We start from the raw sequence: 57,671 nt of genomic DNA, 5'->3' as shown, positions 1-57,671 counted from the left end.
CCTCGCCCGCCCTGACCTCCGATCTGGCAGGCAATCCCAACGAGTTCTACCGTCCGGGGTACTTCCGCACGGCTCAGAACGACCTGTATCAAGGCGAGGCGGTGGCGAGCTTCCTCCGCGATGCGCACGGTGCCGGGCGTGTGGCCGTCATCCATCACGGCGACGCATACACCAAGGGTTTGGCCGAGGCGTTCCGCAACGCCTTCGAGCGTGTCGGGGGTCGCGTTACCGGCTTTGTCGAGGTCGATCAGGACGCCACGGATCTCACGAGCGTGCTCGCCGAGTTCGCCGATGGCGCCCCGGACGCGCTGTTCTTGCCGGTCACCCGTCCGCTGGCCGACTACGCGGTCTCGCAGGTCCGAGCGTCGGACGCTCTGGGAGAGATCATCTTGGTTGCGGCCGACACGGTGCTCAACGTGCCGTTCCTCGAGCTGGAGGAGAACGAGGGCATCTTTGTCGCCGGTCCTGATCTGCGCTATGGCGGCAATGCCAATCAAGCCACGGGGCGAACCGCCGACCAGGTGATGCAGCGGTTCATCGATGAAACCGGCGAACCCCCGGTTCGGGCGTTCTGGGCTCACTCCTATGATGCGGCCACGCTGCTGCTCGACGCTGTGCTGGCGGCGTCATGGCTTGACGACGGCGCCCTGGTGATCGACCGGGCCGCAGTGCGCCAGCACCTCCACCAGGTGACCGGGTTCGACGGGCTCATCGGGACGCTCAGCTGCGACGGGTTCGGAGACTGCGGTCCGGCAAAGATGACCATCGTCCAGAGCCTCGGCCCGGGCAATGCCGAGGCGTCGCTGCGCAATGTCGTGTACGAGTTCTCGCCCCCCCAGCCATGAATGCGCCGACGAGGAGCAGGGGCTCGCGCTGTAGAAGCTGGAGGAGCGGGTTAGCCGGCGAAGAAGCGCAGCATCCAGGTTGCTGCGAGCTCCTGATTGCAAGGGGTGGCCAGGCTGGCCTTCGCTTCGGCCACGGTTTCAGCGCCTAACAGCTCGGTGCGGCTCTCGTACAGCGGTCCGACGAACTCGGGCTGGAATTCCGGGTGGCCCTGCAAGCCAACCAGGTGCTCCCCCACCGCCAGCATCGCAATCGGGCAGCGATCTGCACCCGCGAGCACGACGCCGTCGGGTGGGAGCGACAGCACCTGGTCTTGATGGCTGTGAATGAGGCGGATCTCATCCGATGGCGGATCCATCCAGCTGCGGTGCTCATGGAGTTTCCAGACGTTCGCACCGACCGTCCAGCCGTGTGGCGCGCGTTGTACCGTTCCGCCGAGAGCGTGGGCGATCATCTGGTGACCGAAACAGACACCGAACATCTTTCGACGCTCAGCGTGCAACTGCCTCACGAAGTCGACGAACCGGGCAATCCACGGCACGTCGTCGTACACAGAAGCTCGCGTGCCCGTAGTCATCCAGCCGTCGTAGACGTCGAGGTCGTCTGGCCACTCGCCATCAGGAATGCTGAAGGTGTCCATCTGCACGTTCGGATCGACCCGCGCAATCACGCCGGCGAACATGTCGGAATAGGTACCGCAGATCGATCTCAATTCGGGAGCGGGATCGTCGCAGCGCAGCAAGCCCAATCGCAATGGCGGGGACACGTGCTCTGGCACCGAATGCTCAGCGGAACGACGAGACGAGCGCGTCGCTCGAACCCGTCCGCAGCGGCTCCAGCAGACCCCGTTCGCGCAGGATCGGCATGACGCCCTCGCCGAACCAGTAGGCCTCTTCGAGATGCGGGTAGCCCGAAAGGATGAACTCGTCAAAGCCAAGTGCGTGATACTCGGCGATGCGGTCGGCAACTTCGGCGTAGCTGCCCACAAGTGCGGTGCCAGCGCCTCCCCGAACCAACCCGATGCCCGCCCAGACATTGGGATGGATCTCGAGTCGGCCGCCCTGCTCTGAGTGCAGTTGCGCCATCCGGCGCTGGCCCTCGGACATGGTGGTGGCGAAGTCGGCTTGGGCCGAAGCGATCGCCTCGGGACTCATGTGGGCGAGCATGTCATCGGCCACGGCCCACGCATCGGCTGCATCAGGTCGGGTGATGACGTGAAACCGAATGCCGAATCGCAGGGTGCGTCCCTGTTCGGCCGCCAGCGCCCGCATGCGACCCAGTCGTTCGGTCACCATGTCCGGCGGTTCGCCCCAGGCGAGATACACGTCGACGTGGGAGGCGGCGATGCGCTCAGCGGCGGGCGAAGCTCCGCCGAAGTACACGGGCGGCACCGGATCGGGAACATCGCGGGTCGTTGCGCCGGCGACCTTGTAGAAGTCGCCGTCGAAGTCGAACGGGTCCCCGCTCCACGCCTCGCGCACGATCTGCAGGAACTCGCCCGTCCGGGCATAGCGAGTGTCCTTGTCGAGCCAGTCGCCGAAGCGATTCAGCTCGCGCGGCTCTGCTCCGGTCACGATGTTGAGCAGCAATCGGCCGCCGGTGAGCCGCTGGTAGGTGGAAGCCATCTGCGCGGCAAGCGTGGGCGAGAGGAACCCGGGCCTGAACGCCACCAGGAATTTGATGCGGCGCGTCAGCGGCGCCAGGGCGATGGTGGAGAGCCAGGCGTCCTCGCACATCGTCCCGCACGGCGTGAGCATCCCCTCGTAGCCGAGCTGATCGCACGCGGTCGCTATCTGCGCGAGATAGTCCATCGACGGCGACCGCCAATGCGCGCCCGGTTCATCGGGCAGCACGTCGCGCGAGTCGCCTCCGGTTGGCAAGAACCAGTGGACCTTCATCGGCCGACCACCTCTCTGACACCGCAGTGCCGCACACGGGGGACTACGAACGTCACCCCAAACCGGCGGTGACGATATCGGTTACGGTACCGCAAGTCCTTTGGGACTTTGCCGACAATGGCACCCGTCGTCGTCTTGATATCGGGTGCGCTCAGGGAGGAAAACAGCCCTATGGGGACCACAACGACACGCGGCCCGAGCCGCCATATCGGCCGGCTACTGGTCGCGTTGCTCGCGGTATTCGCGTTGATCGCAGCATCTTGCGCCAGCGACGATGACGCTCCGACGACCGATGGCACACAGACAACGGATTCAGACTCGGCAACTGAGACCGTCGGCGATGCGGACGACGAAATGGCCGACGACGACATGGCCGACGACGACATGGCTGCGGCCCACGGACCGTGCAACGACGGAGCGAATGTCGGCGGGACGCTCATTATCGGCACCACGCAGGTTCCGAGACATCTGAACGGAACGGTGCAATCGGGTTACGCGACCGCTGTGCCCGGCACGCAGCTCAATGCGAGCCCGCTGCTGTACGACGACGAGTACAACCCCATGCCCTACTTGGCGCAGAGCTGGGAGATCTCAGAGGACGGCCTCGCGGTGACGCTGCATCTCGTCGAAGATGCCGTCTTCCACGACGGCATGCCGATCACCTCGGCTGATGTGGCCTTCTCGATCCTGACCGTGCAGGCCAACCACCCGTTCAAGCCCATGTATGCACCGGTGACAAGCGTGGACACCCCCGATGCGCACACCGCCGTCATCAACCTCAGCCAGCCGCACCCGGCGATCCTGCTGGCGATGTCGCCCGGTCTGCTGCCGATCATCCCCAAGCACATCTTCGATGACGGCCAGGACCCCAAGACCCACCCGCGCAACACCGAGGACTTCGTGGGCTCGGGCCCGTTCCGCCTGGCCGACTACGAGCCGGGCACCATCATCCGGATGGAGCGTTTCGACGACTTCTTCATCGAGGGCACGCCGTGCCTCGACGAGATCGTGATGGAAATAACGCCCGATCCGACTGCCATCGTGCTGGGTCTCGAGAACGGCACCACCCACCTTGCGTCCACGCTGGGGCCGTCAGCCAACATCTTGCGCCTGATGGAAAACCCTGATGTCGAGGTCAGCTCCAAGGGTCACGAGGCCATCGGCCAGGTCCAGTGGATGGAAATGAACGTGAACGATCCGGCACTGTCGGACAAACGGGTGCGCCAGGCGATTGCGTACGCGATCGACCGGGACTTCCTCGCCGAGGTCATCGACCAGGGGCTCACGTTCCCCGCACCGACGGGCATCGTCGCCGCGAGCCCGTTCCACAACACCAACGTGAACCACTACGACAAGGACATCGACAAGGCGAAGGCACTGCTGGCCGAGGCCGGATACGGCCCTGGTGAGCTGCAGCTCACCATCGACTACATCCCGCCGACGCAGGTGATCTACGCGGAGTACGTGGTGCAGGCGCTTGAAGAGGCGGGCATCGAGACCGAGCTGAGCGTGTCGCCTGACTTCCCGACGTGGGCGCAGCGCGTGGCCGCAGGCGAGTTCCAGATGACCATCAACAATGTCTGGAACTGGGGCGATCCAGTGATCGGCGTGCACCGCACGTATCTCAGCGACAACCGGGTCGGCGTCATCTGGACGAACAACACCGGATACTCCAATGCCGATGTCGATCGTATCCTCGCCGCAGCCGGCCAGGAATTGGACGCCGACGCACGCGCGGCGCTCTACGCGGAGTTCCAAGACATCGTGGCAGAAGAGGTTCCGATCTACTTCTTGACCACTCCGCCGTTCTGGCAGGCGTACAACCCGTCCGTGATGAATCCGCCGACCAACAACGTCTGGGGGCAGATGTCCCCCATGCACACGGTCTGGTTGGACCAGTAGGCCCGCCGCTGCGCTCCAGGCTTGTGCTGGTGACGGCGACCGCGAGCGGCCGACCGGCGCGGCTCGGGGAGTCCGGCACGTACCAATGCTGAGATCGATCGCAGCCAGGATCGCCCAGGCGCTTGGGCTGATCCTGGCTGTGGTCGCGCTCAATTTCCTGCTCATCCACATCACGCCTGGCGATCCGGCCACGGTCATCGTGGGCGAGAGCGGGGCCGGCGATCCTGAGCTGCTAGAGGAGATCCGCGCCCGGTACGGACTCGACCGCCCCGTCATCGTGCAACTCGGCTCCTACATCGGCCGGGTAGCAACCGGCGACCTGGGCGAGTCGTACTTCTTCAATCAATCCGTCAGCTCGCTGATCGCCAATCGGTTGTGGCCGACGGTGCTGCTGGTCGGTACCGCACTGACCTTCGCCGTCGTCGCTGGAACGTTGGTGGGCGTGTTCACTGCTCGCCGTCCGGAGAGCGCGCTCAGTCACAGCGCCACCGTGCTGGCATTGGTGGGTTTCTCGATGCCGGTGTTCTGGACCGGCATCATGCTGGTGATCCTGTTCGCATCGGCATGGAATCTCCTGCCGGTGCAGGGATGGCACGACGTGAGCTACACCCCCGGTGTGGTGGGGAACATCGCGGACGTGGCCGAGCACTTGGTACTGCCGGCGCTGACGCTAGGCCTCATCTACCTAGCGCAGTACAGCCGACTGTCGCGGGCGTCGATGCTCGAAGTGCTCGAGTCGGACTACGTGCGAACTGCTCGGGCCAAGGGGCTAAGCGAGTCGAGCGTCGTGTACAAGCATGCGCTGCGCAATGCGATCATCCCCGTGGTGACCGTGGTCGGCTTGCAGTTCGGCGCACTGCTCTCGGGTGCGCTGCTGGTTGAGACGGTGTTCAACTGGCCAGGCCTCGGCCGGCTCGCGTTCGACTCGATCCTGCGGCGGGACACATCTGTCTTGCTGGGAGTGCTGCTCGTGTCGTCGGTCATGGTCATCGCCGCCAACCTGGCGACCGACTTGCTCTACACCGTCATCGATCCACGCATCCGACTTCGTGAGCGTTCCCGTGTCTGAGATGTCGACGCCGGCTGACCCCGCTGCACCGATGGCGCTCGAGATGGGAGCGGGTGCCGTCGCCCTGCCCGCTCGGGAGACGTTGCGGCTCTTCGTGCGGAACAAGGCGGCGGTTGCGGGAGTCGTGCTGCTCCTCGGCATGGTTTTCATGACGGTCGCGGGCCCGAGCTTGTACGACCAGGATCCCAAGGACATCATCGCGAGGCCGCTTCAGGCCCCTGGCGAGATAGCCGAGGCCCGTCTCGGCACCGACTACCTGGGTCGTGACGTGCTCGCAGGCGTGGTGTCCGGCGGCACCACCAGCTTGACGGTCGCCGCTATGGCAGCCGCAATGGTCGTCATCATCGGAGTGAGCATCGGAGCGTTCGCTGGCTACTACGGCGGATGGCTCGACAGCGCCCTCATGCGCTTCACCGAGTTCTTCCAGGTGCTGCCCGCATTGCTGTTCGCGATGGTGCTGGTCGCTTTGTTCAAGCCGTCGAAGTGGACCATCGCGTTCGCGATCGGCGTGGTCGCGTGGCCGGGCATCGCGCGAATCACCCGCGCCGAGTTCTTGCGGCTGCGGGACCTGGAATTCGTGCGCGCTGCCCGGGCACTCGGCGCGAACGACTGGCGCATCATGCGCCGGGTGGTCTTCCCCAATGCACTGCCGCCACTGATCGTCTCGGCAACCCTCATCATGGGCACGGCGATCCTGTTCGAAGCAGGTTTGGCATTCTTGGGTCTGGGCGATCCGAACAGCAGCAGCTGGGGACTCATGATCGGGTTGAACCGTGGCAACTTCCTCACTGCGTGGTGGTCTGTGACGTTTCCCGGCTTGGCAATCTTCGTCACAGTGCTGAGCTTCAGCCTCATCGGCGACGGCCTGCAGGACGCCTACAACCCCAAACTGCGGGGGCGCTGAGCCGTGAACGAGGTCCGTACGGCCCCCATGGCGACCGGTACCGCGAATGATGCGCCGAGGCTCTCGGTTCGGGGACTCACTGTCCGCTTCGACGCGTTCACCGCGGTGAACGATGTCGGGTTCGATCTCCACGGCGGCGGGACGCTCGCTGTGGTCGGCGAATCGGGTTCGGGCAAGTCGGTGACTGCTTTGTCGATCATGCGGCTCATCGAGATCGGGACGAGAGCCACCATCGACAGCGGGGAGGTGCTGTTCAGGCACGACGATGGACAGGTCGTCGATCTGCTGAAGCTCGCAGAGCAGCAGATGCGCTCCATCCGTGGAGACCGGATCTCGATGATCTTCCAGGAACCGCTGACGAGCCTCAACCCCGTCTACACCGTCGGCAGCCAGATCAGCGAGGCGTTGCGCCTCCACCGTGGCATGAATCGTGCCCAGGCCCGGCAGCGAACCCTCGAAATGCTCGATCGCGTCCGGATTCCCGACGCCACGCGCCGGATCGACCAGTACCCCCACGAGATGTCAGGCGGGATGCGCCAACGGGTGATGATCGCAATGGCGCTCGCATGCGATCCGGCAATCCTCATCGCCGACGAGCCGACAACAGCGCTCGATGTGACGATCCAGGCGCAGATCCTGGCGCTGATGGCAGAGATGCAGCGCGAGACAGGTGCCGCAGTGCTCATCATCACTCACGACATGGGTGTCGTCGCCGAGATCGCCGACGAGGTGGTCGTCATGCAAGCGTCGCGGGTAGTCGAAAGCGGTGAAGTCCACGATGTCTTCGAGCGGCCGCAGGAGATCTATACACGCTCCCTCCTCGCGGCGGTGCCGCGCCTTGGCTCAATGACCGGCGAGAGCGAGCCCCGTCGATTCGAATTGCTCGACACGGGCGAATTCGGCGACCCCGAACCAGTCGCTGCCGCGACGTCGGACCCGGTTGTGGACGCATGAGCACCCCGGCTCCCGCAACGCCGATCGTCGAAGTTGAGGCGCTGACCAAGCACTTCCCGGCTCCTGGCAAAGCGCGTGTCCATGCCGTCGAGCAAGTCAGCCTTCAGGTCGGCCGCGGCGAGACCCTGGCGATTGTGGGAGAAAGCGGCTGCGGAAAATCCACGCTTGCGTACCTCATCATCCGGCTGCTTGACCCCACGAGCGGCACGATCCGCCTCGACGGCACCGATATCACCGGTCTGGGGCCACGCGAGCTGCGCCCGCATCGGCGCAAGGTGCAGATCGTCTTCCAGGATCCGTTCGCCAGCCTGGACCCGCGTCGACCCATCGGCAAAGCCATCGGCGAGCCGCTTGAGATTCATCGGGCTGTGCCGCGCCGTAACATCGACGATGTCGTGGCGTCACTGCTTCGGCGCGTGGGGATGTCCCCCGACGACATGTCGCAGTACCCGCACCAGTTCTCGGGCGGTCAGCGCCAGCGGATCTGCATCGCCCGTGCGTTGGCGCTGCGACCTGAACTCGTGATCGCTGACGAGGCCGTCTCGGCACTGGACGTCTCGATTCAGGCCCAAGTCATCAACTTGATGATGGACCTGCAGGAAGAACTGGGCTTGTCATACCTGTTCATCAGCCACGACCTCGCCGTGGTCGAGCGCATCGCGCATCGGGTGGGCGTGATGTATCTCGGACAGATCGTTGAGCTCGGGTCACGGCAGGCGATCTTCGAGAATCCGACGCACTCGTACACCCAACGGCTGCTGGAGGCCGTGCCGATCGCCGATCCGCGCCAGCGCCGCGCTGATCGGTCGGTGCGCACCGACGAGATCCCGAGTCCGGTGTTCGAAGCCGGCACTGCACCCGAGCCAGTCGTGCTCACCGAGATCGAGCCCGGCCACTTCGTGGCGCAAGCCACGAACATTGAGCACTTCGTGGCGCAAGCCACGAACATTGAGCACTTCGTGGCGCAAGCCACGAACAACGAGCACAGCGTGGCACGAGAGGAAGACGACTGATGAACGCACTCGCGTCCGGAGACTCTGGCGCATTGGAACCGTTCGTGATCTACCCGGCCCGTCGGGTCATCACGATGAACCCTGCATTTCCAGACGGCGACGCTGTCGCGGTTTCGGGCGAGCGCATCCTGGGTGTGGGCAGCGCGCAGGATCTGGCGTCATGGGGCACGCATCGCGTCGACGATCGATTCTGCGAACACGTGCTCATGCCGGGATTCATTGAAGCGCACTGCCACGTCATGTCGGGCGGCCTGTGGAGCTTCACCTATGTGGGCTTCTTCGACCGGCGGGATCCGCAAGGCCGCCTGTGGCCAGGCTGCAAATCCATTGACGACGTGCTCGAACGCCTCCGACAGGCGCGTGCTGAACTCGATGCCGACACCGAGACATTCTTGGCCTGGGGCCTCGACCCCATCTACTTCACGGGCGAACGGTTGGTGGCACGGCATCTCGACACGGTGACCGGCGACGTGGCGACGCTGGTGCTGCACGCCAGTGGCCACCTGGCCACTGTCAACTCCGCCCTCATGGAGCGCTGTGGCATCGACGATTCCTCGACGAGCCCGGGCGTGGCCCGCGGCGGTGACGGACTTGCGAACGGAGAGCTGCACGAACCCGCGGGAATGATGCTGGCCGGTGAGGCGTTCGTCGAGATGATGGCCGCAAACCGGACCGAACAAGCCCGCTGGCGCTACGCCAACGAGGCTCGCAACGCCGGGCACACGCTGCTGACCGATCTCGGCACGACACAGCTGTGGGACCCAGATCAACTGGGCAACTGGCAGAAGGTGACCAGCGATCCCGAATACCCGGCGCGTGTGATGGTGGCACTGTCCAATTTCTTCGGGGCGCCCGCCGACACGGACGAGTTGGCTGAGCTGGGAGCACGTCTGAAGCAAGAGCAGACGTCGAAGCTGCGCTTTGGCATCGTCAAGCTGATCCTGGACGGCTCGATCCAGGGCTTCACAGCCCGGATCAGCTGGCCGCACTACTACAAGCCGCCTCCGGGACACGTCGGAAACGGGCAGTGGCTGACCCCGCCCGACCAGATGGCCGATCTGCTCGAGGCATACCACCGAGCAGGCCTGACGGTGCACTGCCACTGCAACGGCGACGAGGCCTCGGAGGTGTTCATCGACGCAGTCGAGCAGGTGCTCGAGCGCCATCCCCGCTGGGATCACCGTCACACGGTTCAGCACTGCCAGCTCACGACGCCTGCCCAATACCGCCGGATGGCAGCGCTCGGCATGTGCGCCAACATCTTCTCGAACCACATCTATTACTGGGGTGACCAGCACCGTGACGCGACCGTGGGGCCCGAGCGAGCGGCCCGCATGGATGCCTGCGGCACCGCTCTGGCTGAAGGAGTGAGCTTCTCGATCCACTCTGACTCGCCCATCACGCCGCTGGGACACCTGCACACCGCATGGTGCGCGGTCAATCGGGTGACGGCTTCGGGCGAGGTGCTCGGACCGCACGAGCGCATCGGGGTGCCAGAGGCGCTACGTGCGATCACCATCGAGGCGGCACGGCAGCTCAAGCTGGATTCAGAGGTCGGCAGCATCGAAGCCGGAAAGCTGGCCGACTTCGCAGTGCTCGAGGACGATCCGCTCAGTGTCGACCCCATGGCGCTGCGTGATATTGGCGTGTGGGGCACAGTGCTGGGCGGCGTGCCACAGCCGGCTCGAGTCAGCGCGGCCTAGCACGAGGCCGGGATGCTCGATCTGAGGCCAGGGTGATGAGCGAGAAGCGGATCGCAGTGACCGTCATCGGTGGCTACCTCGGCGCCGGCAAGACGACGCTGGTGAATCATGTGCTGCGGACGTCGGACGAGCGCATCGCAGTGATCGTCAACGACTTCGGCGAGATCTCGATCGACGAGGACCTCATCGCAGCAGCCGAGGGCGACAAGCTGACGCTCGCCAACGGCTGCATCTGCTGCAGCCTCGCCGACGGGTTTGCCGCGGCGCTGCAGACAGTCCGGTCAGCGGAAACGCCGCCCGAGCGATTGCTCATCGAGGCAAGCGGTGTCGCCGACCCTGCCCAGATCGCCGCCTATGGCCACACCCCCGGACTGAGGCTCGACGCCGTAGTGGTGATGGCAGACGCTGAGCAGGTGCGGCGGCAGGCCAATGACCGCTGGGTGGCCGACACCGTGCAGCAGCAGCTTGCTGCGGCTGACTTGCTGGTGCTCAACAAGGTCGACCTTCTGGCGAGCGCCGATGACGCCGACGAATTGTGCAACTGGCTGCGAGCTGTCGCCCCGGGAGCGGCCCTGGTGCGAGCACGACATGCAGCGGTGCCGACTGCAGTGTTGTTCGACACGTCAGCGGAAGCGCTCGAGGGGACGGATCCCGAGACTTCCATGCTGAAGGGGCCACGAGCACCCGGGGGTGCAGCCGTTGGCCACGCGCATGAGCACGCAGAGGACCTCTTCGAGTCGCAGACTGTCACGCTGCACGAACCCGTGCCCAGCGCTCGCATTCGCGATCTGCTGGACCAATTGCCCGACGGAGTCGCCCGCCTCAAGGGACTCGTGCGGGTTACTGATAGCGATGGCCCTCACGAAGCTGCAAGTGCTGTCGCCGATTGGGTGATCGAGGCCGTCGGCACCCGTACCTCGATGGCCCCTTACTTATTGGATTCGGGCGAGCCGCCCCGCCGCTGGGCAATCAGCGTCATTGCTCGCAAGGGCTCGCTGCCGCGCGACTGGCTTGGTGGGCAGATGGCGGGACACGATTGAAATTCGCGGCTAGGTGATCCAGGGTCGTTGCATGCCAAACTCGTCGGGCGCGCAGTCGGTGTCGCTGCTGCTGTCCCCGCGATTCCCAGCCCCGGAGTGCTGACATGGCCGTAACGATCCCCGAACCTGACCTCAACAATGTGTGGCGATTGGAGACGCCAGGCAATGATGGCTGGCTCCGGTCGGCTCGACCGGATGCTGAAGACAAGTTCTTCATGTGCTCGGCGGATGGCCACGTGCAGGAGCCGGTGACCTTCCTGCGCGACCGAATCGACCCCATGTACCACCACCGTCTGCCCACCGTCGCCATCAACAAGGTCACGAAGCCGCACGGTCGCACGGACGAAGATGCGAACGACACCGGTTCAACTGACGCCAGTTCGACCGGCGACGCGAAGCAGGACCCCCAGTTCTTCCAGACCGCAGAGGGCTTCCGGCCGGCCAAGCTGAACTGGACCAAGCCATTTGAGGGACACGAGAAGCTACGCAACCAGTCGGGTCGCGACCCCGAAGCACGCGTGCGTGACCTGGCACTGGACGGCTGCGACGCAGAGGTCCTGTTCCCGAACAAGGGCCTGACCATCTGGGCCACGCCCGACGCCGATTTCAGCCATGCGATGTGCCAGGCCTACAACGAGTGGGCCTGGGAGGAGTTCGCCGATTTCAACGATCGGCTCGCCCCGATGGCGTGCATTGCTCCCGCCGCGCTGGACAAGGCAATTGCCGAGATCCAGCGATGCGCGGCACTCGGATTCAAGGGCCTGAGCCTGCCAGCCAAGCCGGTCTTCGGCCCGCCCGATGTCGACGACCCCAACTACAACTTGCGTGAGTTCGAACCCCTGTGGGACTGCATCGACGATGTCGATCTGCCAGTCACGTTCCATGTCTCTACAGGTCGCGATCCGCGCACCGCTCGCAGTCAGGGAGGGGCCGTCATCAACTACGCCGTGCATTCGCTGGCGCCGACAATGGAACCGCTCGTCAACATCTGCGCCTCAGGCGTCGCAGAGCGGCACCCGAACCTGCGCTTCGGTGCCATCGAGGCCGGTATCGGCTGGGCGCCATGGATGCTGGGTGCCATGGACGAGGCGTATCTCAAGCACCACATGTGGGTCCGGCCAAAGCTCGAGCTGTTGCCCAGCGAGTACTACAAGCGCCAGGGCTTCGCGAGCTTCCAGGAGGACGCCGCCGGCCTCGATCTTGCCCGCGAGCACGGTCTGATCGACAACTTCCTGTGGGCGAACGACTTCCCGCACCACGAGGGCTCCTGGCCGTATTCCGCCCAAGCGATCGAGCGCACGATGAGCCACCTCGATGACGGTGAGCGGGCCAAGATCCTCGGCCTCAACTCCGCACGCATCTTCGGGTTCGAGATCCCCGAGCGCTACCTGCATCACCCCGACGCAGCCGCAGCCGCAGCCGCCGTCCAGCGCTGAGACCAGCCAGGCCGAATGCTTGGCGGATGGCCGGATTCCGGCGCGATGTAGGGTGGACTCAACCGGATCTGACCCGTTGAGGAGTCGAGATGTTCCGCAATGCTCTGAAGCACATCGGCAGCGCCGCGAAGAGCCTCAGCCACTTCCTTGCTGTGCTCGCGCATACGAAGAAGCAACCGCAGGCTCCGGATCCCCGCAAGGCGGCCGCGCGTCGCGTGCGGGAAGCAATGCACGCGACGCGCGGCAACACGGGCTTCAGCACCTCCGGCGCCAACGAGAAGATCTACGGCAAAGTCCTCTCAGACGGCCACAAGCAACAGCGCTAGAACTCAGCTGTTTCTGAACAAGAACCGATCTCGGCTCGATGCCGACGGCGGTATCAGGACCTCAGCGCGCCGTTGACGGCGTAGGGCACCGGGTCGCCGGCGAGCGCGAGGTTGATCTGCTCGGCAATCTGTATGCTGGCTCGATCCTGCGCTTCGGCAGTGCTGGCGCCCAAGTGCGGCGTCGCCACGACATCTGGCCGACCGAACAACGGCGACTCCGTCATCGGTTCGGTCTCATAGACATCGAGCGCGATGCCACCCAACCGGCCTGCGTCGAGTGCCGCGGCGGCAGCGGCCTCATCGAGAATGCCGCCCCGAGCGGTGTTCACGATCAAGGCGTGCGGGCGGCACTTGGCCAGGTTCTCGGCGCCCAGCAGCCCCGCCGTCTCGGGCGTTCGCGGCATATGCAACGTGATGATGTCCGAGCGCTCAAACAACTCTTCGAGAGTCACCATGTCGACCCCTGCCGCTCGAGCGGATTCCGGGCTCACATATGGGTCGTAGGCGATGAGCGCAACATCGAATGGGGCGATCCGCTGCGACACCAAGCGGCCGACGCGACCGAGACCCAGGATCCCGATCGTCTTGCGATAGATCTCCATGCCGCCCCAGCGGCTGCGTTCCCACCGGCCATTCGAGAGCGCTTGGTGAGCCTGCGGGATGTTCCGAGCCAGCGCCAGCATGAGTGCAACGGTCATCTCCGCAGCCGACACGACATTGCTCGACGGCGCATTGCAGACGAGCACACCGCGCTCGGTTGCAGCAGGGACGTCGACGTTGTCGAGGCCTACTCCGGCACGCCCCACGACGACGAGAGCATCACCTGCCGCGAGGAGGTCAGCATCTACCTGCGTTGCCGAGCGAACGACCAGCGCCTGCGCCCCGGCAATGGCGGCGCGCAGTTCGTCGGTGCTGAGCCCGGTGCGAACATCGACGGCGTGGCCGGCTCCACGCAGCATGTCCAGGCCAGCATCAGCCAGTTTCTCGGCGACCAGGACTCGTGCCATGTCACGCAACCAGATCTGCGATGCGGCTGATGCCTTCGGCCAGATCGTCGAGCCCCAAGGCGAAGGAGAACCGCGCGTAGCCGGGGGCACCGAACGCTTCGCCGGGCACGAATGCCACCTTGGCATGCTCAAGAACGGCTGCGGCCAAATCCAACGTGTTCGTGACCTCTGTGCCTCCGTAACGACGCCCGAGCAGCCCCTCCATGTTCGGGAACGCGTAGAACGCGCCTTCGGGTTCGGGACACTCCACGCCCTCAATGGCGTTGAGCGCATCGGTGATGCGCTGACGCCGCACATCAAACGCAGCCCTCATCTTGGCGACAGCGGTGAGATCGCCGGAGACGGCAGCCAAGGCGGCCGCCTGCGCCACGTTGCAGACGTTGGAGGTGGCGTGGCTCTGGAGGTTGGTGGCCGCAGCGATCACGTCAGCCGGCCCGGCCATCCATCCGACCCGCCAGCCCGTCATGGCGTAGGTCTTGGCCACGCCGTTGAGCACGACGCACCGGTCGGCGATCTCGGGGACCAGCACTGGCAGCGAGTGATGCTCTGCATCGCCGTAGATGAGGTGCTCATAGATCTCATCGGTGATTACCCACAATCCGTGCTCGATCGCCCACTCACCGATCGCAACAATCTCGTCACGGGGGTACACGGCGCCGGTCGGGTTCGACGGCGATACGAACAGCAGCGCCTTGGTGCGGTCGGTCCGCGCCGCCTCAAGCTGTTCGACGCTGACCCGGAAACCTGACTCGATGCCGGCGAACACGTCAACTGGGACGCCGCCGAAGACTCGGATCGCTTCGGGATACGTCGTCCAGTACGGCGCCGGCAGCAGTACCTCGTCACCCGGATCCACCAGCGCGGCCATGGTGTTGTAGACAGCCTGCTTGCCGCCATTGGTGACCAGGAATTGGCTGGCGTCCCAGTCGAGACCGCTGTCTCGCTTGGTCTTGGCGGCAAGGGCGGATTTGAGCGCGGGCTGACCGCCAGCCGGCGAGTAGCGGTGGTTCGCCGAGTCGCGGCACGCGGCTACCGCCGCGTCCACGATGTGTTCGGGCGTCGGGAAGTCAGGCTCGCCGGCGCCGAATCCGATCACGTTCTGGCCTGCAGCCCGAAGTGCCTTTGCCTTGGCGTCAACTGCCAGAGTCGCCGACGGGGCGATGCCTGCCAACGCTTTCGAAACCCGGTTGCCGCCCGATGCTCGGCTGGACCCTCGTGAGGTGGGCATGAGGCGACTCCTGTCCTGCTGGTGCTGTCTTGCTCGTTCGACTTCTCTGCGCAGCCGTGAGCGCCCGACAGTCTCGCCGCCGAGCCGCGCATTCCGACGCGCGTGGGCCGCGCCGCAAGCCCCACAGACCCACGTATCGGCAAATTGTCAAGAAAATGTGGTTGTCGGCAGTAGTGCCGGGCGCAATAGTGGCAGCCGATGTCTGTGTCTCCCTCGTCAATTTCGATTCCCGCAGAACTGCGGCCGGCAGATGGCCGCTTCGGCTCGGGACCGTCCAAGGTCCGTCCCGAAGCCGTCAAGGCACTCGCGGCGCGCGCGATCGACTACATGGGTACATCGCACCGCCGCAGCGGTGTGCGTTCAGTGGTGGGTCGGCTGCGGGCCGCAATGGCTGAGCTGTTCGGTCTCGGCGATGGATGGGAGGTGGTGCTGGGCAATGGCGGCAGCACGGGCTTCTGGGACGCCGCCGCCTTCTCGCTCATCGAGCGCCGGGCCCAACACCTGACCTTCGGCGAATTCTCCGAGAAATTCTCGGCCGTCACCGCTGCCGCACCGCATCTGGAGGATCCGTGGGTGATCACGTCGGCCTACGGCAGCCACCCCGTGCCGGAGTCAGCAAGCCCGGCTGAGATCGACACGTACGCGCTGACGCACAACGAGACCTCGACCGGCGTGGCGATGCCGCTCACGCAACCACAGCTGGGTCCGCCACGGCAGGGTGAGGCGCCGGCGCTCGTCATGGTCGATGCCACCTCTGCAGCCGGTGCGATGACGTGGGATCCAGCCGATGTCGACTGCTATTACTTCGCTCCGCAGAAGGCATTTGCCGCTGACGGCGGGCTGTGGATCGCGCTGTGCTCACCGGCTGCGATCGAACGGATCGAGCGGATCGACGCCTCCGGCCGGTACAAGCCCGCGACGCTCGACCTCGCTATTGCCGTCACGAACTCCCGCCAAGATCAGACCTACAACACGCCAGCGCTGGCCACGATCCTGCTGACGCTCGAAACCGCCGAGTGGATGCTCGACGGCGGCGGCCTCGGCTGGGCTGCGTCCCGCTCGGCGGCATCCAGCGGCGCCGTGTACAGCTGGGCCGCAGAACGTGACTTCGCCGCGCCGTTCGTCACCGATGCCGCGATGCGTTCCCCCGTCGTGTGCACCGTCGACTTCGAGGGTGTCAGTGCTGACGACATCGCTGCGACGCTTCGCGCCAATGACATCGTGGACACCGAGGGCTACCGCAAGCTCGGCCGCAACCAGCTGCGCATCGCCGCGTTTCCCGCGATCGAGCCCTCCGACGCCGAGGCCCTCACAGCCTGCATCGACTACGTCGTCGAGCGCTTGTAAGACCTTGAGCGCAGCGGAAAGGTCTGGCTGGATCCCGTCGGCTAGCGGGTGCCGATGAGATAGCAAACCTTCACCGGAGCCGGATGACCAGCGTGCCCGCCGCCTTGTCGTGCCAGCCCTGGTGGACGCGATCCCATGTCAAGCTCACGTAGCACAGCAGCGTAAAAATCCAGCCGATGAACTGAACAAACGGAATCACAGACGGCAGGGCGGGCACGGCCCAGCGACCCATCGCCTTTCCCCAGCCCGGCGCCTCTCCGGTCATAGCGTGAACAACCTTGATGCCCACAATTCGCTTGCCGAGGGTCTGTCCCCACAGGGCCGTCGGCCAAACCTCGTACGCGATACCAACGAGAAGTCCCAAGATCAGCGTCACAACAGTGGTGCCCGTCGAGAACCCAGAGGTGCCGTTATCGAAGCTGGCCGCGGCCACCACGAAGAACACGATCACTCCGAGAATGCCGCCGATGATCACGTCCAGGACTCGCGCACCGAGGCGAAGACCTGGATTGGCCAACTGCACGGTGCCGCCGAGACCCAATTCGGCCCACCCCGTGCGCCGATTGTCGTCGGGCATCGGGGGTTCGTTCATGTCGCTCATGATCAGCCTCCGTGGTTCCCGCAGCGATCCGCAGACTCGGTTGCGAAACTAGCAGTGGCGTAGCGAGACGCTCAGCCGAGCCTGCCGCAGCCAAACACACGCGTCGTGTCAGTGCGGAGGTGCTAATTCAGCGCCGGATCGTCGGGGTAGCCGGCCAGCAGGCGGGCGGGCGGGCGTTGACGGGCCAGCACGTCGTGCCACAGGCTGGTTGCGTTCGCAGTGAGATCGCCCGCTGCAGAAGCGAAGACCCACCAGCAGCCCTGAACCAGCTCGCCCTGCAACTGGCTTGGACCCCACCCCGCGTGGCCGCCGTAGAGGCGCACGGCCCCCACGTCTTCGTCGAGATCGTCGGGATCTGCGGTCAAGTCCACCAGACCGACGCCCCGTGCTACCGCCCGGAATGCTCCTGCGATCTCCGACGGATGCAGATCCGAGACCGCCGCTCGCGACGCTTTGCCCGCATCGGCATCGGTGGTCGTGCCGAGCGCCAGCAGGCCCTGCGGTTCCACCGGCCCGCCAAGGCCGACGGCTGCGTCGTCATCGAATCGAGACGCCCACCGCGGCACCGCCTCCGCACAGGCGATCTCGGAGAGGCGATTGATGACCACGCCGAGCGTGCCCGCCTCCTGATGCTCGATCACATACACGACGGTTCGGTCGAAGTTGGCGTCGACGAGGCGCGGCGTCGCCACCAGCAGGTCGCCCGCGGACGGCGCCCTCACTGGCGTCACGACGACTTCAACCACACTCCGAGTCTGCCACTGCGCCACACCGTCACCGGCGCCGAACCGGCCGCAGACCCGAGAACGAGCGAAGCCGTCATATTCGATGCAGTGCTGGCTCAGATGCCAGCCGCCGCCGTGTCGGCAATCAGGCCGATCAGGACACCTCGCCTCCGGATGCGGCGGTGACGTCCTGGCGACCGGCGGTGATCCACGGCATCATCGCTCGCAGCTCCGCACCGACCTGCTCGATGGGGTGCTGTTTGCCCTCTTCGACCATGCGGCGATAGTTGGGCAGGCCATTGCGATTCTCGTCGATCCATTCCTGAGCGAAGCTGCCGTCCTGGATCTCCGCGAGGATGCGCTTCATCTCGGCGCGGGTCTCATCGGTGATGATGCGTGAGCCACGCGTCATGTCGCCGTACTCGGCGGTGGTCGAGATCGAATAACGCATGCCCGAGATGCCGGCTTCGTAGATGAAGTCCACGATCAGCTTCACCTCGTGCAGTGTCTCGAAGTACGCCGACTCGGGCTGGTATCCGGCCTCGACGAGCGTCTCATATCCGGCTCGGATCAACTCGGTGAGCCCGCCGCACAGCACCACCTGCTCGCCGAACAGGTCGGTTTCGGTCTCCTCGGCGAAGGTCGTCGTCAGCACGCCGCCACGCGTGCCGCCGATGCCCTTCGCGTACGCGAGCGCATCAGCAGTCGCATTGCCGCTGGCGTCCTGATGCACGGCCACCAGTGCCGGCACGCCGCCGCCCTCGACGTAGGTGCGTCGCACATTGTGGCCGGGCCCTTTCGGAGCGATCATCCACACGTCCACCTCGTCGGGCGGGCTGATTTGGCCGAAGTGAATGTTGAAACCGTGCGAGAACGCGATCGCGTTGCCGGCGGTCAGGTTCGGCGCAATCGAGGCTTCGTAGATTGCCGCCTGATCGGTGTCGGGCAGCGCCATCATGATGATGTCGGCCTCGGCAGCAGCGTCCGCCACATCGGCGACCCGCAAGCCTTCAGCTGTGGCCTTCGGACGCGACGACGAGCCGGCGCGCAACCCCACGACAACGTCGACGCCGCTGTCGCGCAGGTTCAGGGCGTGGGCGTGTCCCTGGGACCCGTAGCCCATGACGGCCACGGTGCGCCCGGCCAGCTGGCCCAGATCGGCATCGTCCTCGTAGTAGATGGTGGCGGGCATCGTTGCGCTCCTGTGGATCTGTCACTTGTGAGGGTTGGAGTATGCCGACAGCGGCGTCTCGGCGGGACTCTGCGGGAACTGCTCAGTCGGCGAGAGCGACCTCGGGTGCCTGCTCGCTGAGCTCGCGCAATGCGATGCGGCCAGTGCGCTGCAGGACTCGGATGCCGAACTGCGCCAGCTCAGCCTCGCAGCGGTCGATGTCGTCAGGGTGGGCATCGACGCTGACGATCAATTCCGCGGCACTCTCGTCGAGCACCTCACCGCCCCACGGCTCAACCACGCGCTCCACCGCAGCACGATCGTGGGCTCCGACACGGGCCAGCATCAGCTCGCGTTCGATCGAGTGAGCAGGCTGCAATTCGCTGATGTGGATGACGTTGATGAGCTTGTCGAGCTGTTTGGCGATCTGGTCGACATCGGTGTTGTGCACGTCGACCACGATCGTGATGCGGCTGTAGCCCGGATCATTGGTGGGCGCCACGGCGAGAGAGAAGATGTTGAACCCGCGGCGGCTGAAGAGCCCGGCAATGCGTGCCAGCACGCCGAACTTGTTCTCGACGATCGCGGCAAAGATGTGCAGATCAGGATCTGGCGCGCCGCTCATGACGGCGCTGAACCCTTGAGAACAGCGTCGGCGTCGCCCTCGGGCCCGAGGATGATGTCGTCGTTGGAACCGCCGGCGGGCACCATCGGGTACACCTTCTCGTCGGAGTCCACCCGGAAGTCGATGACGACGGGACGATCGTTGATCGAATTCGCCTTGGCGATGGCCGGAGCGACTTCCTCGGCTGACTCCACGCGGATTCCGGTGCAGCCCATGGCTTCGGCCCAGCCGACGTAGTCGGGATGGTCGGCGCTGAGGTACACTTGGCTGTAGCGCTCGGCATAGAAGAGCTCCTGCCACTGACGCACCATGCCTAGGTACGCATTGTTCAGGATTGCCACCTTGACGGGGATGTCCTCAGCGCTCGCCGAGATCAGCTCTTGCGCGGTCATCTGGAAGCAACCGTCGCCGTCGATGGCCCACACCGTGCGATCGGGCTGGCCCACCTTGGCGCCGATCGCCGCCGGCACTGCGAAGCCCATGGTGCCAAGACCGCCCGAGTTCACCCATGTGTAGGGGTAATCGAACTTCCAGAACTGGCTCGCCCACATCTGATGCTGGCCGACGCCGGCCACGACGATCGTGTCGTCGGGCGTGTTGTCACGTAACTGTTCCACGACGTACTGCGGCTTGAGCGGGTATCCGCTCGACGGCTGGTCGTATTGCAGAGGATGCTGTTCCTGCCAACCCGAGATCGTCGACTTCCACGCCGAACTGTCCGCCAGGCCGGCGGTGGCGTCGCTGGGTCCAATGCCCCCTTCGGGAGACCGCAGCGCCTCGATCAATGCCTCGACCGCCACTCGAGCATCGCCCGCGACAGCCACTTCGGGCACCCGCACCTTGCCGTGTTCGGCGGGGTCGATGTCGACGTGGATGACCTTGGCCTCGGGAGCGAAGTGCGCAGGATTGCCCGTCACCCGGTCGTCGAAGCGAGCACCGAGATTGATGAGCAGATCGGCCCGTTGCAGCGCCGTCACGGCCGTGTAGTTGCCATGCATGCCCGGCATGCCCAAGCACAGCGGATGGCGATCGGGGAAGACGCCCCGCGCCATGAGCGTCGTCACGACGTGGATATCGCACATCTCCGCGAAGGTGCGCAGTGCCTCTGCTGCTCGGGCCTTCAGCAGTCCCCCGCCGGCGTAGATGACGGGCCGCTCGGCTCTGCGGATCAGATCGGCGGCGCGAGCGATCGCATCAGGGTCCACAGCGCTGCGCGGCCGGTAGCCGGGAAGGTCCACGCTGTCGGGCCAGTACCAGTTCATCGGCAGGTTGCTGACATCCTTCGGCAGGTCGATGAGCACCGGCCCGGGTCGTCCCGTGGTTGCGATGTGAAATGCCTCCGCGACGATGCGGGGAATGTCGGCTGGGTCGGTCACGAGGTAGTTGTGCTTGGTGACCCCCATGGTGATGCCGGTGGTGTCGCACTCCTGGAAGGCATCCGATCCGATCGCCGACATCGCCACCTGGCCGGTCACCACCACCAGCGGCACCGAGTCCATGAAGGCGTCGCACAACGGCGTCACGATGTTGGTTGCCGCGGGGCCGCTCGTCACCATGGCGACGCCCGGCTTGCCGGTCACCTGCGCGTATCCCTGGGCCATGTGGCCCGCGCCCTGCTCGTGGCGGACCAGGACGTGGCGGATCGACGAGTCCAGCACCGGGTCGTAGACGGGCAGGATTGCGCCGCCGGGCAGACCGAACATCACCTCGACACCGCTCATCTCCAGGCTTCGCATGAGCGCCTGAGCGCCGGTGAGTTCCATTGCGGTTCTCCTGTGGGGTCGGTCGGGTGCTTGTCGGGCGGCGGTCGCCGGGCGGCGGCCAGCTCGTCGCGGTCGGCTTGGGTTGTCGAGCGAACTCTGGATCGTGGGTGGGCTGAGTGGTGAACGTTTGTTGGCAACAAAAAAGCCCCCCGGGCGGGAGGCGAGGCGAGCGCAATAAGGCGAACTCGCCTAAAACAGTACGAGAACGGTGCGACTGATTCGACCAGCAGGCTGGCGTGCTCGCGTGCTCACCCGTTCATTCTGTCGGGCGCGTCCCCCAGCGGCAACCTGTCTTGCCCGCGCCCGGGCCCCAAGCGCGCCCAGAATGCCAAGCCGCCGGGACGCAGCTCGCACGTAGATTGGCCGAGTGCGCTGGCGGTGGCTGACTGTTGTCATCAGCTGTGGGCTCCTCATCGTGACCGCCGGCTGCAGTTCGATCGACATCGATGTCTCCCGAAGCGGCGGGAGCACCGCAGGGTCCTCGCCAGCAGAGCCGCCGGGCACGACGCTGCCTCTGACGCAGACGCCCGAGTACGTCGCGTCGAACACACCATGCCCCCGGGGCCTCACCAAACTCGGCGCAGTACCGCTCGGCGAAGCCGCTCCAGGCCGCAGCGTGACACTCACACCGTTCCTGGAACTCGCCGAGCCGACTGCGATGGTGTTCGACTCCGATGGCTCCGGCAGCGGCTTCGTGGGCGATCGCCGGGGCAGGATCTGGCGCTTCTGGGGTGGTGAGACCGCGAGCGACGCCGTCGGCGCCGCGGCCAGGCTCGCCGCTGAGCCAGCGGCCGACTTCTCCTCCAATACCGCGGCTGAGCACGACCAGGGCCTTGTGGGCATGACGCTGGGACCCCGCGGGCGGCTGTGGATCAATCGCACCGACCGCACCGGCGCGAGCGTTCTGACCGTGCTGACGCCGACCCCCGACGACAACGCGCTGGAGGGCGGGCCGACCGACATGCTGCGGCTTGAACAGCCCTCCGCGCAGCACAACGGGGGCGCCTTGGTCTTCGGACCTGACGGGTTGCTGTACGTATCGTTCGGCGACGGCGGCGGACTGGGTGATCCCCGCCATCACGGCCAGAACGTTGCGACGCCGCTGGGTGCAGTGCTGCGTTTCGAGGTGGACACAGCCCAAAGCGATGCAACCGACGAATGGCAGCTGAGCGCCGCCGGGGGCAATCCGGACCTCGGGGCCGGCAGCGATCCGCGTATCTGGGCCTACGGTGCACGCAACTCGTTCAGCATGTCATTCGACTCGATGACGGGTGATCTGTGGATCGCTGACGTGGGCCAGCAGTGCGTGGAGGAAGTCACGGTGCTCGGTCCGTCCGAGGGCGGAGCGAACTTGGGCTGGAACGCTTGGGAGGGCAGCCGGCGCTTCGTCGGACCCGATGTGTCGAACCACCGTGTGCCCGATCTCGAGTATCGACATGGGCGCGGGCTGTGCGCTGTCATCGGGGGCCACGTCTATCGCGGGAGCCGATTGGACTGGTTGACGGGCCGTTACGTGTTCACCGATCTCTGCGGCGCTGGCGTCTTTGCGGCTTCAGTGAACAGTGGCCTAGTACCCGACGTCATCTGGCATCTCGGGGTGAGTACGCCGCGTCCTGTCGGAATTGCCGCCGACGCAGATGGCGAGCTCTACCTCATCGACATCGAGCTCGGCGTGTTCCGACTCGACGGCTGATGACGTCAGCTGCGAGCATCAAGCGAAGCTGACCGTGTTCCGGCGAACCGTTCACGACCGCGAGATCATGCTGCTCGCTGTGCCGGCGTTCGGCGCGCTGATTGCCGAACCGCTCTATGTGGTCACCGACACCGCCATCGTGGGGCGGCTCGGCACACCCGAACTGGCTGGACTCGCGATCGCGACCGCAATCCTGCTGAGCGCCCACGCTGCACTCATTTTCCTGGCGTATGGAACAACCGGCCTCGTCGGCCGGCTCGTCGGCGCAGGCTCGCCGCAGCGGGCCGCAGAGCAGGGCATCGCGGGCATGTGGCTGGCCGGGGCATTTGGAATCGTCGTCAGCGTCGGGCTGTGGGCCGGATCGGATTGGCTGGTCGGGCTGTTCGACCCGACTGAGCAGGTCGCAGCCCATGCACTCACGTACCTGCGCATCAGCCTCATCGGCTTCACTCCCCTGCTGCTGGCCATGGCCGCGACTGGCTATCTACGCGGCACTCAGGACACCGTCACGCCGCTGCTGGTGGCAGTCGCGTCCGCAGTGGGCAATCTGGTCATCGAACTCGTGCTCGTGTTCGAACTCGACATGAGCATCGCCGGGTCCGCATGGTCGACGGTTATCGCCCAGTGGGGCGCGGCCGCGGTCTTCGCACTAGCGGTACGCAAGCGGACGCGTTCAGCGGGTGTCTCGCTGCGTCTCGTGGCGGCCGCTGCGCGGCGCTATGCGCGGGTCGGCTTGCAAATGTTCGTACGCACAAGCGCCTTGCGGGGCGCGTTCGTGATGGCTGCGGTGCTGGCCTCGCGGATCGGCACCACCGAGGTCGCCTCGCACCAGATCGGAGCCGAGATCTGGGCACTGCTCGCCCTCGCTCTCGATGCCGTTGCGATCGCCGGCCAAGCAATGGTTGCGAAGGAGCTGGGCGCGGGACGGCCCGCTATTGCACGGGCCGCCAGCGTTCGAATGATCGGCATGAGCCTCCAGCTCAGCGTGGTGTTCGGCGCACTGCTGGTGCTGTTGCGCAGTCCCCTCGCGTCAATCTTCAGCACAGATCCTGAGGTGGTTTCCCTCGGCGCGTTCGTGCTGCTGTTCGTCGCCGTGATGCAGCCGGTCAATGCCGCCGCGTTCGCCTTCGACGGCATATTCATCGGCGCAGGCGACCTTGCATTCCTGGCACGAGCGATGGCCGCTGCCGCCGTGGCGTTCGCGATCATCGGCGGGGCCGTCCGCTGGGCCGATCTGGGGATCGGCTGGCTGTGGGCTGCACTGATCGTGTTCATGTGCCTGCGCGTCGCGCCGCAGTGGATGCGATTCCGAGGCAACGCCTGGCTGCGAACCGGCGAGGCTTGAGCGCCAGGGCTTATTTCCGGAGACGCACGGTGAAACGGTGCTCTTCTTCGATGAAATCGGGCTCGGTGCCGTTGTGTTCCGCCATGCTCGGAATCGCTTTGCGGCGGATGCCCATGCCCAAGGCTTCGACGTAGCCATAGTCGCGCATGAAGCTGACCAGTAGTTGGTTACGCGCGTACCGAGCTCCCGAGCGGATGCCGTCCACGGACACCGAATTGGGCAGCCTGCCTGGACTCTGGATCTCCAAACGGTCATCAAAGATGGAAAGCAGGACATCGGTCCCACTGATGCTGTAGTCCCGATGGACGAGGGCGTTAACGATGATCTCTCGCAGGGCTTGGTCCGGATAGTCCCGACGCTGCACGCGACGACCGCCGACCAACGACGCTTGGACGTCGGTCGCGCGATGAACGAAGTCGATGACACGTTCCACGATCCCCGTTTCGACCACGGAGCCGTCAGCGGCGACGAGCGGGACCAACGCGCCCTTGATGTCCTCGTCGGCGCGTGATGCATAATCCGGTTCCCGACCTCCGAATCGGACTGCGCGTACGCCAGATTGAGGTACAAAACGTCGCGCGTTCGCGCCAAAAAGCAGCATCCCGTCCACAGTCGCAAACACCGCATCACCGAGTTCGACAGCAAGTTCGAGATTGCACAGCAGCTGACGCCACTCGGGCGAGTCCGTTGCGGGCAGACCTTGGTCACCCCGAATCCGACTGAAGTAGTCCCGAAGCCGCCGATGGTCCAAGTCTCTAGGAGAGCTGCCCGCTACAGGTTTTAGCCCGTAGTGAAATCCGCCCGACTGCTGGTACAGGCGCTGCTCTTCCTCGCGCGTGGCGTCGCGCGTCGTCGTGCCGACCCGAACTTTGGTAACCCAAGTTGAGCCTTGCCTGACCTTGTACGGCTTGTCGGGGGCATTGGAAGGTAGCGCAATAACGCCGATGACCGCACCGGCTTGTGCATCGAGTACCTCCCACACCGGGATCACCGACGGTTGCAGGTGGTCACGCGCGACCTGCATCACCCACACTTCGGCGTCCTTGGGTGGCCGGGTGAGTCCGCTGAGTGAGCCATCGTCTTCGACGCCGAGCAAGACATGACCGCCGTCGAGGTTGAGCAGCCCCGCAATCCTGGCAGCCAGCTTGGCAGGTTGTACGTCGTCGCGCTTGAACTCAATGCGGGAATTCTCACCAGCAGCCACCATCTGCAGCAGGTCGGTGCGATTCATGATGCGCCGTCAGAAGCCGTACTTGCGACGCCGCTTTTCGAATGCATCTTTGCCGCCTTCCAAGACTTCTTCGACCAATATGCGGACTGCCGGTGTATCGATCGACCCCATGCGCTGTGACGCAATGAACGCCTTGCCGCCCTCGGCTTCACCCAATGCGTCGAGGCCCAGGATCAGCTCGGCGTCGCCCAAGACAGGAATATTGGCATTGTGCGTGGAGAACACGAATTGGCGTCGCCGCTTGTTATCACGCATGCGCTCGACGACTACTTCACTGATAAAGCGGTTATCGAGGTCATCCTCGGGCTGGTCGATGATCAGCGGCGCATCGGATTCCAGCAGAAGCAGAAGCAGAACCGCAGTGGCCTTCTGACCTTTCGACAGCTGGTCGAGCCCGTGCCACGAGGGTTCTATCGCGCCGCTGGCTGTGTTTAGGAGCAGATCGGTGGTTGACGGCAATTCCAATTCCTCGATCTTCATCAACGTGCCCTCGGCCGCGCTGGCAAGATTTTCGGCCTGTGCTCCTTTCAGGCCGTACTCCCGAGCCAGCGTCGTCGCGCCCTCCCGGCATCGGTCCGCTAACTCACGTAGCGACAGCTGCGGCGTTACCTCTAACCGTTCGAGCGCCTCCGCCAGCCGGCCCCCTATTTCGTTCCTCAGCAATTCGAAAAGCGGCGCCCGATCACCCGCCGCTGTGACCTTGACTTGAACTAGACCCTTCAGCTGCGAGTTCACCTGCTTGGCGGCACCGTCGAGTTCGCGGAACTGGACGGCTTTGAGATCTTCCCACTCAGCGAGCAGGTCGCGCCTCTGCTGGCGTTGGTTCGCCTGCAGACGCACGAGTACGTTGCGTCTTTCCTCGAGCGGTCGCAAGCTCTCGATGTTGCGACGCAAACGAATGAACTCTTCCCCGTCAACAGCAGACTTCTGCAACTCCCGCAGAATCGACTGATACTGCGCATCGATTTCAGCCTTGTGATCAAACCACCGCGATGTGATCGCGTCAATGTGCTGCTCCGCCTGCACCAACGCTTCCTCGAGTTGCCGTGCTGCGGTTTCGAGTGCGCTGTTGAGCTCTTCGAGTACCTGGTTGACATCGTGCAAGATCGGTCCGCCTGGCAAGTCGGCCAACGCCCGTTGTGAGACGAACGCCTGGTCAACAGGGAGTTCCTGCCGCAGAGTCGCGAGGACATTGCGAAATGACCCCAATCGCTCCGGAATTGAGTCGACGATCTGTGCCTCACGGACCAGCAGGCTCTGATCCCGAAGACGTTCTTCGAGACCCGCCTCTTGGAAGCGCACCAGAGTTTCTTCCAGTTGGGGCAGAGCTGCGAGGTTCTCATCGATCTGCGCAAGCTCCCCCGTTGTCTCGACGATGGACTCTCGTGCCTTCCGCAAACCACGCAGCACGCTTGCCTTGCGCTGACTGATGTCAGCGTCAGCTCGCACGAATCGATGCAACAGTTGAGTCAGTTTCTCGCGGCTTCGCGTGAGTTCTGAAATCTCGTGCTGACCGTAGACCTCGACGCGCGGCAGTACGTCGGCGGGACGGAGTTTTGATACTTGGCCGCTTGTGTCACGAATGATCGGCGGATTCGGCACGGTCCGTTCGATGCGGTAGATCCGCTCAGAAGGATTCAATGAACGCACTTCAAGCGAGACCTTGGTGCCATTGCGCAAAACGTGACGCACGATCTCTTGATGGGCGTTTCGTGCCTCATCACCGACCGGTTCTAGTCCCAAGACGTAGCGGATGCTCTCGATCGCAGTGGACTTACCGGTTCCGCGTCCCCCGATGAGCACGTTGAGGTTCGGATTGAAGTGAATCGCGCCGCCGTCGAGGAATCCGCCGCCTTGCCACGCGAGCGCCAACAATTCAGAGTGCTCTTCGGGTTGACCGTCGCTGTGCAGCCGTATGCGTGAATCCGGGTCAAGGAATGCTTGTCGCAAGCCTTCGACGTCCCATGGGTCGGACATCTTAATCCAGCAGGTAGCTGCCGGATTCTCAAGATCGTCAGGTTGCACAATGTCCTTGGCGTTCACGACCGCAACTGCGAGCGCTCGGCCAGCGGGACGTTCGCGGGCATACTCGACGTTCTTGTTGCACACAATGCGAGGAAAGTCTCCGGGGAGATCATCGACCCGGCCTGGAATCTGCACCGCGAGTAGGTGCTCATTCCGCCACGCCGCTACCCTTGCCTGTCCTTCCAAGGCCTGAAACAGTCCCTTCCTCCCGCTGACATGGGCGGCAATTGCCACTCCACCCTGCGCGTGCACCGCTTGCAAAAGCAATTCGAAGTGTTTCGTGCTTGGCCGGGACGAAGGCCGCGGGTCGCGGATTCCAAATTCGCCGAGATAACGACCCAGCTTCTCCATCTCGGTGCTGGCTGGGTAGATGCACAGCACGTGTATGCCTTCCGCAGACTCCAACTCAAAACCCGGCAGCACGACAATTCCTGACCCGACGGCAGCATCATGGACCGTCGGCACCTCCGCGACGCTGTTGTGGTCGGTTATGGCAAGCACGCCTATGCCGAGTTCTTTGGCCTTAGCGATGAGTGCTGACGCGTAATCGGCAGGATTGCCTTCGCTCGCTTGGCCGCGATGGGTCCCGCTGTAGTTGTGGGGATTGACCTGTAGGGCGCATCGTACGAAGTGCGCTCCCGACGGCAGGCGCAGCGCATCGGCGACGACATCGGGTTCGCTCTTGGTCATCGCCATCCTCGCGTCAACGGTCCCGCGCGCGATCATACGGCTGCTCTTGGCGAGTACTCCGCTCTTGTCAACCGAGTCTCAAGCGTTGCGGCGCTGGGCGAGGATCTGGTTGACGGCCTTGCCGTCGGCTTGGCCCCGGGTGGCCTTCATGACGGCGCCCACGAACACGCCCGCCACTTTGGCCTGGCCTGAGCAGTACTTCTGCCACGCCTGCGGATTCTCGGCGATGGCTTGATCGACGAGCGACTCAAGCTCGCCCGATTCCATTGCCTCGAAGCCCAATTCGGCTGCGATGGTCGCCGGGCCGGCCGCTGGGCCGCCCGCCCGCCCGCACATCTGCGCGAGAACGTTCTTGGCCTGCGTGGCAGTCAGCTGTCCGGAGGTCTCCATGGCGACGAGCGACGCGAGCTGTTGTGGCTCGAGCAGCTCGGCGCCGTCGAGCGCGAGGTTCTGGACGGCGTGGGTGACGGTGCGCCCTGCGTCGGCACCGAGTTCGACTGCGCCGAGCACGAGCGAGGCGAGGCCCCGGCTCACGACCACCTGGGCATCGCCAGGATCGGCGCCCAAGGCATCCAGACGTGACCGCTGAGCGGCGGGCAGTTCAGGCAGGCAGGCGCGCACCCGCTCGATCCACGCGTCGTCGGGCACGAGCGGAACCAGATCCGGTTCAGGGAAGTAGCGGTAGTCGTCGGCTTCTTCTTTGGACCGCAGCGAGTGCGTGCGCCCGTCTTCGGCCCAGTGACGCGTTTCCTGAACCGGAGCATCGCCTGCTTCGTAGAGCCCGATGTGTCGCCGCACTTCGAAGTCGATGGCGTTGCGCAGCGACCGCAGCGAGTTGAGATTCTTGACCTCGCAGCGGGTTCGCAGTTCCTGCCCGCCGGTTGGGCGCACGCTGATGTTCGCATCGACGCGCATCGAGCCCTCTTCGAGGCGAGCATCGGACGCTGCGAGCACCAGCAGGATCGCACGCAGCTCCTCGACGTACGCGCTGGCCTGTGCTGCCGAGCGAATGTCTGGCCGCGACACGATCTCAAGCAGCGGCGTGCCGGCGCGGTTGTAGTCCACGAGTGCGCCGACCGCGCCATGAATGCGGCCGTCAGCACCGCCGATGTGCGTCGTCTTGCCGGCGTCTTCCTCGAGATGGGCACGTTCGATCCCCACCCTGGCTTCGCCGGGCACATCCAGCCAGCCATCGGCGCAGATCGGCTGGTCGTACTGGCTGACCTGGTAGTCCTTCGGCATGTCGGGATAGAAGTAGTTCTTGCGGTGGAAGATCGACGGCCGGATCTCGCAGTTGAGTGCGAGCCCGACCGACATCGCCAACTCGACGGCACGGCGATTCAGGACCGGCAGCGAGCCGGGCAATCCCAGGCAGACCGGCGTCACGTTGGTGTTGGGCTCGTCGCCGAACCGGCTCGGCGCTGCCGAGAACAGCTTGGTGACCGTCGCGAGCTCGACGTGAACCTCAAGCCCGATGACGGTCTCCCAGTCGCCGCCCGCCATCACGATTCCTCCCCGGCCCCAAGACGAGGTGGCCGCAGCGGGGGGGCCACACGCTCGAGCGCGGCGGCGACAGTGAGCATTCTCGCCTCGCACATTGCCGGAGCCAGGACCTGCACACCGACGGGCAAGTCCGCAGCCCCGGTGCCGAACGGCACCGACATCGCCGGATCACCGCTCAGGTTGGACGGGATGGTGCAGGTGTCGCACCGGTACATGGTCATCGGATCCGAGCGCTCGCCGAACGGGAATGCCACACACGGCGAGGTAGGCGAGAGCAGCACGTCAAAATCGGTATACGCAGCGTCGAAATCGCGCCGCGTGAGCATGCGGACTCGCTGCGCCTTTCCGTAGTAGGCGTCGTAGTAGCCGGCGCTGAGCGCGAACGTGCCGAGCATGATGCGCGCCTTGACTTCCGAGCCGAAACCGGCTCGCCGGGTCAGACGGTTCATCTCCTCGGCATCGGCACCGGCGACGCGCAAGCCGTAGCGAGTGCCGTCGTAACGCGCCAGATTGCTCGATGCTTCGGCGGGAGCGATGAGGTAGTAGGCCGTGAGTCCGTAGGTGACGGCCGGGACCGAGGCGCGCCCGACCCGAGCGCCGGCGTCAGCCAGTGCGTCCGCCGCCTCGTGCAGCCGCTCGATGACCTCCGGATCCATACCGCCGAGCGAACCGTTCGAGCTCCCTCCGGCCAGTTCACCGATCACGCCGACGCGCAAACCCTCGACGCCTTCGCGTAGCGCTGCGCCGAAGTCGGGAACCTCCGCCGGAACCGATGTGCTGTCGGCAGGGTCGTGGCCGCTGATGACACCCAGAGCCAGCGCCGCGTCGGCCACATCGCCAGCAATCGGGCCGATCTGGTCGAATGAACTCGCAAACGCCACCAAGCCGTACCGGCTGACGCGCCCGTAGGTGGGCTTGATGCCCACGGCACCGCACAGCGCTGCGGGCTGACGGATGGAACCGCCCGTGTCCGAACCCAGCGCCAGCGGCGCGAACCCAGCTGCGACTGCAGCCGCGGAGCCCCCGCTGGAGCCGCCGGGCACCCGGGCGAGGTCGTAGGGATTGCGTGTCGGCCCGAACGCTGAGTTCTCGGTCGAGCTGCCCATGGCGAACTCGTCCAGGTTCGTCTTGCCGACCATGACGGCACCCGCAGATGCCATGGCGGTCACGACGGTGGCGTCGTATGGCGGCAGCCAGCCCTCGAGCATGCGCGACGAGCAGGTGGTCGCGATCCCGCGAGTGCACAGGTTGTCCTTGTAGGCGACAGGCACACCTGCCAGCGGACCGGGATCGCGGCCGTCTGCGACCATGGCATCGACCGCCGCGGCGGCAGCCCGCGCCTCGTCAGCGGTGACGGCATTGAACGCCGCCACGTTGCTGTCGTGGGCTTCGATCTGGCTCAGGTGCCCCTCGACGACGTCGACAGCCCGCCGGGTGCCGGATCGAACGTCATTCGCGATGGCTGCAGCTGTGGTCATCGAGAACCCGCCGAACCGGGCAATTCAGGCCCCGTTTCGCTCACGATCCCCACAGACGAGGTCATGATGCTCCGCCGAGCACCGGAGGCACAGCGAACTGGCCGTGCTCTGCAGCCGGAGCCTGGGCCAGCACTTCGTCCCGATCCGCGACACCACCCACGACGTCATCACGGAAGACGTTGCGCAGCGGGTACGGATGCGCGAGGGGAGCCACATCGCTGAGATCGAGATCCTCGAGCTCGCGGGCATGGGAGAGCACACGCGCCAAGTGGCTCGTGAAGTGCTCGATCTCGGGTTGCGTCAGCTCGATACGGGCGAGCCGCGCGACGTACGAGACCTGTTCTGTGCTGATCGCTTCAGCCGATGCCCCATCCGGTGCCTTATTCGGCGCTTCAACTACCGTCTCTGCCGGCTCGCTTGGGGTCGACTCGCTCATGCATGCGGCAGGGTAACGCTGCGCCCGTCCGCGGAGAATGTGCGCGGCGGCAACGGCGCAAGCCTCAGCGCACGATGCGTCGGCGTGCGGCCTCGGCCAGCATCTCGCCGGGACGGGTGGGGCAAAACAGCACCCGAGAGACCAGCACGACCTCGGCCACGCCCCTGGTGCGCGGCACGACTTCGACGTCGCCGTTCAGCTCGACCACCAACACCGGACCGAGCGCGTTGCCGCTGAGATCCAGGAGGTTCGGGGCGTCGAGATCGATGTCGGCAGGCGCGGGGCCGAGCGCCGCGATGTCGGCGCGTCGCAGCAGGAAGGGCTGATGGGCGGCCATGCGGTCGTGCAGCACGAAGCCGTTCGGCACGAACACGACCCAACGGCGGGCGAGCTGGTGCAGCGCCCGAGTCCCGAATACGGCTGCAACGAACCCGATTGGCGTCGTTGCGATTGCCCACGCCCACGCGCCGATGGCCCACAGCACCAACGGCCCTCCGGTGCCCGCGACGACTGCCGCCCACACGGGCGGCACCGCTGCCATGCCAACGAAGAAGGGCACTCGCAGAAGCATCCGTCGCTCGTTGCCGTAGCTGAGACCGTCCACGTAGGCGTTGCCCGTTTCAGGCATGAGCGCGACCGCCGCCGCCACGACAGCGCCTGCGATCGCCGTTGCCGCTGCGGAAGCGGACAGTGCGACTCCCCATGCCGCCGCGGCCCATACCGAGCCGACGGCAATGGCGATCGCCGCTGGCGCGCACACGCGCACGACCGTCAGTGCCCAGGGTCGTCTAACGAGCGACGCAGTGAGCACCAGCGCCCATGCGGCCCACAGCTCGATGCTCACCAGACGCGCCGACGTGGACTCACATGCCGACAGCGCCGTGGACGCGGCTGCGCCCACACTCCATGGAGCGATGAGCCACAGCAGCCGGAACAGCCACAGCGTCGGGTGCGCGCGAAGCGTTGCTCCCACGGCGTGAGTCTCGCCGTTCGACGCCGCAGACACAGCGATCTGTGTCTCAGCGTCTCGGTACTCTCAGCAGTGCGATGTTGGATGACAGCAGTGACCGAGTGGGCGAGGCCGGCGACGCCACCGCTAACCCCGACATGCAGCTCGATCTTGGCCGCATGCGTCACTTGGCCAGCCTGCTCAGCCGCTATGACGTCGAGTACTACCGAGACGATGCACCGACGGTGCCCGATGGAGAATACGACGCGCTCAAGCGCGAGCTCGCTGAGCTTGAAGAGCGGTACCCCAACGCGGCAGATCCGAAATCGCCCACACATCGCGTGGGTGCGGAGATGTCGGCACGATTCAGCGAAGTTGTTCACGCCATCCCCATGATGTCCTTGGACAACGCCATGGATGCCGCCGAGCTGGTTGCCTGGCATCGTCGCGTACAGCGCGGCGTGGCCTCCGCTCACGCCTCCGACACCGACGACGTCGATGCCGGCGAACTACCGCTGTTCGGCATCGCCGACACTTCACCAGACCCATACGCACATCCGACATCCGGTCCCTCGGAGACCGACACTGGCGACGAGACGCCCGGTAGCGGAGAAGCGGCGCCCGCAGCGCCTCCGCTGCGCTTCGTGTGCGAGTTGAAGTTCGACGGCTTGGCTATCTCGCTGCGCTATGCGAACGGTCGGCTGGTGAATGCCGCCACGCGTGGCAATGGGCGCACGGGCGAGGACGTGACGGCCAATGTCCGGACCATCGCTGCCATTCCCTCGCAGCTCGAAGGTGATGCGCCCGAGGTGCTGGAGGTACGCGGCGAGGTGTATATGCGCATCTCGGAATTCGAAACGCTGAACCGCGCCCAGGCGACAAAGCGCGACGAGTTCATCGCCAGCAGGCCGACCGCCAAACAGGTTGCACGCGGTATCGCGGAAGCATGGGAACGCGACCCGCAGAGCAAGGTGGCCGCCGCCCACAATCAGTTCCCGGGTTACCGCAATCCCCGCAATACCGCCGCCGGCAGCCTGCGACAAAAGGACCCCAGCGTCACCGCCACGCGCAACCTGTCTTTTTGGAGCTACGACCGTGGTGAAATGGTCGGCGGTCCGGAGCTGACCAACGCAACCGAGCTGTTCGCTTACTTTGCGGCTCTCGGCCTGCCCGTCAATCCCCACATCACCACCTTCGAGAGCATCGACAAGGTGGTGACGCACTGCCGAGAGTGGCAGGCCGCCCGCCATAGCCCCGACTACGAGATCGACGGCGTGGTCATCAAGCTGGAGGACCTGACCTTGCGTCAGGCGCTGGGCGAGACCAGCAGAGTGCCTCGCTGGGCCATTGCCTTCAAGTTCCCGCCCGAGGAGCAGGTGACGCTGCTGGAGGACATTGAGGTGTCAATCGGGCGTACAGGCCGGGCCACACCATTCGCCCGCATGAAGCCGGTGCTGGTGGACGGTTCTGAAGTGAGGCTGGCCACGCTGCACAACGAAGACCAAGTCGCCGCCAAGGACGTGCGCCCGGGCGACACGGTGATCGTGCGCAAAGCTGGCGACGTTATCCCTGAGGTAGTGGGTCCGGCCGAGAAGCGGCGGTCCGACGACTCGCAGCCGTGGCGGTTCCCCACGCAGTGCCCGTCATGCGGCCATCCTTTGGTGCGGCAAGAAGGCGACGCCAACACCTACTGCACCAATCGCACCTGCCCGGCACGCGTCATCCAAGGCATCGGCCACTTCGTAGGCCGCAGCGCGCTCGACATCGAGGGACTTGGCGAGCAGACCGTCATCGCGTTGTTCCAACAAGGCTTGGTCCGCGATCCCGCCGCACTGTTCGCTTTGCGACACGACCAGCTCATTGACCTCACGCGCTTCGCCGAGAAATCAGCCGAGAGCCTCGTGGCAGAGATCGACGCTGCTCGGGACGTCACTCTGCCACGGCTGCTGATCGGGCTAGGGGTGGAGCACTTGGGACCGACAGCGTCCGAACTGCTAGCGCGGCGGTTTGGTTCGCTGGGCAAGATCGTGGCCGCAAGCGACGAGGAACTCGCAGCCATCGACGGGATCGGGCCGATCATCGCCGCCAGTGTCAGCGGGTTCTTTGCCGACACAGTCAATGCTGCGTTGGTGGAGCGGTTACGTGAGGCGGGTGTGCGCTTCGACCGGGTAGAGGGCGAACTCGATGCCCCGCAGGTGCTCGCCGGAAAGTCGGTGGTCCTGACAGGCAATCTGGACAACTGGCACCTCAGCCGCGATGAAGCCAAAGCCGCGATCACAGCTCGAGGCGGCAAGACCCCGGGCAGCGTCAACAAGAGCACATTCGCACTTGTTGCCGGGGCGCGCGCTGGTCAAGCCAAGCTGGACCGCGCCATTGAACTGAACGTACCGATCCTTGACGACGATGGCCTGCGCGCCCTGCTCGCAACTGGATCATTCGGAGACTCGACTTCGTGATCAGCCGCGGACATCGACTCGGTCGCGCGAGAGTCATCACGGCCTCAGCCGAGGTTGTTTGGAATCTCCACTTTCAGTGATGGGTCAGGCTCGACCGAAGCGACACGCGAGTTGTATAGCTCCAGCAAGTCTCGCAATCGGCTTGCGACCTGACCAGGTCGATACTCGGCGGCCTCATCGACGCCATCCGCGACGAATTCGACGATGCCCTTAACGATCAACAGGTCGGCAATCTGGAAATTGCCGGCCAACCCCTCCGCTGCCGCGGTCTTTTCTCGAAGTGTCAGCACAATGGGGAAAACGTCATGTGCGAGGTTGCGGGCGCATTTGCGCATCAGCGCTTCCCCTGGCGCTGTCGTGACATGGAGGGCAGCCTCATTGACGACGAAATCGCCGGAGCGGCCGGTTTGCTCGTCTGCCGTCGTATAAGAGTGGTTCTCGATCTCCGTGGCAGGATGCCGCAGGCACAGCGCCGCACCGACGAGGTGCTGAGCAACAGCTCCCGTCGCGTTGCCGCCGCGATTGCCCGCCTCATCAAGCATCTGCTGGATAACCGCACGAGTCGGCTCGTGTCTGCGATATTCAATGCGTAGGCGCTGGCGGTCGAAGAAGTCCATTTGGATGCGCTCAACCATCGCCGCTTGGAGCACACCAATCACGTCCGCGCTTGCATCATCGCCCGCGCCTGCGAACTCACTGGCGGCTGGGGAAGCATTGACCGCATCCTGAAAGCTGCGGGCGAGTTCCTGGCTGCCGCGACTGGTTCGGCCACCTTCGCTTGCGAACTGCCGATGTTCACCATGTCGGCCGAGAATCCTGCTGATGCGGGGACCCCCGAGCAGGCTCACTTGAGTGCCCGTGAACCAGCGCGCCTCTTCGAGTGGAAAGTGGGTAGCCATGTGCTCACACATGATGAGGCCGACAGCCATCACGTTGCGGTTGACGCCCGCCGCGGTCCGTTGACTTTCGTACCAGTCGTCGATGGCTCCATCGAGTTGCGACGTGATCTCTTCAGGAGTCACGCGGCGAACGCGTCAGCGACTGGCACCTCAGAAAGTGCCGGCTTCAGGAAGTTCCGCGCGAGCCACTTGACAGCCGGGACGGTCACTGCGTCCCCGAAGCCGAAGAGTGCCTGAGCCTCCGACACTGCTGAGATGCCGAAGTCGTCGGGGACACCTTGGAGGCGCCCGTATTCGCGCGCTGTCATCCATCGCGCCCGGTGGCGACCCTCGCGGAATTCAACAAGCGCTTGGCGCGACGAGCCGCCCCGCGCTGTGCGGAGGCAGCCGGCGATCTCGTCGGGACGAATTTCCCAGACCGCCTTGCCTCCACGCGTCCGTCGGTATGCCGTTCGCCATGCCGTACCGCCCTGCGCGGCGAGTTCGGCGAGACGCGCCCGGTGGCGTTCGGGCAACGTCGCATTGAATGCTGCCTCGCGTTGGCCGCGCCACCATCGTTCGTCGTCTTCTGCGAGGCGCTCCACCACATCGGACAACCGGCTCAGCACCGGCGGAGGCTGTCCATCCGTCAACGCGGCCAACGCGAGATCGCTATTCGCGGCGAGAAATCGCCGCAGCGCTGGCGGGCGGAGGGCGTCCGGATACCCCGCAGCCTCGCGGGGCTCAGCTCGCACCCTTGACGGGGGGAGCGCAGCCGACGGGACGAGGGCGCCGCGCACGCCCAGCACGAACAGGCGGCTCCTGGACTGCGGCACGAACCAACGCGAATCGACGACGGACAGATCGCAGGCGTATCCCAGTTCATTGAGTACCTTGAGCGCGCCACGCAAGTCGCTCCCGCCTCGCGACGACATGAACGAAGGCACATTCTCGATGAGCACGGCGCGAGGTTTGCGTTGTCCCATCTCGGTGAGCACTCGGGTGAATTCGAAGAACAGGCCGGACTGCTCCCCAGCCAAGCCACGCCGGTGACCCGCAAGCGAAAGATCAATGCACGGAAAGCTGGCCGTCGCTACATCGACAGCCGGCAGTTCGCTGCCGCGTACGTCTCGCACGTCGCACAAGCGATAGTCGTCGGCATCAAAGTTGGTCGCATAGACGGCGTGCTTGAGGGGCGAGATGTCATTGGCCCACACCACATCGAAGCCAGCGGCTTCAACACCGGCACGCACGAGGCCGATGCCCGCGAAGAACTCGGCGACCGTCGGCATGGACCCGGACAGTACTGGCGAGGTGTGACATCGTCGCGGACTGCTTGAGCAGGAGCGCCGATCGCGACAGCGATACATCAGGCCAGCCAGTAACTCGGTGCTGATTCATGCAACTCGAGCGCCGCTCGCCGCGCGAGGCATGAGCTGCGTCTTCGGTGAGGCTGACCCCCGTGCACCGCTGGGTCAAAACGTGCTGAAGCACCACTCGAAGATGAGGTCAGCTGCTTCGACATCGATGACCGGGGTTGCAGTCACGCGGGCGCATGTCTGACCGCTGCGCAGCTCCTCGATCACCTTGCCTGGTCCCGGGGCGAAGAAGTACTCGCCGAGCTGCGTCGTGCCAGCATCGAGCTGGTGAGCGGGAATCGTGGTCCCCCCAATCACGAGCGTCGGCTTCCAACCGGCGTCGAGCCGGGCGCCGATGGGGCTCTGGCGCGGCACTTGAGCGCCTGGCACCGGCGCCACTTCCTGCAGGCCGCTGGGATAGGACTGCGAGGCCTCTCCACCACGGCTCAGCCACACAGCGAGCACGACGCCCGCGGCCGCGACGAGGACGCCAAGCGTGATCGCTGTCGAGACACCTTTGCGCAGCGCCCACGGGACGGGCGCATCGTCTCCGGGTTGGCTCATACGGGCTGGCGGGCAGCAGTCGCGCCGCCCACGACTTCATCGTTTGCGTAGAACACGACAGCTTGGCCCGCTGCCACGCGTCGTTGAGGTGTCTCCCAGTGAAGCTGGCCGTCGGTGTCGAGACGGGCGGGCAGGGCCTGTCCGTGTGCGCTGGTTTGCGCCCCAACGGCGCCGGTGTGCGGAACTTCCGACCAGCGATGGTCGACAAGCGCCACACCCGCCGCTGTGAGCTCGCCCGCTGTGCCGACTATGACACGGCGGTCAGCCACGTCCACGTCGATGGCATATCGCCGACCCGGTGCGCCGCCAAGATCCAAACCCTTGCGCTGCCCCACCGTCACGAGCTCAACGGCGGGTGCGGTGCCCACGGGCCTACCCGCGGTGTCAACCAGATCTGCGGGGTGCAGTTCCATGCGCTCAGCCAGAAACCTGGACCGTCCCGACGCCGCCGTGATGAAGCACACGTCCTGGCTGTCGGGCTTGTCTGCGGTCCGCAGGCCCAGCTCGGCTGCGAGCATTCGCAGCTCGTCCTTGCGGTAGTCGCCGACCGGGAACCACAGGTCAGCCAGATCAGCGCTCGACAGCATGTACAGCACGTAGGACTGGTCCTTGGCGTCATCGGCACCCCGCCGCAGCCGTCGGCTGCCATCCCGCTCGACGACGCGGACGTGGTGACCGGTGACGAGGCGCTCGAACCCCAATCGCCGGGTGCGATCCGCCAGCACGTCGAACTTCACATGCCGATTGCAGGCAATGCACGGGTTGGGCGTCACACCGCTCCGGTGAGCGTCCACGTAGGGCTCGACGACATCACGTTCGAATTCTGCGGCGTAGTTGAAGACGAAGTGGTCGATGCCCAGCTGCTGGCACACCCGACGCGCGTCGTCGACATCGGACACGGCGCAGCAGCCCTGATCCTGCGGCCCGCCCCACAGCTTGAGGGTGACGCCCACCACCTCGTGGCCTTCACGCTGGCACAGTGCGGCCGCGACAGAGCTGTCCACTCCCCCGGACATCGCGACAAGGACTCGGCTCACCGCAGCTGCTCCACGCAGGGCGGAATCGCCTCGATGGCCCGGTCGATCTCCCACGCCTGCGTGCACCAGCCCAGGGACAATCGCAACGAGCCCGCGGCGGCGGTGCGCTCAACGCCCATCGCGGCCAGCACATGACTGGGCTCCATGGCGCCGGACGCACACGAGGCGGCTGCGGACGCCATGACGTCGTACCGGTCGAGCAGCACCAGCAACGCCTCGGTCTCGATGCCGCTGATGAGCAGCTGGCAGATGCCAGCAGCACGTTGCGTGCGGGGCACCGTCTCAACGCATCCTTCGATCGCCCCGGTAAGCCCATCGGCGAGGCGGTCTCGGAGTGCGCCGATCCGCTTGTTGTCCGCCGTCCGATTCGCCGTCAGCTCAGCCAGCGCGGCACCCAGCGCGACGATTCCCGCTGTGTTGTGTGTGCCGCTTCGTCGCTCCGCCTCCTGACCCCCACCGAGCACTTGCGCGGCGACGGACACGCCATGGCGCAAGGCCAGCAGCCCGACGCCCTTGGGGCCTCCGAACTTGTGCGCGCTCAGCGACAGCAGATCCGCGGACCGGGCTGCTTCGGGCACTTCGGTCCAGTTGACGCCTTGAACAGCATCAGTGTGCAGCAGTGCGCCGGGTGCATCGGCGTGCACAACTTCGGCCACGGCGTCGAGGTCTGCGATGACACCCGATTCATTGTTGACCAGCATCACCGACACGAGCCCGACCGCTGGACCGGCGTCGGGCCCAAGCTGGGCTTTGAGATGGACCAGATCGACCTGGCCGTCAGCGTGGACGCGAACGGTGCGCCCGCCCAGCGCCTCGACGGGATGCAGGACTGCGTGGTGCTCAGTGGCTGGGCACAACGCCGAGGTGCCGGTCGCTGCGGCGACGCCCCGAACTGCCAAATTGTCGGCCTCAGTCCCGCCGCTCGTGAACACGATGCCGTGAGGATCGAACCCGACCGCGCTCGCAGCGATCTCGCGCGCGTCGTCAATCGCCGCACGTGACGCTCGGGCCATGCGGTGCGCGCCCGACGGGTTCGCGAACTGCATTTCGAGATAGGGCATCATGGCGTCGACCGCGCACGGTCGCATCGGTGTCGACGCGGCGCAGTCCAGATACGCCGGGCGCTGCTCGGCAGCCGTGCTGGGAGGGGCCACGCCGCGAGGTTACGGCCACGAGGTCGTCGCTCCCGCCGGCCGCTCATCCGAGCGGCCCGGATTCATTTCATAGTCCCGGCCTATGGACAACACCGCAACAAACGGATTGTTTCTTGCCCCTGGCGCGGTCACGGTTGCGGTCGGCCGCGGGACAATGACATCGGGGACCGACACCGACAACAGTCAGCGAGAAGCAGTTACATGAGACATCCGCCCACCACCGAGCCGGGGGGCCCCCGTCACCGACCATCAGAACAGTCACACCGCGAGCCCCGACCGAACCGAACGATGATCGAGCAGCCGGGTGCCGGCAGTCTCGGCTGTGCGCGGGCTGGTCGGCGCCCATGAATTCCACGTCCGGCGTTCGCGCAGCGATTCCCCCCGCCAATCGGCCGACAATTCGCCAGCTTGAGTACCTCGTGGCTCTCGGTGCCCACGGTCACATCGGGCGGGCGGCCGCGGCGTGCTACGTCTCCCAGCCCACGCTGAGCACCCAGATCCGTCAACTCGAACGCCACCTCGGCGTCGCCGTGACCGAGCGTGTGGGGCGCGGCATCGTCATGACCGCCGCGGGACGCGAACTCGCGAATCGGGCCCGGTCAATACTGCACAGCACAGACGAGATGATGCAATGGGGGCGCAGCACGGCGACCGACCTCATCGGCCCGCTGCGATTCGCCGCTATCCCGACAGTCGCTCCATACCTGCTTGCACGTGTGCTGCCCGCTGTGCGCGATCGCCACCCAGCAGTGCAGACCCTTCTCGATGAGATCCGGACAACCGAGCTGACCGCAGCGCTGATGTCAGCCAGTATCGATCTGGGTTTGCTCGCTCTCCCCGTCCCCGACGACGCGCTCGAGCATCGGATCGTGCTGGAGGATCCATTTCTGTTGGCGATGGCGACCGACCATCGTCTGGCGCAGAAGACGACGGTGACGATGGACGATCTCGCCGGCGAGACGATGCTGCTCCTCGACGACGGCCATGGTCTTCGCGGTCAGGCTCTTGAGGTCTGCCGTGCAGCCGGCGCGAGATCCGATGGCGATACCGGTGGCACGAGCCTCGCGACGATCTGCCAGATGGTGGCGGCATCGATGGGTGTGACCCTGCTGCCCTCGAGTGCCGCGCCGATCGAGGCGCGCGAAGGGGCAGGCATCGTTGTCCGTCCCTTCAGTGACGTCAACCCCTGTCGACGCTTGGTGCTGATCTGGCGACGAAATTCGTCGGCTGCGCCCCTCTATCGCGAGCTCGCGGAATTGATGGCCGAGCGACTGGCCGAACCTGCCTCCTAGCACGTGGCAGCGGCACTGATTGACAGTCGAGCGCGTGAGCCGATGTGACAGTCCCGCCGACTGGTGCCACACTTGCCGAGCGTTGCGGCGATGTGGCCGCACGGCGCGCACCTGCCGGTGGACCTCGTCCAACCAGGCCGCGCCAGCAGTCTCGACCAGTACCGACAGGGCAGCCGACACCATGGGCATTGAGGTCTCCATCGACATCCCGGCTCCGCCCCAAGAGGTCTGGGACTACGTCGCCGACGTGGCCAGCAACGTCGAGTGGATGGCCGACGCCAGCTCGATCACGTTCGTCTCCCCTGCGACGCAAGGTGTCGGCACCACCTACGACTGCGTCACCAAGGTTGGACCATTGCGGACGACAGATCGCATGGAGATCGTCGAATGGGATCCGCCGCACGCGCTCGGCGTCGCGCACAAAGGCGTCGTACGCGGCGGCGGACGGTTCACCCTCGCGCCCATCGAGGAGGGCACACGTTTCACCTGGAGCGAGGATCTGACATTGCCCTGGTACTTCGGCTCACGGGTCGGACGCCAGCCCGCCGCGATGGTGCTTAAGCGCTTCTGGCGACGGAACCTGCGCACGCTGCGGGCACGAATCCTCGAACGCCAGCAGGGCCCGACCGGCCACGAACCGGGTCCCCTGCTCGGGATGGGGCGCGACTCCGAAGTGCGTGCCTACGGGCCGTACGTGATCCGGGTCAGCCTGCGCGGGCGCGACATGAGCCACGAGGCAGAAGCGATGCAGCACGTACGGGCGTACGGCTTTCCCGCGCCCGAGGTCATCGACCGACCCGACGACAACTCTGTGGTGATGGCGCGCCTGTCAGGTCCGACGATGCTCGACGAACTCGCCGCAAAGCCATGGCTGATGATTCGCCACGCCAAGGGTCTGGCCCGGCTGCACCGTGCACTCGGCGAGGTGCCGGCTCCGGCGGGCTGGGTGAAAGTCAGCGACGGAAAGTCGGTCGTGCATCTGGACCTGCAGCCCGACAACGTCAAGCTCACCGACAACGGACCGGTCGTCATCGACTGGTCGAACGCAGCCGCGGGCGACTGCGCCTTCGACGCCGCCTCGACCTACGTCCGGCTGCGTACCGGCGCGCCGGACAACCACGCGGCCGCCCGGGCAGTGATCAACGCGTTCCGAACGCGCTTCGCCCGGGCATTCCTCAAGGAATTCGGCCGGGACGAGATCCTGGCCCGCGTTCGAGCTGCGGCGGATCTGCGACTCCTCGACCGCAATCTCAATCCGAGCGAACGCGGGGCAGTCTTCGCCCTCGCCCGCGGCGAACTCGACTGAGCGTCCGATTCGGTCCCGCGCGCAGAACTTGTCAAGTCACTCACCGATGTCGTCGAGCAGCAGTTCGGCGGCGGCATATGGATCGATCTCGCGGCGAGCGAGACGGTCATGCACGTTTGCGGCAGTGTCGCCGTCGGTGATTGCAGCGACGCGGGCATCGATGCTGGCCCGCAGCACCTCGGCAAATTCGTTCTCGACACGCGCAGCCCGGCGGACGGTGAGCTCGCCCGTGGCGGTGCAGTGGTCGCGGTGGGCGCACACTGCGTCCCATAGCTCCGTGGCGCCTTCGCCGGTAGTGCCGACGGCGGTGAGGATCGGAGGGTCCCAGTCGCCCGGCGCAGAGAGGTCCAACATCTGGCGGATGTCCCTGCAGGTTTCCGACGTGCCGGGCCGGTCCGCTTTGTTCACCACGAAGATGTCGGCGATCTCCATGAGGCCCGCCTTGTTGGCCTGAACCGAATCGCCCCAGCCTGGGTTCACCACCACCACAGTCGTGTCAGCCGCGCCCACGATCTCGGTCTCGACCTGGCCCACACCGACCGTTTCGATCACGACCCACGGCCAACCCAGTGCGTCCAGCACCCGTACCGCCAGCGGGGTTGCAAGCGTCAGGCCGCCCAAGTGCCCGCGAGTGGCCATCGAGCGTATGTACACACCCTCGTCGAAGGTGTGGTCGGCCATGCGCACCCGATCGCCGAGGATCGCGCCACCGCTGAACGGCGACGACGGATCGATGGCCAACACAGCCAATCGCTCCCCTTGCTCGCGGGCAATCGCGACGACTGCGGAGTTGAGTGTGGACTTTCCTGACCCAGGTGCGCCCGTGATGCCGACGGTGTGGGCCTTGCCAGAAAGGGCGAACGTCAGTGCGCCAAGTTCGCGCGCCAGCGAGCCACCGCGTTCGACGTAGGACATCACCCGGGCGAGGGCGCGACGATGCCCGCCGCGTGCGGCCTCGAGCAGACCGTCAATTTCGTCTGGCAGGGTCATCGGCGCGCTGACGGTAGCGAACCTCGCTGATCGCGGCACGCTCAGCTGCGAGACACCGTGGCGCCGATGCCGACCAGCTTGCCGACCAGATCCTCGTAACCGCGGTCGATGTGCGACGCGCCCGCAACCTCGGTTTGGCCCTCAGCTGCCAGCCCGGCCACGACAAGTGCGGCTCCGGCACGAATGTCATGGGAACGCACTGGCGCCCCCGACAGGTGCTCGGCGCCGCGGATCACCGCATGGTGGCCCTCCGTGCGAATGTCAGCACCCATGCGACGCAACTCGTCGATGTACCGGAACCGGCCGGTGAAGATGTTCTCGGTCACGATGGCGACACCGGAAGCCATCGTGAGCATTGCGACCAGGAACGGCTTGTAGTCCGTCGCGAGCCCCGGGTACGGCAATGTGGAGATGTCAGCGGCAACGAGCCGGCCCGTGGCCGTCGCCTGCACTCCCGCTGCGTCGGGAGCGATGTGCATTCCCATCTCGGTGAGCTTGCGAATCAGCATCGTCATGTGGTCGGCGACGGCGCCGCGCAAGAACACCGAACCGCCGCACATGCCCACCGCTGCGAGGTACGTCGACGCCTCGATACGGTCGGCGATGACCCGATAGCCCGAATCGGAGCGGATCGGATGCAGGCGCTCGACACCGTCGATGCGCAGCCGGTCCCCCGCCCAGCCGACCTTTGCCCCCATCGCATTGAGAAAACCCGCCAGGTCGCCGATCTCAGGCTCTCTCGCCGCGTTGTGAATGTGGGTGCGTCCCTTGGCGCGCACCGCCGCCATCAGGACATTTTCTGTCGCGCCGACCGAGGGGTACTCGAGCACGACATCGGCGCCAGTCAGCGTGTCGGCCCGCGCGGAGATGTCGCCATGTTCGGTGCTGAACACCGCGCCGAGACTCTCGAGGGCCCGCAGGTGCATGTCGATCGGGCGCGGGCCGAAGTCGTCTCCGCCGGGCAACGCGACACGCGCAGTTCCGAACCGAGCCAGTAGCGGTCCGAGCACCACGATCGAAGCGCGCATCCGCTCGACAAGGTGGTACGGAGCTTCGGTATGGAGTTCAGCGGGCACGTCGAGAATGAGGCGATGATCGTCGCGGGTGACAATCACGCCCATCGCTTCAAGCAGCTCGCACATGAGCGAGACGTCAGAAATAGCGGGCACGTTTGCCAGCACGTGACGGCCTTCGGCCCCGAGGCAGGCGGCCATGAGCTTGAGCACGCTGTTCTTGGCCCCGCCGATGCGGACTTCTCCGTCCAGGGCGCTGCTGCGCCGTGCCACGATCGTGTCGCGCTCGCCGGAGTCGGGCTCGTTCATCGCCCTAGCGATACCACCACTGAGCACGTTTGCGGTGCTACGGGTCAGATCGCCCATGCAGATGGCGTGCCCGTCCGTGTGCTAGGCCCGCCGCTGTGACCCGCCAAGTGCGTACGTTCGTCGCCGATCCCGATGAGGTCGCCGACCTGCTGCGCCCTCGAGACGACATCGTGCTCGAGGCATCAGGCTCGACCAGCGACCGCAGCCACCGCTTCGTATTGGCGGAGGGACCGTTCACCAGCTACTCGCGTCACGTGCAGCTCTCGCCGACGAACGAGCCTGCCCCAGACGAGACTGCGGCAGGCGCGGCGTCGCGGTCTCGTGTCACCGAGACAGTCGAATGGCGGCTGGCCGTGCCGTGGTTCGGTCCGGCAATCAACGTCGCAGTCCGGCGCGCCATGCGCACCGGGCGCACGGGTGACGGCCGGCAACCGCTGTGGGCTCCACCTCAGCGTCTCAGCGCACGCTCGGCAACGATCTTGGCCATGCTCGCCGCCGCGGCGATGCTGAGCGGCTACCTGGCGAATGCGCCTTCAGAGCTTCACACCTACGCCGCGGACGAGTTCGGGGTCGATCAGACCGCTCAGGGAATACTCGGAGCGGTGGTGCGCATCGGAACGCTGCTCGCGATCGGGGTGTCGGTGCTCGCCGATCGCCACGGCCGGCGCCGCGTCGTGGCCGGCGCCATGGCAGCCGGCATTGGGGCCGCCGCGCTCGCAGCGTTGGCACCGAACATCGTGTGGCTGGGTGCATTCCTGCTGGTTGGTCGCACAGCCAATGCAGCACTCGGCGCCACGATCGTCGTGATGGCGCTTGAGGAGATGCCAGCGGGCTGCCGGGCGTGGTGCCTGTCGGTGCTCGCGATGTCAGCTGCGCTCGGCGCTGGCGTAGTCGTCTGGCTGCAGCCGCTCTCCGATCTGGCCACGTGGGCATGGCGCCTGTTGTTCGGCCTTCCGCTCGTCGCATTGCTTGGCGCCCGACCGCTGCTTCGAAGGCTGCCTGAGAGCCGCCGCTTCGAACGCCGCAGCCGTGACGTCCAACTGAGCGGCTATTGGCGTCCGATTGCGCTCCTCGGCAGCATCTACTTGGCATTCGGCCTGTTTCTGGGCCCCATTGACTGGTTCCGCAACGAGTACCTGCGCGACGAGCATGGCTTCAGCGCAGCGCTGGTATCGCTGTTCGTGCTGGGCACGGCGACACCCGCTGGTCTTGCCGTCTATGCGGCCGGCCGGCTCGCTGACTCCCGGGGCCGGCGAATGATCTTGGCGATCGCCTCGGTCGCAGGCTTGGGCTGCCTCGTCGCCATGTTCAATGTGTCGGGCTCAGCGCTGTGGCTGCTGGGCCTCGCCGGGGCGATGCTGTCGGCAGGACTGCTGCCCTCCCTTGGGGTGTATCGCGCAGAGCTGTTTCCGACCGCCGTGCGAGCACGCGCTGCGACCTTGACCGGAGCCATGGGCGTCGTCGGCGCAGCTGGCGGCGTGCTTCTCGCGGGCCGGCTGCGCACTGCGTGGGGCAGCTTCGGCGAGGTCATCGCGCTGTTGTGGATCGGGCCGCTGATCGCGGCGGGCATTGCCGTGCTGTGGCTGGCCGAACGCAGCGGCCACGAACTCGAAGAGCTGCACCCGGCCGACGCTGCCGTGGACCCCGACGGTCCGTGGTCGCCCCATGCCGGTACGTGAAAGGTCGGAACCTGATGAGGCCGCGATGAGTCGTGCCGAAGCACTCGTGCTGACACCGGGTGCCGGCGGCGGCGCGGACCACCGCACGCTCGTCGACATCGAGACAGCCTTGGCCGACCGGATGCCGGTGAGGCGGCACGACTTCGCCTACCGTCGGGCCGGTCGGCGAGCGCCGCCCCGCGCGGAGAGCGTGGTCGACGAGCTGCTCTGTGAGCTGCCCCAGATCGCCGCCGAACTCGATGTGCCGCCGGCAAGCATGGCGCTCGGCGGCAGATCCTTCGGTGGTCGCGTCTGTTCCATGGCAGTCGCTGCCGGTGCTCCCGCTGCCGGTCTCGTGCTCCTCAGCTACCCGTTGCATCCGCCTGATCGACCCGACCGTCTCCGTAGTGCTCACTTCGGCCAGATCACGGTGCCGTGCCTGTTCGTCTCAGGAACCCGTGATCCGTTCGCCACGCCAGACGAGCTGACGTTCCACGCTGAACAGATTCCCGCACCGGTCACGATGCGATTCGTCGAGGGTGCCCGGCACGATCCCAACACGGTCGCAGCGCGTCGCTTCATCATCGACGCAGTCCGCGAATGGCTCGAGGGCCTCGACGGATAGTTCCCGGACAGCACGCAACGATGGACAGCCGCAGGATTGACAGGGAGTTCAAGCGCCGATGCGTGAGACGATCATCTTGGCTATTTCCAGACTGGACGTGGCCGCCGGGCTCGGCGCATTCAGCACGTGCGTGCTGCGGCCTGCGGTGGTGACAGCGAAGTCGTCGGCCAGCTCGCCATTGGCGTCCATGGCCTGAGCACGCACACCCGCCTCCGAGCGCGCCAAGTCCTTGGGCTCGATCGCGGGCACCAGCCGCTGGAGCGCGCGAGTGAATGCTGCGGGGTTGAGCGAGCGCCACACTTCGCCTGCCCCGGCTCGCCAGTGCCGCCGTGCGAGGCGCCATAGTCCGCGGTTGGTGAGGTGCTCGCGCAGCTGGGCGCGGCTGATGTCGCTCCAGCCGTAGCCCTCGCGGGCCAGCGCCAAGACGGCGTTCGGACCAGCGTGAATTGTGCCGTCGATCATCCGCGTGAGATGCACCCCCAAGAACGGGAAGCTGGGATCCGGCACGGGATAGATGAGGTTGTTTACCAGATGCGCGCGCTCCGCCACCAACTCGTAGTACTCGCCGCGGAACGGGACAATCCGGAAGCCGCAGGCTGCGCCCGCCAGCTCTGCCACTTGATCGCAGCGCAGCCCGGCGCAGTTGACGAGCCATGAAGCTTCCACGTCACCAGCCGTCGTAGTGATCCGCACGCCCCCGGACTGCTCGCTCAGCGCGACGACTGCTGCGGTGGTCCGCACCTCCCCACCCGCAGACTCGATTTCGGCGATGAGCGCAGCGCAGACCGCGCCGTAGTCCGCGATGCCGGTTTCAGGGATGTGCAGCGCCTCCACGCCGGCACAGTGCGGCTCCAGCTCGGCCAGGCGGCGGGCGTCGATGAGCTCGGCTTTGACGCCGTTGAGAACCGCCCGCTCCGCCAGCACAGCCAGTCGATCTTGTTCGGAACTGTCGACGGCCACGATGACCTTGCCGCACACCTCGTGGGCGATGTCCCGCTCACGGCAGAACTCGACCATCGAGCTGCGGCCCGCAACCGCCAGCCCGGCCTTCGATGATCCTGACCGGTAGTAGATCCCCGAGTGCAGCACGCCGGAGTTGCGGCCGGTCTGATGCATCGCGGGCCGGGCTTCGGCTTCGAGCACCACGACGCGACACCCGGTGTGCTCGCGGATGTAGCGGTGTGCAGTCGCCAATCCGATGATTCCGGCACCGACGACGGCCAGGTCGGCCTGTTTCGAGTCCGTCCCACCGCCGTTCACCCGATCGAAGCTACTGGGCGGCCCAGCAAGCCTGCGGGGCCAACCCCGTCGACGGAACTGGTCATCTAGGGTCGGCTGCGATGAGCCAGAACCGCAGACCGCACGCCGATCGAGGTCAAGCCAGCCGAGGCAACCCGGATCTCACCGATCCCACGAGACGAACTCCCGACCGCAACCTTGCGCTCGAGCTCGTGCGCACGACCGAAGCCGCTGCCATGGCGGCATCTCGCTGGATGGGCCGCGGTAACAAGGACGGCGCCGACGGCGCCGCAGTTGACGCGATGCGAGTCGTGCTGAGCACGGTGCCCATGGACGGCATCGTGGTCATCGGCGAGGGCGAGAAGGACGAAGCGCCGATGCTGTTCAACGGCGAGCTGATCGGCGACGGAGCCGGGGCGCTGACGGACGTGGCGGTCGATCCGATCGACGGCACCACGCTGACCTCGCTGGGACGCGGGAACGCCATCTCGGTCATCGCCGTCTCGCCGCGTGGGACGATGCTCGATCCCGGCCCGTGCGTGTACATGGAGAAGATTGCGGTAGGGCGCGACGCCAAGGGCGTGGTGGACCTCAACCGGACGCCGACGGAGAACCTGCGCGCCATCGCCGAGGCGACCGGCCAGGGCCTGCGAGACCTCACCGCGGTGGTCCTCGACCGCGACCGCCACTCCGAGCTCATTGCCGAGATCCGCGATACCGGTGCGCGCATCCGGCTCATTCCCGACGGCGACGTTGCCGGCGCCATCTCGGCGGCCGCCAGCGACACCACTGATGTGCTCTTTGGCATCGGCGGCACGCCCGAAGGCATCATCTCCGCGGCTGCGCTCAAGTGCCTCGGCGGCGAGCTGCAGGGCCGTCTGTGGCCTCGCAACGACCACGAGCGCCAGGCGGCCGTGGCTGCAGGGTTCGAACTCGAACGCGTGCTGCACATCGACGATCTAGTGCAGTCCGACGATGTCTTCTTCGCCGCTACCGGCATCACCGACGGCGAGCTGTTGCATGGCGTCAAGTTCACTGCACACCGCGCCACCACCGACTCATTGGTGATGCGCTCGCGCAGCGGCACGGTGCGCCGTATCGAAGCCACCCACGACATCGACAAGCTCAGCGCCTACGCAGCCGTAGATTTCACCTGATCTATGTCGACATCAGCCCGATCAGAACCAGCTCTTGACGACCTCGAAGAAGGCACGATCGCCCAGATCGACTTCGGCAAGGTCAACCAGATCGGCCGCGACGGCCATCAGGTGGTTCCGGTCGTCCTCCAAGACGCGGACACCGGCGACGTCCTGTTCATCGGCTATGCCAACCAAGAAGCACTGCGGCTGACCCTCGAGCGGTGCAGCGCCGTGCTGTACTCCACCTCCCGAAACGAGATCTGGCACAAGGGCGCCACGTCGGGCGACACGCTGTCGCTCGTGGACGTGCGTGTGAACTGCGAGCAGAACTCGCTGCTGTACCGGGTGCGTCGCGATGCAGGCGGCGCTTGCCACACTCGTGACGCCAGTGGAGCAGCCCGCCCAGGTTGCTACTACCGAGGCGTCGAGGGCCTGACCGATCTCCGCCCGCTGACCGGCTGAGGCCGGCGTCTACTCGTCGAAGTTCTCCGGCATGAGCACGAACTCGGGGTACGCCTCGATACCGAGCTCGCCGGTGTCCTGGCCGAGCTGTTCCACCGTGGTCGACACTCGCAAACCGACGGTGAGGTCCATGGCCTTCCAGACGATGAACGATGTGATGAACACGAAGGCCCCGACCGCGAGCACGCCCAGCAGCTGGATGTGGAACTGAGCGCCCGCAGCGATCGACGTTGCCAGCGTCCCCCAGATGCCGCAGACAAGGTGAGCGGGAATCGCACCCACGACGTCGTCTACCTTCAGCAGTTCCAGCGCCTTGATGGCGGCCGTGCACAGAATGCCGCCGATGGCGCCGATGATGACCGCCCACCACTGCTCGGTGATGTCCGGACCCGCTGTGATGGACACCAGTCCGGCGATGGCTCCGTTGAGCCCAGCGAAGAGGTCGACCCGGCCAAGCAACGAGCGAGACACCGCAAGTGCCGCTACCACGCCTGCAGCTGCCGCCAGATTCGTGTTGACGAGCACATTGCTCATGGCGACTGCATCGAACACGCTGCCCAGAGCCAGCTGCGACCCGCCGTTGAAACCGAACCAGCCGAACCACAGGATGAACACGCCCAGCGTCACGACGAGGACGTTCGACGGCGGCGTCGGCTTGACCGTGCCGTCGGAGCGGTACTTACCCAGCCGGGGGCCCACCACCAGCACCCCGGCCAGTGCCGCCCAGCCGCCCGTGCTGTGCACGATGGTCGATCCGGCGAAGTCTTGGAAGCCCCGCTCAGCGAGCCAGCCGCCTCCCCAGGTCCACGCGCCCACGATCGGATAGATGAACGCCGTCAGTACCACGGTGAACCCGAAGAACGACCACATCTTGATGCGCTCGGCAATCGCGCCCGACACGACCGATGCCGCCGTGGCAACGAACACCATCTGGAAGAATCAGTCCGACATGACCGCGTGGCCGTTGTCGGCCACCGCAGCGGCCGCGCCGACGTCGCCGTCGAGCAGCGCGAGTTCATCGGCACTCGGTCCGTAGAGCAGCGTGAACGACCCGAACAGGTCGCCCACGTCGACGTACATCAGGTTGTACCCGATGAAGTAGAACGCGAGCCCCGCGATCGAATAGATGCCGACGTTCTTCAAGCAGATCATCGACGCGTTCTTGCTGCGGACTGCACCGGCTTCCAGCATCGTGAAGCCGGCCGCCATCCACATGATCAGCGATCCCCAGACGAGGAACATGAACGTGTTCAGGACGAATTGCTCAGGAATCGCGATCATGACGAGCCCTCCTGGTCGTATGCACGGGACTCTCATGCTTGCAGACGCGATCTACGCGCCGATACGTCGCTCTGTGACTACGCAGCTCCGCTGTATTCAGGCAGCTGCGCTGTGTTTACGCAGCTTCCGCGACGGCGATGCGCGTCTGCGCCCAAGCCAGCGCGGCCTTGGCGTCTTCGTCGTCGCCATCGGCGTTGACGGCCGCTTGGGCTGCGGCGAGGTCAGCCTGCGCCGCCGCGACATCGATCTCGTCAGCCGCATAGGCAGCATCGCTGAGGATCGTCACGACGTTGTTGCTGACCTCGACGAAGCCGCGGTTGATCGCCAGCGTCACGATGCCGTCGCTGGCCCACAACTGGGTCTGGCCGATGTCAAGCCCCCCGATGAACGCGGCATGGTGGTCCAGAAAGGCGATGTCACCGTCGACGGTGCGCGTGACGACCTGAGTGCACTCGCCACTGAACAGCACCGCTTCGGGTGAGACCAGCTCAACTTGCATCTCGTGTGCCTCCCTGCGCCCGCGGCCGGATCTATTAGGACTGCTCGAAGTCCCGAGCCTTGGCCATTGCAGCCTCGGCGTTGCCGACGTTGAGGAACGCCTGCTCGGGAAGGCTGTCCAGCTCGCCGTTGCACAGCATCTCGAACGATTCGATGGTCTCCGCGATCGGCACGAAGACGCCCGGCAGGCCGGTGAAGACCTCGGCCACGAAGAACGGCTGGCTCAAGAAGCGCTGGATCTTGCGGGCACGATTGACGGTAATGCGGTCCTCCTCGGACAGCTCGTCGAGACCCAGGATGGCGATGATGTCCTGCAGCTCCTTGTAGCGCTGGAGGATCTCCTGGGTGCGCCGTGCAACGGCATAGTGCCGGTCGCCGACAACCTCGGGGCTGAGGATTGTTGACGTCGACGCCAGCGGGTCCACGGCGGGGTAAATGCCCAGCGAGGCGATCTGGCGGCTCAGCTCGGTGGTGGCGTCGAGGTGGGTGAACGTGGTGAACGGCGCGGGGTCGGTGTAGTCGTCCGCCGGCACGTACACGGCCTGCAGCGATGTGATCGAGTGACCCGAGGTCGAGGTGATGCGCTCCTGCAGCTCGCCCATCTCGTCGGCGAGGTTGGGCTGGTAGCCCACCGCGGAGGGCATGCGGCCCAGCAGCGTGGACACCTCCGAGCCGGCCTGCACGAAACGGAAGATGTTGTCAACGAACAGCAGCACTTCCTGGCCCTGCACGTCGCGGAAGTACTCGGCCATCGTCAGCGCCGAAAGCGCGACGCGCAACCGCACGCCCGGCGGCTCGTCCATCTGGCCGAAGACCAGCGCTGTCTTTTCGAGCACACCGGACTCCGCCATCTCCAGATAGAGGTCGGTGCCCTCGCGGGTGCGCTCCCCTACTCCAGCGAAGACCGACACACCGCCGTGCTGGGAGGCGACACGGTTGATCATCTCGGTGATGAGCACCGTCTTGCCCACGCCGGCACCGCCGAAGAGGCCAATCTTTCCGCCCTCCACGTACGGCTCAAGCAGGTCGATGACCTTGATGCCGGACTCGAACATCGTCGCCTTCGGCTCGAGCGTGTCGAAGGCCGGCGCGGGGCGGTGGATCTCCCACCGATCCGCGATGCCTTCGCTCAGATCGGCACCGTCGAGCGGCTCGCCGAGCACGTTGAAGATGTGGCCGAGCACGCCGTCGCCGACCGGCACGCTGATGCCCTGGCCGGTGTTCGTCACCGTCATGCCTCGGGTCAATCCGTCGGTGGCCTTCATCGAGACGATGCGCACCCGGTTGTCGCCGATCTGCTGGGCCACCTCGCCGGTGATGGTGACGGGTGCGCCTTCGAGCTCGACATGCATCTCGACAGCGGTGTTGATCTCGGGGAGCGCCCCCGTCGGGAACTCCGCATCGATGACCGGCCCGGCGATGGCCACGACGCGTCCATCGGCGAGATCGGTCGTCTGGTCGGCTGTGCTTGCTTCAGTCAGAGTCATTGATGTGTCTCCTCAACCCGCCGAGGGGCTCGATTGGGCTATTGGCGTGCGCGGAACAGATTCGCAGTGCGGGCTTCGATGGTGTCGGACAGAAGGTCGACTTCGCCGCCGGTCTGAGAGAGCGCCTCGGCACCGCCGACGATCTCCATGATCTCAGTGGTGATGGCGTCTTGGCGGGCGCGGTTCATCACGCGGGTCAGGTTGGTCTTCAGATCTTCGGCGTTGTCGGTTGCGGCCTTCATGGCTCGCTGACGGGCCGCGTGTTCGGAGGCCGAGGCCTCGAGCAACGCTGCGAACAGACGGGCCTCGGCGTAGCGCGGCAGGAGGCGCTCGAGAATCACCGCTGGCTCGGGCTCGAATTCGTAGCCACCGGCTGCACCGGCGCTGTGAGATTCATCAGCGCCGTCGTCGCCGGAGAAATCGCCGGAGTCCAGCGGCATGAACGGCGCGATCGACACTTCTTGGACGCCCATGGAGTGGAACTGGGTGTAGGCCAGCTTCACCTGGCCGCACTCGCCGCTTTCGAAGAGTGCCGTGGCCACCCCAGCGATCCGCTGGGCATCGGAGTAGCTCGGCTGGTCGCTGAAGCCTTCGAAGCCGGCGGCGATGCGGTAGTCGCGGAACCGGAAATAGCCCTGGGCCTTGCGGCCCGACAGCACCAGCTCGTAGTCACGGCCCTCAGCGGCGTCAGCCGCGATGGCACGCTCAGCGGCTCGCAGGACGTTGTTGTTGTAACCGCCGCACAGTCCACGATCCGCAGCAATGACGACGTAGGCCACTTTGGCGACATCGATCGGCTCGCGCAGGAGCGGGTGATCGGCCTCGCCACCCGCAGACGCCAGATTCGCAATGACCGCGGTCACCTTCTCGCTGTACGGCCGTGCAGCGCGCACCCGGGTCTGCGCCCGCACGATGCGTGATGCCGCGATCAGCTCCATGGCGCGCGTGATCTTCTTGGTGGCCTCGATCGACTTGATGCGACGCCGAAGAATGCGCTCCTGACCGCTTGCCATAGCGGATCAGCTCTCCGCGGCGTCGGCTGCGTCTTGGCTGCCGGCGGCGTCCGACGTCACGAACTGGGCGCCGAATGCCTCCACAGCCGCTTGGAGCGCCGCCTCGTCAAGCGCGCCGGTTGAACGGATGTCGTCCAGCAAGGCGCTGTGGCGGGTGCTCATGTACGCCAGCAGCTCGGTCTCGTAGCGGTTCACGTCCTCAACGGGGACGCCGTCCACGTAGCCGTTGGTGCCCGCGTAGATGACCACCACTTGCTCCTCGACGGGCATGGGCGAGTTGAGCCCCTGCTTGAGCAGCTCGACGAGCCGGTAGCCACGGCCCAACTGGGCCGCAGACACGGCGTCGAGCTCGGAGCCGAAGGTGGCGAACGCCTCCAGGTCACGGAACTGGGCCAAGTCGATCTTGAGGGTGCCGGCCACGCTCTTCATGGCCTTGGTCTGCGCAGCAGAGCCCACCCGCGACACCGAGATGCCCACGTCCACCGCGGGACGAACGCCGGACTTGAACAGATCGTCCTGAAGGTAGATCTGACCGTCGGTGATGGAGATCACGTTGGTCGGGATGTACGCCGACACGTCGCCGGCCTTTGTCTCGATGATCGGCAGCGCTGTCAGCGATCCGGCGCCGTTGACGTCGGACAGCTTGGCGGCACGCTCGAGCAGACGGCTGTGCAGGTAGAACACGTCGCCCGGGTAGGCCTCGCGCCCTGGCGGACGGCGCAGCAACAGCGACATCTGGCGGTACGCCTCGGCCTGCTTGGAGAGGTCGTCGTAGATGATGAGTGCGTGGTCGCCGTTCTCCATCCAGTGCTGGCCCATCGCGCAGCCTGCGTAGGGAGCCAGGTATTTGAAAGGCGCGGCATCTGCGGCAGGTGCGGCGACCACCACGGTGTATTCCATGGCGCCGCGCTCGCGCAGCGTGTTGACCACCTGCGCAACCGTCGAGCCTTTCTGCCCGATCGCCACGTAGATGCACTTCACACCGAGGCCGGCCTGGTTGAGGATGGTGTCGACGGCAATCGACGTCTTGCCGGTCTTGCGGTCGCCGATAATGAGCTCGCGCTGGCCTCGACCGACCGGAGTCATCGAGTCGATGGCCTTGATGCCGGTCTGCAGCGGCTCGTGCACCGGCTTGCGACCCATCACGCCAGGCGCCTGGATCTCCATGCGGCGCTCGATTGCGCCGGTGATCTCGCCGAGGCCATCGATGGGCTCGCCGAGTGCGTTCACGACGCGGCCCAGCACTGCGTCGCCGACGGGCATCGACAGGATGCGGCCAGTTGCCTTCACAGCCTGGCCCTCTTCGATCGACTCCACGCTGCCGAGCACAACTGCACCGATGGAATCTTCGTCGAGGTTCAGTGCGAGACCGACGTCTCCGCTGGCGAACTCCAGGATCTCGTTCACCGAACAGCCCGGCAGTCCCGAGACGCGGGCGATGCCGTCGCCGACCTCGAGGATCCGGCCGACAGTGCCGGACTCGATCGACGGATCGAAGCCCTCGAGGTTCTGGCGAATCGCCAAAGCGATGCCAGCGGTATCAAAGCTCAAGTCGGTCACGACAGGCGCTCCTTCATCTTGTCGAGCCGGGTGCGGACCGAGCCGTCGAAGACGGTGTCGCCGATCTGGGCGGACAGTCCTCCGACAATTTCGGGATCCACTACGACATGGACGGTCACGTTGCGGCCGCTGGCCTGGCGCAGGGCGCCGGCGAGCCGCTCGATCTGGGAGTCGGTGAGCGCGACGGCCGAGCGGACCTCGGCCACCACCTCACCCCGCGTTGCGGCGGCGAGTTCGAGCACCTCGTCGGCGACGGTGTCGAGTTGGCCGCCACGGCCAGCACCGACCAGCATCGCCACCACGTTGAGCGTGACCGGCGACGCCTGGGCCGCCAACAAGTCCTCGATGATGCCGATGCGGCGTGATGCCGGGACCGAGCGGTCGGACAGCACGCTGCGCAGTTCCTCGTTCTCAGCGACAGCGCGGCCGACTGCGGACAGCTCGTTGGGCACGCGCTCAAGCGCGTCTTCGGCCTGCGCGATGGCCACGACTGCACTCGCGTAGCCATCGGTTCGCTGGCTCATCGGTTGATCCTGATCATCTGTTCAACTCCTGTCCTGGCCCGCACCGGGCGCTGCCCCGCCCATTCCGCCGGAACACGCCTGGCGGTGATGGGCTGCGCCGTGAGGGCGATGCGCGGGACGATCAGTTCCCCACCCGCTCGATGTAGTTCTCGATCAACCGGGCGTGAGCGGCCTCGTCGATGCTGGCCATCACCACCTGCTCGGCAGCACCAACGGCGATCGACGTGATGTCGGCGCGGACTTCAGCCATCGCGCGTGCCCGGGCGGCGGTGATATCGGCCTCAGCCTGAGCACGACGCTCGGCGATCTCTGGCTCGATCGCCGCCAGACGCTCCTGGCGGACCGTCTCGGCAGCCGCTCGGGCCTCCTCGATGATCCGAGCGGCCTCGGCGTTGGCCTCGGCCAGCCGGACGTCGTACTGCGTGCGCAGATCCTCGGCCTCAGAACGGGCGGTTGCTGCGCCGTCGAGGTCGCCCTGGATGCGCTCGGTACGAGCCTCCATTGCCCGCCGGATCGGCGGCAGGGCCAGCTTCCACATGACGAGGAACAGGATGACGAACGCCGCCGAACCCCAGATCACCTCATTCCATTCGGGGATGATCGGGTTGGAGGCGGCCTCGCCCTCCTCGGTCGCCGCTAGCAGGCCCGTTGCCATATTGCTCAGAGTGGCGTTCATGGGTTCCTCCTACGCGAAGTTGAGGAGGATGAACACCACGAAACCGATGAGGGCCAAGGCCTCAGTGAACGCGATGCCCAAGAACATGGTCGTACGGACCATGCCCGCTGATTCGGGCTGGCGCGCCATCGCGGTGATTGCATTGCCGACGACCAGACCGATGCCGACGCCGGGGCCGATGGCCGCAAGGCCGTAGCCGAGGCCAGCGCCGAGCGCCTTCAATCCGTCGAGTGCGTTGTCCGCTGCT

Annotated in this window: 48 protein-coding genes and 2 pseudogenes (2 of these 50 only partly in view); 19 read left to right on the top strand and 31 right to left on the bottom strand. The window is 65.7% G+C overall.

Annotated features, from left to right (window positions below; genetic code table 11):
• Positions 1-845: the 3' portion of a branched-chain amino acid ABC transporter substrate-binding protein gene (locus tag ACQY5K_RS16700; RefSeq protein WP_428117608.1), read on the top strand. The gene continues 439 nt to the left of window position 1, outside the view; 845 of the gene's 1,284 nt are visible here — the last part of the coding sequence; its start codon lies off the left edge, out of view; the stop codon is at positions 843-845.
• A 50-nt stretch (positions 846-895) separates the two neighbouring features.
• Here the strand turns inward: ACQY5K_RS16700 and ACQY5K_RS16695 are convergent, their stop codons facing one another.
• Together ACQY5K_RS16695 and ACQY5K_RS16690 are read right to left on the bottom strand one after the other, a co-directional pair.
• Complete coding sequence (locus ACQY5K_RS16695; protein ID WP_428117605.1) at positions 896-1,621, bottom strand: glutamine amidotransferase-related protein; 726 nt, start codon at positions 1,619-1,621, stop codon at positions 896-898.
• A 7-nt stretch (positions 1,622-1,628) separates the two neighbouring features.
• On the bottom strand, positions 1,629-2,741 hold the full coding sequence (locus ACQY5K_RS16690) for an LLM class flavin-dependent oxidoreductase (protein ID WP_428117603.1): 1,113 nt from the start codon (positions 2,739-2,741) through the stop codon (positions 1,629-1,631).
• Between the two features lie 171 nt (positions 2,742-2,912).
• Between ACQY5K_RS16690 and ACQY5K_RS16685 the strand changes: the two genes are divergently transcribed.
• From ACQY5K_RS16685 to ACQY5K_RS16650, 8 genes and pseudogenes are all read left to right on the top strand, one after another.
• Entirely contained in the window at positions 2,913-4,643 is a 1,731-nt protein-coding gene (locus tag ACQY5K_RS16685) for an ABC transporter substrate-binding protein (RefSeq protein ID WP_428117600.1), read from the top strand.
• Positions 4,644-4,728: 85 nt separating this feature from the next.
• Positions 4,729-5,712, top strand: coding sequence for an ABC transporter permease (locus ACQY5K_RS16680; protein ID WP_428117598.1), 984 nt, complete (start codon positions 4,729-4,731; stop codon positions 5,710-5,712).
• A 1-nt stretch (position 5,713) separates the two neighbouring features.
• The gene (locus tag ACQY5K_RS16675; RefSeq protein WP_428117595.1) at positions 5,714-6,616 is read left to right on the top strand and encodes an ABC transporter permease; all 903 of its coding nucleotides are present in this window, start codon (positions 5,714-5,716) and stop codon (positions 6,614-6,616) included.
• Between the two features lie 27 nt (positions 6,617-6,643).
• Positions 6,644-8,478: pseudogene (locus ACQY5K_RS16670) on the top strand (dipeptide ABC transporter ATP-binding protein); the annotation flags it as partial.
• A gap of 104 nt (positions 8,479-8,582) precedes the next feature.
• A complete protein-coding gene (locus ACQY5K_RS16665) occupies positions 8,583-10,286 on the top strand; it encodes an amidohydrolase (protein ID WP_428117592.1) in 1,704 nt (567 codons plus the stop codon).
• Positions 10,287-10,321: 35 nt separating this feature from the next.
• Entirely contained in the window at positions 10,322-11,326 is a 1,005-nt protein-coding gene (locus ACQY5K_RS16660; protein WP_428117589.1) for a CobW family GTP-binding protein, read from the top strand.
• Between the two features lie 104 nt (positions 11,327-11,430).
• Positions 11,431-12,762, top strand: coding sequence for an amidohydrolase family protein (locus ACQY5K_RS16655; RefSeq protein ID WP_428117586.1), 1,332 nt, complete (start codon positions 11,431-11,433; stop codon positions 12,760-12,762).
• A gap of 89 nt (positions 12,763-12,851) precedes the next feature.
• Complete coding sequence (locus tag ACQY5K_RS16650) at positions 12,852-13,088, top strand: hypothetical protein (protein WP_428117583.1); 237 nt, start codon at positions 12,852-12,854, stop codon at positions 13,086-13,088.
• Between the two features lie 53 nt (positions 13,089-13,141).
• Here ACQY5K_RS16650 and ACQY5K_RS16645 read toward each other — a convergent pair whose 3' ends face one another.
• Positions 13,142-14,095, bottom strand: a complete 954-nt coding sequence (locus tag ACQY5K_RS16645) for a hydroxyacid dehydrogenase (protein ID WP_428117581.1) — start codon at positions 14,093-14,095, stop codon at positions 13,142-13,144.
• A gap of 1 nt (position 14,096) precedes the next feature.
• The gene (locus ACQY5K_RS16640; protein WP_428117578.1) at positions 14,097-15,323 is read right to left on the bottom strand and encodes a pyridoxal phosphate-dependent aminotransferase; all 1,227 of its coding nucleotides are present in this window, start codon (positions 15,321-15,323) and stop codon (positions 14,097-14,099) included.
• A 198-nt stretch (positions 15,324-15,521) separates the two neighbouring features.
• Between ACQY5K_RS16640 and serC the strand changes: the two genes are divergently transcribed.
• Positions 15,522-16,670, top strand: a complete 1,149-nt coding sequence (gene serC / locus ACQY5K_RS16635) for a phosphoserine transaminase (RefSeq protein ID WP_428117575.1) — start codon at positions 15,522-15,524, stop codon at positions 16,668-16,670.
• A 70-nt stretch (positions 16,671-16,740) separates the two neighbouring features.
• Here serC and ACQY5K_RS16630 read toward each other — a convergent pair whose 3' ends face one another.
• From ACQY5K_RS16630 to ACQY5K_RS16610, 5 genes are all read right to left on the bottom strand, one after another.
• The gene (locus tag ACQY5K_RS16630) at positions 16,741-17,271 is read right to left on the bottom strand and encodes an RDD family protein (RefSeq protein ID WP_428117572.1); all 531 of its coding nucleotides are present in this window, start codon (positions 17,269-17,271) and stop codon (positions 16,741-16,743) included.
• Positions 17,272-17,393: 122 nt separating this feature from the next.
• Positions 17,394-18,017 carry a YqgE/AlgH family protein gene (locus ACQY5K_RS16625; RefSeq protein ID WP_428117570.1) on the bottom strand — a complete coding sequence of 208 codons (624 nt, stop codon included), beginning with the start codon at positions 18,015-18,017 and terminating at the stop codon, positions 17,394-17,396.
• A 133-nt stretch (positions 18,018-18,150) separates the two neighbouring features.
• Positions 18,151-19,188, bottom strand: coding sequence for a ketol-acid reductoisomerase (ilvC, locus tag ACQY5K_RS16620; protein WP_428117568.1), 1,038 nt, complete (start codon positions 19,186-19,188; stop codon positions 18,151-18,153).
• Positions 19,189-19,270: 82 nt separating this feature from the next.
• A complete protein-coding gene (gene ilvN, locus ACQY5K_RS16615) occupies positions 19,271-19,792 on the bottom strand; it encodes an acetolactate synthase small subunit (protein WP_428117564.1) in 522 nt (173 codons plus the stop codon).
• Positions 19,789-21,657 carry an acetolactate synthase large subunit gene (locus ACQY5K_RS16610; RefSeq protein ID WP_428122742.1) on the bottom strand — a complete coding sequence of 623 codons (1,869 nt, stop codon included), beginning with the start codon at positions 21,655-21,657 and terminating at the stop codon, positions 19,789-19,791. Before ACQY5K_RS16610 ends, ilvN begins: the two co-directional genes overlap by 4 nt.
• Positions 21,658-21,970: 313 nt before the next feature.
• Between ACQY5K_RS16610 and ACQY5K_RS16605 the strand changes: the two genes are divergently transcribed.
• Together ACQY5K_RS16605 and ACQY5K_RS16600 are read left to right on the top strand one after the other, a co-directional pair.
• Positions 21,971-23,248: a PQQ-dependent sugar dehydrogenase gene (locus ACQY5K_RS16605; protein ID WP_428117561.1), complete on the top strand. Its 1,278-nt coding sequence runs from the start codon at positions 21,971-21,973 to the stop codon at positions 23,246-23,248.
• Positions 23,249-23,282: 34 nt separating this feature from the next.
• The gene (locus tag ACQY5K_RS16600; protein WP_428117559.1) at positions 23,283-24,593 is read left to right on the top strand and encodes an MATE family efflux transporter; all 1,311 of its coding nucleotides are present in this window, start codon (positions 23,283-23,285) and stop codon (positions 24,591-24,593) included.
• Positions 24,594-24,603: 10 nt separating this feature from the next.
• On the opposite strand, the gene ACQY5K_RS16595 is transcribed toward ACQY5K_RS16600, so the two are convergent.
• The 6 genes from ACQY5K_RS16595 to ACQY5K_RS16570 all read right to left on the bottom strand — a co-directional run bounded on the left by ACQY5K_RS16595 (position 24,604) and on the right by ACQY5K_RS16570 (position 32,929).
• Positions 24,604-25,824 carry an ATP-binding protein gene (locus ACQY5K_RS16595; RefSeq protein WP_428117556.1) on the bottom strand — a complete coding sequence of 407 codons (1,221 nt, stop codon included), beginning with the start codon at positions 25,822-25,824 and terminating at the stop codon, positions 24,604-24,606.
• Between the two features lie 9 nt (positions 25,825-25,833).
• The gene (locus ACQY5K_RS16590) at positions 25,834-28,545 is read right to left on the bottom strand and encodes a TrlF family AAA-like ATPase (RefSeq protein WP_428117553.1); all 2,712 of its coding nucleotides are present in this window, start codon (positions 28,543-28,545) and stop codon (positions 25,834-25,836) included.
• Between the two features lie 72 nt (positions 28,546-28,617).
• Complete coding sequence (gatB, locus tag ACQY5K_RS16585; protein WP_428117550.1) at positions 28,618-30,042, bottom strand: Asp-tRNA(Asn)/Glu-tRNA(Gln) amidotransferase subunit GatB; 1,425 nt, start codon at positions 30,040-30,042, stop codon at positions 28,618-28,620.
• The gene (gene gatA, locus ACQY5K_RS16580; protein WP_428117547.1) at positions 30,042-31,520 is read right to left on the bottom strand and encodes an Asp-tRNA(Asn)/Glu-tRNA(Gln) amidotransferase subunit GatA; all 1,479 of its coding nucleotides are present in this window, start codon (positions 31,518-31,520) and stop codon (positions 30,042-30,044) included. Before gatA ends, gatB begins: the two co-directional genes overlap by 1 nt.
• Positions 31,521-31,581: 61 nt before the next feature.
• Positions 31,582-31,956, bottom strand: a complete 375-nt coding sequence (gene gatC / locus ACQY5K_RS16575; protein WP_428117544.1) for an Asp-tRNA(Asn)/Glu-tRNA(Gln) amidotransferase subunit GatC — start codon at positions 31,954-31,956, stop codon at positions 31,582-31,584.
• A gap of 64 nt (positions 31,957-32,020) precedes the next feature.
• Positions 32,021-32,929, bottom strand: a complete 909-nt coding sequence (locus ACQY5K_RS16570) for a hypothetical protein (RefSeq protein ID WP_428117542.1) — start codon at positions 32,927-32,929, stop codon at positions 32,021-32,023.
• Positions 32,930-33,003: 74 nt separating this feature from the next.
• Here ACQY5K_RS16570 and ligA point away from each other — a divergent pair, with 74 nt between their 5' ends.
• Complete coding sequence (gene ligA / locus ACQY5K_RS16565) at positions 33,004-35,361, top strand: NAD-dependent DNA ligase LigA (protein ID WP_428117539.1); 2,358 nt, start codon at positions 33,004-33,006, stop codon at positions 35,359-35,361.
• Positions 35,362-35,405: 44 nt separating this feature from the next.
• Here ligA and ACQY5K_RS16560 read toward each other — a convergent pair whose 3' ends face one another.
• From ACQY5K_RS16560 to ACQY5K_RS16540, 5 genes are all read right to left on the bottom strand, one after another.
• Positions 35,406-36,383 (bottom strand): DUF4928 family protein, encoded by a 978-nt coding sequence (locus tag ACQY5K_RS16560; RefSeq protein WP_428117536.1) that lies wholly within the window; start codon positions 36,381-36,383, stop codon positions 35,406-35,408.
• A complete protein-coding gene (locus tag ACQY5K_RS16555) occupies positions 36,380-37,531 on the bottom strand; it encodes a DNA cytosine methyltransferase (RefSeq protein WP_428117533.1) in 1,152 nt (383 codons plus the stop codon). Before ACQY5K_RS16555 ends, ACQY5K_RS16560 begins: the two co-directional genes overlap by 4 nt.
• Before the next feature lie 183 nt (positions 37,532-37,714).
• Entirely contained in the window at positions 37,715-38,161 is a 447-nt protein-coding gene (locus ACQY5K_RS16550; protein ID WP_428117531.1) for a hypothetical protein, read from the bottom strand.
• Positions 38,158-39,198, bottom strand: a complete 1,041-nt coding sequence (gene mnmA / locus ACQY5K_RS16545) for a tRNA 2-thiouridine(34) synthase MnmA (RefSeq protein WP_428117528.1) — start codon at positions 39,196-39,198, stop codon at positions 38,158-38,160. The genes ACQY5K_RS16550 and mnmA overlap by 4 nt, the downstream gene beginning before the upstream one ends.
• Positions 39,195-40,352: a cysteine desulfurase family protein gene (locus ACQY5K_RS16540; protein ID WP_428117526.1), complete on the bottom strand. Its 1,158-nt coding sequence runs from the start codon at positions 40,350-40,352 to the stop codon at positions 39,195-39,197. The genes mnmA and ACQY5K_RS16540 overlap by 4 nt, the downstream gene beginning before the upstream one ends.
• 344 nt (positions 40,353-40,696) lie before the next feature.
• On the opposite strand from ACQY5K_RS16540, the gene ACQY5K_RS16535 reads away from it, so the two are divergent.
• Positions 40,697-41,644 carry a LysR substrate-binding domain-containing protein gene (locus ACQY5K_RS16535; RefSeq protein WP_428117523.1) on the top strand — a complete coding sequence of 316 codons (948 nt, stop codon included), beginning with the start codon at positions 40,697-40,699 and terminating at the stop codon, positions 41,642-41,644.
• Between the two features lie 181 nt (positions 41,645-41,825).
• Positions 41,826-42,950 carry an SRPBCC family protein gene (locus ACQY5K_RS16530; protein WP_428117521.1) on the top strand — a complete coding sequence of 375 codons (1,125 nt, stop codon included), beginning with the start codon at positions 41,826-41,828 and terminating at the stop codon, positions 42,948-42,950.
• Positions 42,951-42,986: 36 nt separating this feature from the next.
• Here the strand turns inward: ACQY5K_RS16530 and meaB are convergent, their stop codons facing one another.
• Both meaB and murA read right to left on the bottom strand, forming a co-directional pair.
• Positions 42,987-43,940 carry a methylmalonyl Co-A mutase-associated GTPase MeaB gene (meaB, locus tag ACQY5K_RS16525; RefSeq protein ID WP_428117518.1) on the bottom strand — a complete coding sequence of 318 codons (954 nt, stop codon included), beginning with the start codon at positions 43,938-43,940 and terminating at the stop codon, positions 42,987-42,989.
• A gap of 41 nt (positions 43,941-43,981) precedes the next feature.
• On the bottom strand, positions 43,982-45,262 hold the full coding sequence (murA, locus tag ACQY5K_RS16520; protein WP_428117516.1) for a UDP-N-acetylglucosamine 1-carboxyvinyltransferase: 1,281 nt from the start codon (positions 45,260-45,262) through the stop codon (positions 43,982-43,984).
• A 95-nt stretch (positions 45,263-45,357) separates the two neighbouring features.
• Here murA and ACQY5K_RS16515 point away from each other — a divergent pair, with 95 nt between their 5' ends.
• Entirely contained in the window at positions 45,358-46,941 is a 1,584-nt protein-coding gene (locus ACQY5K_RS16515) for an MFS transporter (protein WP_428117513.1), read from the top strand.
• Between the two features lie 25 nt (positions 46,942-46,966).
• Positions 46,967-47,545, top strand: a complete 579-nt coding sequence (locus tag ACQY5K_RS16510) for an alpha/beta family hydrolase (RefSeq protein ID WP_428117512.1) — start codon at positions 46,967-46,969, stop codon at positions 47,543-47,545.
• A gap of 48 nt (positions 47,546-47,593) precedes the next feature.
• On the opposite strand, the gene lhgO is transcribed toward ACQY5K_RS16510, so the two are convergent.
• On the bottom strand, positions 47,594-48,805 hold the full coding sequence (lhgO, locus tag ACQY5K_RS16505; RefSeq protein ID WP_428117511.1) for an L-2-hydroxyglutarate oxidase: 1,212 nt from the start codon (positions 48,803-48,805) through the stop codon (positions 47,594-47,596).
• A gap of 80 nt (positions 48,806-48,885) precedes the next feature.
• Between lhgO and glpX the strand changes: the two genes are divergently transcribed.
• Together glpX and ACQY5K_RS16495 are read left to right on the top strand one after the other, a co-directional pair.
• Complete coding sequence (gene glpX / locus ACQY5K_RS16500) at positions 48,886-49,941, top strand: class II fructose-bisphosphatase (protein ID WP_428117508.1); 1,056 nt, start codon at positions 48,886-48,888, stop codon at positions 49,939-49,941.
• Between the two features lie 3 nt (positions 49,942-49,944).
• Positions 49,945-50,385 (top strand): phosphoribosyl-AMP cyclohydrolase, encoded by a 441-nt coding sequence (locus tag ACQY5K_RS16495; RefSeq protein ID WP_428117506.1) that lies wholly within the window; start codon positions 49,945-49,947, stop codon positions 50,383-50,385.
• Positions 50,386-50,394: 9 nt separating this feature from the next.
• Here the strand turns inward: ACQY5K_RS16495 and ACQY5K_RS16490 are convergent.
• From ACQY5K_RS16490 to atpE, 8 genes and pseudogenes are all read right to left on the bottom strand, one after another.
• Positions 50,395-51,627, bottom strand: a pseudogene (locus ACQY5K_RS16490) (ammonium transporter).
• Positions 51,628-51,781: 154 nt separating this feature from the next.
• Positions 51,782-52,165 (bottom strand): ATP synthase F1 subunit epsilon, encoded by a 384-nt coding sequence (atpC, locus tag ACQY5K_RS16485; protein WP_428117503.1) that lies wholly within the window; start codon positions 52,163-52,165, stop codon positions 51,782-51,784.
• A 34-nt stretch (positions 52,166-52,199) separates the two neighbouring features.
• Positions 52,200-53,651, bottom strand: a complete 1,452-nt coding sequence (gene atpD / locus ACQY5K_RS16480; protein ID WP_428117501.1) for a F0F1 ATP synthase subunit beta — start codon at positions 53,649-53,651, stop codon at positions 52,200-52,202.
• Between the two features lie 38 nt (positions 53,652-53,689).
• Positions 53,690-54,664, bottom strand: coding sequence for a F0F1 ATP synthase subunit gamma (locus ACQY5K_RS16475; RefSeq protein WP_428117498.1), 975 nt, complete (start codon positions 54,662-54,664; stop codon positions 53,690-53,692).
• 6 nt (positions 54,665-54,670) lie between these two features.
• Positions 54,671-56,224, bottom strand: coding sequence for a F0F1 ATP synthase subunit alpha (gene atpA, locus ACQY5K_RS16470; RefSeq protein ID WP_428117496.1), 1,554 nt, complete (start codon positions 56,222-56,224; stop codon positions 54,671-54,673).
• Positions 56,221-56,748: an ATP synthase F1 subunit delta gene (gene atpH / locus ACQY5K_RS16465; protein ID WP_428117493.1), complete on the bottom strand. Its 528-nt coding sequence runs from the start codon at positions 56,746-56,748 to the stop codon at positions 56,221-56,223. The genes atpA and atpH overlap by 4 nt, the downstream gene beginning before the upstream one ends.
• A 121-nt stretch (positions 56,749-56,869) precedes the next feature.
• The gene (atpF, locus tag ACQY5K_RS16460; protein WP_428117491.1) at positions 56,870-57,424 is read right to left on the bottom strand and encodes a F0F1 ATP synthase subunit B; all 555 of its coding nucleotides are present in this window, start codon (positions 57,422-57,424) and stop codon (positions 56,870-56,872) included.
• Between the two features lie 9 nt (positions 57,425-57,433).
• Positions 57,434-57,671 carry the 3' portion of an ATP synthase F0 subunit C gene (gene atpE / locus ACQY5K_RS16455; RefSeq protein WP_428117489.1) on the bottom strand. It continues 17 nt past the right edge of the window, so 238 of the gene's 255 nt are visible here — the last part of the coding sequence; the start codon falls outside the window, past its right edge; it ends in the stop codon at positions 57,434-57,436.

This window comes from Candidatus Poriferisodalis sp. (genome assembly GCF_965262965.1).
In the GTDB taxonomy this organism is placed as follows: Bacteria; Actinomycetota; Acidimicrobiia; order Acidimicrobiales; family Poriferisodalaceae; genus Poriferisodalis.
This window is presented reverse-complemented; position numbering and strand designations above follow the sequence as displayed.

What these genes read in the sequence shown, in the direction of transcription:
- ACQY5K_RS16530 (WP_428117521.1), top strand. Translation starts at nt 41,826, where the DNA reads ATGGGCATTGAGGTCTCCATCGACATCCCGGCTCCGCCCCAAGAGGTC.
- ACQY5K_RS16650 (WP_428117583.1), top strand. Translation starts at nt 12,852, where the DNA reads ATGTTCCGCAATGCTCTGAAGCACATCGGCAGCGCCGCGAAGAGCCTC.
- ACQY5K_RS16630 (WP_428117572.1), bottom strand. Translation starts at nt 17,271, where the DNA reads ATGAGCGACATGAACGAACCCCCGATGCCCGACGACAATCGGCGCACG.
- ACQY5K_RS16675 (WP_428117595.1), top strand. Translation starts at nt 5,714, where the DNA reads ATGTCGACGCCGGCTGACCCCGCTGCACCGATGGCGCTCGAGATGGGA.
- ACQY5K_RS16535 (WP_428117523.1), top strand. Translation starts at nt 40,697, where the DNA reads ATGAATTCCACGTCCGGCGTTCGCGCAGCGATTCCCCCCGCCAATCGG.
- ACQY5K_RS16645 (WP_428117581.1), bottom strand. Translation starts at nt 14,095, where the DNA reads ATGGCACGAGTCCTGGTCGCCGAGAAACTGGCTGATGCTGGCCTGGAC.
- ACQY5K_RS16475 (WP_428117498.1), bottom strand. Translation starts at nt 54,664, where the DNA reads ATGGCAAGCGGTCAGGAGCGCATTCTTCGGCGTCGCATCAAGTCGATC.
- gatA (WP_428117547.1), bottom strand. Translation starts at nt 31,520, where the DNA reads ATGACCACAGCTGCAGCCATCGCGAATGACGTTCGATCCGGCACCCGG.
- glpX (WP_428117508.1), top strand. Translation starts at nt 48,886, where the DNA reads ATGAGCCAGAACCGCAGACCGCACGCCGATCGAGGTCAAGCCAGCCGA.
- ilvC (WP_428117568.1), bottom strand. Translation starts at nt 19,188, where the DNA reads ATGCCCGCCACCATCTACTACGAGGACGATGCCGATCTGGGCCAGCTG.
- gatB (WP_428117550.1), bottom strand. Translation starts at nt 30,042, where the DNA reads ATGGCGGGCGGCGACTGGGAGACCGTCATCGGGCTTGAGGTTCACGTC.
- ACQY5K_RS16690 (WP_428117603.1), bottom strand. Translation starts at nt 2,741, where the DNA reads ATGAAGGTCCACTGGTTCTTGCCAACCGGAGGCGACTCGCGCGACGTG.
- murA (WP_428117516.1), bottom strand. Translation starts at nt 45,262, where the DNA reads ATGAACGAGCCCGACTCCGGCGAGCGCGACACGATCGTGGCACGGCGC.
- gatC (WP_428117544.1), bottom strand. Translation starts at nt 31,956, where the DNA reads ATGAGCGAGTCGACCCCAAGCGAGCCGGCAGAGACGGTAGTTGAAGCG.
- ACQY5K_RS16555 (WP_428117533.1), bottom strand. Translation starts at nt 37,531, where the DNA reads ATGCCGACGGTCGCCGAGTTCTTCGCGGGCATCGGCCTCGTGCGTGCC.
- serC (WP_428117575.1), top strand. Translation starts at nt 15,522, where the DNA reads ATGTCTGTGTCTCCCTCGTCAATTTCGATTCCCGCAGAACTGCGGCCG.
- meaB (WP_428117518.1), bottom strand. Translation starts at nt 43,940, where the DNA reads ATGACCCTGCCAGACGAAATTGACGGTCTGCTCGAGGCCGCACGCGGC.
- ACQY5K_RS16680 (WP_428117598.1), top strand. Translation starts at nt 4,729, where the DNA reads ATGCTGAGATCGATCGCAGCCAGGATCGCCCAGGCGCTTGGGCTGATC.
- ACQY5K_RS16660 (WP_428117589.1), top strand. Translation starts at nt 10,322, where the DNA reads ATGAGCGAGAAGCGGATCGCAGTGACCGTCATCGGTGGCTACCTCGGC.
- ACQY5K_RS16595 (WP_428117556.1), bottom strand. Translation starts at nt 25,824, where the DNA reads ATGAATCGCACCGACCTGCTGCAGATGGTGGCTGCTGGTGAGAATTCC.
- ACQY5K_RS16685 (WP_428117600.1), top strand. Translation starts at nt 2,913, where the DNA reads ATGGGGACCACAACGACACGCGGCCCGAGCCGCCATATCGGCCGGCTA.
- ligA (WP_428117539.1), top strand. Translation starts at nt 33,004, where the DNA reads ATGTTGGATGACAGCAGTGACCGAGTGGGCGAGGCCGGCGACGCCACC.
- ACQY5K_RS16590 (WP_428117553.1), bottom strand. Translation starts at nt 28,545, where the DNA reads ATGGCGATGACCAAGAGCGAACCCGATGTCGTCGCCGATGCGCTGCGC.
- ACQY5K_RS16665 (WP_428117592.1), top strand. Translation starts at nt 8,583, where the DNA reads ATGAACGCACTCGCGTCCGGAGACTCTGGCGCATTGGAACCGTTCGTG.
- atpD (WP_428117501.1), bottom strand. Translation starts at nt 53,651, where the DNA reads ATGACTCTGACTGAAGCAAGCACAGCCGACCAGACGACCGATCTCGCC.
- ACQY5K_RS16495 (WP_428117506.1), top strand. Translation starts at nt 49,945, where the DNA reads ATGTCGACATCAGCCCGATCAGAACCAGCTCTTGACGACCTCGAAGAA.
- atpF (WP_428117491.1), bottom strand. Translation starts at nt 57,424, where the DNA reads ATGAACGCCACTCTGAGCAATATGGCAACGGGCCTGCTAGCGGCGACC.
- ilvN (WP_428117564.1), bottom strand. Translation starts at nt 19,792, where the DNA reads ATGAGCGGCGCGCCAGATCCTGATCTGCACATCTTTGCCGCGATCGTC.
- ACQY5K_RS16655 (WP_428117586.1), top strand. Translation starts at nt 11,431, where the DNA reads ATGGCCGTAACGATCCCCGAACCTGACCTCAACAATGTGTGGCGATTG.
- ACQY5K_RS16550 (WP_428117531.1), bottom strand. Translation starts at nt 38,161, where the DNA reads ATGAGCCAACCCGGAGACGATGCGCCCGTCCCGTGGGCGCTGCGCAAA.
- atpC (WP_428117503.1), bottom strand. Translation starts at nt 52,165, where the DNA reads ATGCAAGTTGAGCTGGTCTCACCCGAAGCGGTGCTGTTCAGTGGCGAG.
- ACQY5K_RS16640 (WP_428117578.1), bottom strand. Translation starts at nt 15,323, where the DNA reads ATGCCCACCTCACGAGGGTCCAGCCGAGCATCGGGCGGCAACCGGGTT.
- ACQY5K_RS16510 (WP_428117512.1), top strand. Translation starts at nt 46,967, where the DNA reads ATGAGTCGTGCCGAAGCACTCGTGCTGACACCGGGTGCCGGCGGCGGC.
- atpH (WP_428117493.1), bottom strand. Translation starts at nt 56,748, where the DNA reads ATGAGCCAGCGAACCGATGGCTACGCGAGTGCAGTCGTGGCCATCGCG.